The sequence below is a fragment of the Pseudarthrobacter sp. NamE5 genome, from assembly GCF_005796225.1.
Taxonomy (GTDB): Bacteria; Actinomycetota; Actinomycetes; order Actinomycetales; family Micrococcaceae; genus Arthrobacter.
Genome location: NZ_VAHO01000022.1, coordinates 1 through 51,081 on the forward strand (window position 1 = coordinate 1; position 51,081 = coordinate 51,081).

Sequence of the window (51,081 nt, forward strand, 5' to 3'; positions counted from 1 at the left end):
GAAAGCGCTGCAGCTGCTCGCTGCCAGGGGCGAGGTGGAGGAGGGCGCGCCGTTGTACGCCCTGGACCGGTACAAGCTGCTGGACGTCAATGCCGGAACCACCGGCGGGACCGGCGGCGACGCCTAGAGGGAGAGTAGGGTGCAGCTATGGGGAACACCGGTGACGTCAGGACCACCGGCCTGGTACTCGCTGCCGGCGCCGGCACCAGGCTCGGCAAAGGCCCCAAAGCGCTGCTCCCCTACCGCGGCCGGCCGCTGGTTGAATCCGTAGCCGGAGCACTGCTCGACGGCGGCTGCCACGAGGTGGTGGTGGTGCTCGGTGCCGGAGCACCGGAGATCATGGCCGCGGCGGAGCTGGGCCGCTACCGCATCATGGTGAACCAGGAGTGGCAGTCCGGGATGGGCAGCTCCCTCCTGCAGGGCGACGCCAGTGCCGCCCCGGAGGATCACCTCCTGGTGGCACTCGTTGACCAGCCAGGTGTGACCACCACGGCGGTGCAGCGGCTGCTGGTCGCCCACCGTCCCGGCAGGGTCACTGCGGCTGCCTACGGTGGCGGTGCAGCCGCAGCGGAGGGTGCCGGCGGCAGGCTCCGCCGCGGGCACCCGCTGGTGATCGACGCAGCGCTCCGCAGAGATGTGGCGCAAACGGTGACCGGCGACGCCGGGGCGCGCGGCTTCCTGGCGGCCCACCCGGAACTGGTGGATGAGGTGGATTGCAGTGACCTGTCCACGGGAGAAGACATCGACACCCCGGCCCAGTTGGGGTTACTGGGCTAGCAGCTCCTCGAGCCCCCGCTTAAAGCCGGACCGGCCGCCATGGGAAGGATGCCTCACCTTCGGCACCTCCATGCCACTGCGCAGCAGGCTGCGGTGCGCCACGTTGCCCACGGCCACCACGGTTTCGATACCAAAGAGCTCCACCAGTTGCTGCCAGAACGGAGTGCCCAGCTTTGCCTCTGCTGCCGTTGGGGTGCGGTTGGACTGCGGCCGGCCGGGGACGTGGGTATGCCAGGGGCAGGCGCTCCACAGCAGGGGAAGGAACTGCAGTTCAGCCAGCACCTCCCACATCACCGTCGCCGTGGGCTCGGCGGCGACCCCTGCAGCGTCTTCCGGAAGCATGTACCCCCTGCCCGGGCCAAACAGTCCGAAACTGTTAGCCGGCCCCTGGAGCGTGGTGCGGTTGGTGAACGGCACCCCGGTGATCCTCATGCCCCTGAAGCCGGGGGCTTCCCCCAGCAGCAGCACCCGTGGCGAACGCTCCTGCATTTCCGTCAGGTAGAGCTCAAGGTTGCGCCGGCGCAGCGCGTTGGCAGACACCGAGGGGTCGAGGAAGTTGTTGCGCCCGGGCCCGGACGGCACCGCTGAAAGCCGGTCCACGAAGGCACCCACGGCTGTTTCTGCCATTCACACCCCCAGTGCACGCAAATTAGCCCCGCTACCAGCGCGGGTGGATAACCTCGCGGAAGTAGTGGTCGTAGATCCAGCGGACGCCGGCGTCGAACTCCTCCGTAACCTGCACGGAAGCCGCCGCTGCGTTCGCTTTCGCCTGGACCACGTTGCGCGCGCCGGGGATCACGGTGGTCACGCCATCCTGGGCTGCGATCCAGGCGATGGCTGCCTGGGCAGTGGTGGCTCCGGCCGGTACCAGCTGCTCGAACTCGGCCACGGCCTTGAGCCCGAGCTCGTAGTCCACGCCGGAGAAGGTTTCGCCGACGTCGAAGGAGTCGCCGTTGCGGTTGTAGTTCCGGTGGTCGTTCTCCGCGAAGGTGGTCTCCTTGGTGTACTTGCCGGACAGCAGCCCCGAAGCCAGCGGCACGCGGGCGATGATGCCCACGTTCGCCGCCTTCGCGGCGGGAAGGACCTCGTCCAGGGGCTTGAGCCGGAAGGCGTTGAGGATGATCTGGACGGAGGCTGTGCTTCCGCGCCGGATCGCTTCCAGCGCCTCGTCCGTCCGTTCGACACTCACACCGTAGTTGCGGATGGCACCCTCCGACACCAGGGTGTCCAGGGCGTCATAGACCTCGTTGCTGCTGAACACCGGAGTGGGCGGGCAGTGCAGCTGGACCAGGTCCAGGGTGTCGGTGCCCAGGTTCTTCCGGGACCTGTCCACCCACTGGCGGAAGTTGGCCAGGGTGTAGTTCTCCGGCTTCTGGTCCACACGGCGGCCCATCTTGGTGGCTACTGTGATTTCCAGGCCGGGGTTGTCCGCGAGGAACTTTCCGATGGCCTGTTCGCTCTTGCCATCGCCGTAGACGTCGGCCGTGTCAAAGAGGTTTACTCCTGCTTCGACGGAGGCCGCCAGGATGGCCTGCGCCTGGGCCGGGTCCACGTTGCCCCAGTCGGCTCCGAGCTGCCAGGTGCCCAGTCCCACGATGGAGACGTTCCGTCCGGTGTTGCCTAAAATCCGATGTTCCATCCCTCGACTATATGCAACGATGCAGGGTGAGGCGGCTCACCGGCTGCCGGACGCGCCTGTTCTAAGCTTTTGTGACTCCCTTTTTCAGGTGAGCAGCGATTCCGTGGGCACCAGCCCCGCTTCCTTGAGCCCCAGGTAAATCCGGTCCCGCGCAATGGGCAGGGACGCGAACCGCACTCCCGTCGCGTTACGGATGGCGTTTGCCAGGGCGGGGGCAACAGGATTGAAGGGGCTTTCGCTCATGGACTTGGCGCCCAGCGGACCCAGCTTGTCGTTGGTGTCCGCGAAGTACACTTCACTGCGCGGCACGTCCGCGAAGGTGGGAATGTGGTATTGGCGGAGGATGTCCGTGGTGACCCGGCCTGCGTCGTCAATCACCACCTCCTCGTACAGCGCGGCGCCGATGGCCTGGGCGATCCCGCCCTCGATCTGCCCGCGGCACTGGCGGGGGTTGACCACCACGCCGGCGTCCGCCGCCTGCACGCTCTGCAGGATTTTCAGCTCCCCGGTGCCACGGTTCACCGCCACCCTGAACCCGTGGACGTTGAAGGCCACAGACCGCGGCGTCCCGCCCCAGCGTCCCTCTGCAGAGAGTTCGACGCCGGCTTCCGCAGCCTGCTGCGCCAGTTCAGCCAGTGCCACGGGAGTGCCGTCAATGACCACCGTGTCCCCATCAAGGACGCAGGCCGAGGCCTGCGTCTGCCGGATACCGGCGGCAAAGGCGCGGATCCGCACGGCGAGTTCCTCGGCCGCGGCCAGCGTGGCCTTTCCGGCCACTACCGTTCCTGCCGAGCCAAAAGCACCAGTGTCGTGCTCCACCAGATCCGTATCCGACTGCCGTACTGCAACGTTCGCAGCCTCGGTGGAAAGCGCGGTAGCCGCCAGCTGGGCGTGGACTGTGGTGGTTCCGTTGCCGAATTCAGCCGTTCCGACGTCGGCCTGGTAGGTGCCGTCAGGCAGGAGCCTCAGCCTGGAGTGGGCAAAGTGGCCGCGCGGGGGCACGGTGTCGATCATGGACAGGGCAGTTCCCTCGCCGGTGAGCCAGTCAGGTCCCAGCTCGTCCAGTCCGGCGGCACGGTAGCGCTGGCGGCCGCGGGCCAGCGCGTCGCGGACCAGGCCCAGGCACTGGTCAAGCCCGTAGCTGCCGTAGTGGACATCCTCCTCAGGGTCGGGCTGGGTTGAGAGCATGCGGTCGCCTTCGCGCACCATGTTCCGGCGGCGGAACTCGAAGGGGTCCATGCCGATGCCGGCCGCCAGTTCGTCCATCGCGGACTCAATGGCGAAAACCATCTGGCTCAGCCCGTACCCGCGGAAGGCCCCGGCCGGAACCGTGTTGGTATACATGGCATGCGCGTCCACCTTCTTGTTGGGGCAGTTGTATACGGCCAGGGATTCGCCGCAACCATGGAACATTACACCCGGGCCGTGGTTGCCGTAGGCGCCGGTGTTGGTGAGGACGTCCAGTTCCAGCGCGGTCAGCCGGCCGTCGGCTGCAGCCCCGGCCTTGAGTTTGATGGTGAACGGGTGCCGGGTGGTGGTGGCGGTGAACTGCTCAGTCCTGGTCAGTTCCAGCTGGACCGGGCGGCCCAGCTTCAGGGCTGCGAGGGCCACGATGTCCTCGGTCAGGACTTCCTGCTTGCCGCCGAAGCCGCCGCCGACCCGTCCTGCCACCACGTGCACCTTGTCATCCTCCAGGCCGAACACCCGGCACAGGGTGCGGCGGACCAGGAACGGGACCTGGCTGGACGTGCGCACCTGCAGGCGCCCTTCTCCGTCCACGGACGCGATGGCAGCATGCGTTTCCAGCGCCACGTGCTGGACCCGCTGTGTTTGGTAGGTCTGTTCGTGAATGAAGTCCGCGGCGGCAAAGCCTTCGCCCACGCTGCCCAGTTCGGAGTGAAGTTCGGCCACCACGTTGCGTTCGGGGCGGGAGATGCGGGACGCCATCCCGTCCTTGTCCCCGTGGACCAGCGGCGCGCCGGGCAGCAGTGCGTCCTGCGGCGAGAAGACCGCCGGCAGTTCCTCATACTCCACGTCCAGTGCACGCACACCTGCTTCAGCGGCGGCTACCGTTTCGGCCACCACCGCCGCCACCCGCTGGCCCCGGAACCGCAGCACGTCATCCAGGACGCGCGTATCGTCCGGGTCGTCCGTAAAGAGTTCATGCTGGGCGGTGGAAAAGAGCTGCCCGGGTACGTCCTCATGCGTGAAGACCGCGACAACGCCCGGAACCTTCAACGCTGCGTCGGTATTGATGGAAAGCACCCGGGCGTGCGCATGCGGCGAGCGCAGGAGCTTGAGGTGGAGCAGGCCCTGCAACTGGTCCACCGGCACGTCCAGGGTGTAGCGGGCGGCGCCGGTAACCACGGCCCGGCTGGCAGGTGCGGGAACGTCGTCGCCCAGTTGCCCGGGCTCGGGATCGGGCTGCCCCTCCCCCGCAATACCGGACCCCTGTCCTTCCGGATCCGGGTGCCCGGCATGCCCGCAGACGGCGTCGGAAATGGCCCGGTACCCGGTGCACCGGCAGAGGTTGCCCTTGAGGTTTCGGGGCAGGTTTTCCTTCTGCCCGTCGTTGAAGGTGGCAGCGGTCATCACCATGCCTGCCGTGCAGAAGCCGCACTGGAAACCCTGCCGCTCCATGAACTGCTGCTGCACCGGATGGAGGTCGGCATCGCCGGTGGTTGCGGCGAGCCCTTCAATCGTGGTGACGGCATGGCCTTCCGCGCGGACCGCCGGATAGATGCAGCTGTGCACCGGGGTACCGTCAACATGGACAGTGCAGGCGCCGCAGTCTCCGCCGTCGCAGCCCTTCTTGACGCCCAGGTTTCCCTGCTCGCGCAGGTAGGTGCGCAGGCACTGTCCCGGGCGGGGTGCCGTTTCAGCCGTCGTTCCATTAATTTCGATGGCCATTGCTCAGGCCCCTTCCTGCTGGGCGGCAAGCCCGCTGTCCTTCGGCGGCCAGAAGTCGCCCGATACCCGGAGTCCCGGCGCCCCGTCCGGAGCGGCGAGTTCGGCCCGGATTTCTTCGGCCAGCCGGTAGGTCATGTCCCGGCGCCACACTGGCAGGCCATGGATGTCGTCGTGGTAGAGATCCTCAGGGATTGCAGCGCTGATAGCATCTGCCAGCCCGTCGGCGTCCGGCAACCCGTCGAAGCGCAGCTGCACGGGCCGCTTGGTGGCGGCTGTAATGGTCAGGACCAGGGAGGTACCGCCGTCGAGCCTTCCAATCAGCAGCACCCCGGACCTGCCCAGGTTGCTGAGAGACAGGCGGCGGAACGCCGCCCGGGAGGCAAGGGCCGACGCCGGCAAGTGGACACTGCGCAGCAGCTCGCCGGGTGCCAGGCAGTTCCTGGCATCGCCGGTGACGAAGTCGGCTGCGGGCACGGTGCGGCTGGTTCCGCCAGGTCCGATGATGGTGGCGATGCCGTCCAGCCCGGCGGAGAGCGAGATGATGGGGCCGGCCGGCAGTGATGTGCAAAGATTGCCGCCCACCGTGGACGTGTTCCACACCTTGAACGAGGCGACGAAGGAATCGCAGCAGGGGCGGACCAGGTCCAGCCCCGGCCAGCTGCGGCCGGCCACCGCCGGTGAACCGGGAAGGCTGTACAACTGCGAGATTGTGCAGGTGGCGGCGAGGTCGAAGCCGTCGTCGGTGACGGTTACCGGGGTCCAGCCTGCGCTGCCGAGGTCCAGGAGCCGCTTCAGCGGCCGGGGACCGAAGGCGAAGCTGCCGTAGGAGAACAGCACGGTGCCGCCGGCCAGCCAGGCGTCGCCGTCGCGCCATTCTGCGGGGTCGGTGGTGGGGACCACCGCCTCGATGGTGTTCATGTCCATGCGATCTCCTGCTGATTAACTGTGGCGGGGGCCTGTAGCGGCTGCCGGCGGGCCGGGTGCTGATGGATGGGGCCGGACCTGTCCCGAAGAGGGGTACAGCTGGCGGCCCGGTTGCGTGCTGCAACGATCTCGGCAGTGATGGAAACCGCCACTTCGGCGGGAGTAACGGCGCCGATGTCCAGGCCGATCGGCGAATGGAGCGAGGCAATCCGCTCCGGCCGGACCCCGGCGGCGAGGAGCTCCTCCATCCGCTGCAGGTGGCTCCTCCGGGAACCCATGGCACCCACATAGGCGAGGTCCAGGTCCAGGACTTTCTCCAGCAGCGGGAGGTCGAACTTCGGATCGTGGGTGAGGACCGCCGCGACGGTGCGGCTGTCCAGGCGTCCAGCCGCAGACTCCGCAGCCAGGTAGCGGTGCGGCCAGTCGGTCACCACGTCATCGGCGGCAGCGAATCTGGACTGCGCCGTGAACGCGGGGCGGGCGTCCACCACTGTTACGCGGTAGCCAAGCAGTTTGGCGGCCGGGATGAGGGCTGCACCGAAGTCATTGGCACCAAACACCAGCATACGCGGCGGCGCGAGCCGGGATTCCACCAGGAGGGCGGGTCGCAGGCTGTCCTGCGGGTCCTGTCCGAGCTTTTCCGGGAGGCAGCTGCCTGGCTCGGCAAGCGGGACCACGCCGGCGCCGCCGTTGTGAAGGATCGACTCCATCCGGAGCAGGACCATGGAGTGCCCCTGCTCCACTAAAGAAGCCAGTTCCGGCAACTCCGCCGCGCGCGCGTCCGCCGGTTCACGGACCACGACGGCGCCGCCTCCGGGCGTGCCTAAGCGGCGTACCAGCGCCACTGGCTCGCCCGGCGCCAGCTCCCCCAGTTGATGCAGCGCGGTCCGGAGCGGGTGGGCGGCTTGGCCAGGTGCGTCCGGAGCCACCGGTTCGATATGGATGTCCAGCTCTCCCCCGCAGGTGAGCCCGGCGGCGAAAGCATTGGCAGAACTGAAGCCAAAGCGCTTTCGTCGCGCGGCGCCGTCGTCCATGGCCTCCTGGGCAAGCGCCACCACGGCGCCTTCCACGCAGCCGCCGGAGAGGCTGCCCAGTACGTCCCCGGAGGCGGTGACAATCATGGAGGTCCCAACCGGCCGGGGCACGGAACCGCTGGCGGCAACTATGGTGGCAACGGCGAAGTGGCTACCGAGGAAATGCGCCCCGGAGTGAAGCGAAGGGATCAGGTCAAGCATGGCTGCACTCCTTGGTCCGCGCGGCGGTGGTGTCCATTGTCGTTCCTGTCGGTCATTCGGAAAAGCAATTGGTTCTGGAAGCGTCTTGTTCTTTGGAAATTGCCGGTCCGGACATCCGCATGCCCTTCCAGGAATGCGGATGTCCGGAAGCGGCACCAGGTGGTCACAGGGTCCCGTCAGGCGCCCAGCAGCAGGTTGATCGGTCCGCGGGCGAAGTAGACCAGGAAGCCGGCGCTGACCACCCACATCAGCGGATGGACTTTTTTCGCCTTGCCGGACGCCGCACCGATGATGGCCCAGCTGATGAAGCCGACGCCGATGCCGTTGGCGATCGAGTAGCTCAGCGGCATGGTGACGATGGTGAGGAAGGCGGGCAGGGCCACGGTGAACTTGCTGAACTTGATCTCACGGATCTGCGCCATCATCATCGCTCCCACCACCACCAGGGCGGCGGCAGCCACCTCGAGCGGAACCACGCTGGTCAGTGGCGTGAGGAACATCGAGCCCAGGAACAGCAGGCCCGTGACCACAGATGCCAGGCCAGTGCGGGCGCCTTCACCGATTCCCGCTGCCGAGTCGATGTACACGGTGTTGGAGGAGCCGGAGGTAGCTCCGCCCGCCACGGCGCCAAGCCCTTCAACGATGAACGCCGACTTCAGCCGGGGGAACGTCCCGTCCTTGTGGGCCACCCCGGCGCTCTTCGCAAGGCCGGTCATGGTGCCCATGGCATCGAAGAAGTTGGTGAACACCAGCGTGAACACCAGCATGGTGGCCGCGAGCCCGCCGATCCTGGCGAACGAGCCGAAGAGGTCGAACTGGCCCACCAGTGCCAGGTCCGGGGCCGAGACCAGCTGGCCGGACAAAACGGGGGTGTTCAGGTGCCAACCGCCGGGATTTGCCTCGCTGGCCGGGCCGATCTGCATGACAGCTTCGACCACCGCCGCCAGGAACGTGGTGGCCACGATCCCGATCAGCAGGCCACCCTGGACCTTGCGTGCCACCAGGATGCCCATGGCCAGCAGGCCTACGATGAACACCAGGGTGGGGACCGAGGTGATCGAGCCGCCGTTGCCGAGCTGGACAGGAGGCCCGCCCGCGGTCGCCTTCACGAAGCCCGAGTCCACGAAGCCGATGAAGGCGATGAACAGGCCGATGCCCACCGTGATGGCGGCCTTCAGCTCCTTGGGTACTGCGCGGAAGATGGCGGTCCGGGCACCGGTGACGCCGAACAGGACGATCAGGATGCCGTTGATCACCACCAGGCCCATGGCTTCAGCCCAGGTCACTTCCTGGATGACTGAAACTGCCAGGAAGGAGTTGATGCCGAGGCCGGCGGCGAGCCCGAACGGCAGGTTGGCGATCAGTCCGAAGAGTATTGTCATCACGCCTGCGGTGAGCCCGGTGACGGCGCCTACCTGCGCCGCGGAAAGCCAGCCCCCGGCGACGTCGGTGGGGGCGTTTCCTGCGCTGAACCCGCCGAGGATGAGCGGGTTGAGGATGACGATGTACGCCATGGTGAAAAAGGTGACCAGGCCGCCGCGGAATTCGCGGGCGAGCGTTGAACCGCGCTGCGTCACCTGGAAGAAACGGTCAAGGAAAGAGTTCGACGCCGGCGGGCGCGGAGTGCCTGCCGGAGCGCTGGGGGTGCGCGGCGCCGTTTTGGCGTTAGGGGGTTGTGGAGCCGAATGCTCCTCGTGGGAGTTGTTTAGGATGGTCATGTCAGCCGCCGGGCCTTAGTAGTCGATCCTGGTGTCGAGTGTGTTCCAGGTATTGAACGGCTCCAGCGGCGCGGGGGCCTGCGGGTCGTTCAACACCAGCTTTGAGACCGGCAAGAGGGAGTTCCGGTCCTTGTTGTCGAAGTATTCATAGAAGACGGCGTCATCGAACCCGACCGAGGCGGCGTCATGGCGGTCTGCTGCGAAGACCACCCGGTCCACGCGTGCCCAGAGTGCGGAGGCCAGGCACATGGGGCACGGCTCGCAGCTGGTGTAGAGGACGGCGCCGCTGAGGTCGAACGTGCCGAGCTCGCGGCAGGCCGTGCGGATCGCGGTGACCTCGGCGTGGGCGGTGGGATCGTTGTCCGCGGTGACCCGGTTGACGCCGTCGAACGTCCGGCCGTCGGCCGTGACGATCATTGCTCCGAAAGGTCCCCCGCTGTTCAGGACGTTGGCCGTGGCCAACCTGATGGATCTGGCCAGGAATTCTTCGGCCGTGACGGTGGTACTCATGATGCGACTTCCTTATTGCCGGGAAGCCTGTTGCCGTTTGCAGGACCAGTAGAACCAGGTGCGACGGTTACCAGGCTTCAGCATGTGCTGTGAAGGTTAAGTTGCGCCTGGTAGATAGCTTCCCGGACTCCGGGTGCCCGCCTTTGGCAAGAACGAGATTAGCACCGGATTGTGGGCTGCGCCATAGTTTTCTGGAAGTTTTATTTCGCCATGTGAAATCTGCGTTTCGGGTTCTTCACTTGATCCTGCTGCTGCAGTCACAATGCAGCGTATTGACGCAGGTCAAGGCTACTCCTTACCCTGATCGGACCCGCCCTGCCCGGCAGCGGCGGCCACCTGGATCAGCAGACAGGGCCTCACTGAGCTGGAATGACTACCACCGCGCTCAGACAAGGACAGCCCATGCCCCTCCCCGCCACCCTTCCTTCCGCAACCCGCCTCTGGATCAGGAATCCGCAAGCCGCCTTCACTGCCAACAGCCTTGACGCTTCAGCGGGACTGGTGGTCAGCGGCGGGATGATTGTCGAGGTGCTCGCCGCCGGACAGCAGCCCGCCGAGCCGTGCGACGGGATTTTCGAGGCGGGCAGCCACGTTCTGCTGCCGGGCCTGATCAACACCCATCACCACTTCTACCAAACCCTCACCCGCGCCTGGGCGCCGGTGGCCAACGCACCCCTGTTCCCATGGCTGCAGAACCTGTATCCGGTCTGGGCAAGACTGACCCCGCGCGACCTTGAGCTCGCCACCACCGTGGCGCTGGCAGAGCTGCTGCTCTCCGGCTGCACCACGGCGGCCGACCACCATTACCTCTTTCCGGCCGGCCTGGAGGATGCGATTGATATCCAAGTGCAGGCCGTGCGCCGGCTGGGGATGCGTGCCACTCTCACCCGGGGTTCCATGACTTTGGGAACGGACGACGGCGGCCTGCCGCCCCAGTCCACTGTCCAGGCTCCTGACGTGGTGCTGGAGGACAGCGAACGCCTGGTTGGCCTTTACCACGAACGCGGCGCCGACGCAGTGATCCAGATTGCCCTGGCCCCATGCTCACCCTTCTCGGTGACGAAGGAGATCATGGCCGAAAGTGCAGCGCTGGCTGAGCGGTTGGATGTGCGGCTGCACACGCACCTCGCCGAGACCCTGGACGAGGAGGACTTCTGCCGGCAGGTGTTCGGGCTGCGGACCGTTGACTACCTGGACAGCGTGGGCTGGCTGACGGACCGCACCTGGCTGGGCCACGGCATCCACTTCAGTGACGCGGAGGTCGCGAGGCTGGGAGCCGCGGGAACCGCCGTCGCGCACTGCCCTACCTCGAACATGCGCCTGGCGTCGGGGACCGCGCGGGTCCTGGAGCTGGAGGACGCAGGGGTTCCCGTGGGGCTGGGAGTGGATGGCTCGGCGTCGAACGATGCCTCCAACATGGTCCTGGAAGCGCGGCAGGCACTCTATCTCCAGCGGCTGAAGTACGGCGCGGACGTTCCCGTGGAGCGGGCGCTGGGCTGGGCAACGCGCGGTTCGGCCGCAGTGCTGGGCCGTTCCGGATTGGGGCAGCTCGCGCCCGGAATGCAGGCGGACCTGGCACTCTTCCGGCTGGATGACCTGCGGTTCTCCGGGAGCCACGACCCCATTGCCGCACTGCTGCTGTGCGCTGCCGACCGCGCCGACCGGGTGATGGTGGGCGGGAAGTGGCGCGTGGTGGACGGGCAGATACCAGGGCTCGATATCGCCAGCCTGGCCGCCGAACACTCGGCGGCGGCCCGGCGGCTGGTGAACGGCTAGCTGCGCCGGCTGAAGCCGGGCAGCGCGTGGACCCAGCGCGAGAAGCGGCCGGGGACGTGATCACGGTCCGCGGGGAGGTAAAAGTCCGGATCAGTCCCGCCCCCGAGGGGGAGGTAGAACTCGGGGACTGACGGTGCCGCCGTTGGTGCCGGTGCTACCTGAGTGCTGTCCTGCTGGTACATCTGATCCTCCTTCGAAGGTTATTTCCGTAAAGTGAAAAATAAGTTCTGCTATACGAAAGAGCATAAGGGGCGAGCGGCTGGCGCGTCAATGACTTCTTAGGCTTCCGGTCACAATGCGAATTTTCAGTTTGTGATGTACACCACCGGTTTCCGGAGGTACGCTGGATGTCAATTCGTGGCGCATGTCACGTAACCTGGGAGCAGCAGGCAGGGTCGTTAATGAGCTGGCATCAATGGATGCCGGCTCTTTTTTGTTGGGTCGGCACCACCGGAAACGCGCTTGAAACGCGCGCTTAATTTCAGTGATGGAACGTAGTTCCACTTACCGGAAGTTGGGAACAGACCATGAGCAGCAAGATCATCCTCGGCGAAAACCAGTACGGCAAGGCGGAAGTCCGGGTCGTCAAGATCACCCGCGACACCAGCCGTCACGAGATCGAGGACCTGAACGTCACCTCGCAGCTGCGGGGCGACTTCACCGCGGCCCACCTGGCGGGCGACAACGCCCACGTGGTGGCTACGGACACCCAGAAGAACACCATCTACGCCTTTGCCCGCGACGGCGTCGGCTCACCCGAGGCGTTCCTGCTGCGCCTTGGCGAGCACTTCACCTCCAGCTTCGACTGGGTCACCGGCGGCCGCTGGGAAGCCGACTCGTACGCCTGGAACCGCATCCAGGCGCACGGCAGCGAACACGACCACTCGTTCGTCCGCAACGGCCAGGAAGTCCGCACCGCGGTCCTGGTCCGCGACGGCGCAACCACCCACCTGATTTCCGGGCTCAAGGACCTCACGGTCCTCAAGTCCACCCAGTCCGGCTTTGTCGGCTACCCGCGGGACCGCTACACCACCTTGCCCGAAACCACGGACCGGATCCTGGCCACGGACGTCTCCGCCCGCTGGCGCTTCAAGACCGGAACCGACTTCAGCACCCTTGACTTCAATAAAAGCTACGACGACGTCAAGGCGCTCCTGCTCGAAGGCTTCACCGAGAAGTACTCCCACGCCCTGCAGCAGACCCTGTTCGACATGGGCGCCAAGGTCCTCGAAGCCCACAGCGAGATCGACGAAATCAAGTTCTCCATGCCCAACAAGCACCACTTCCTGGTCGACCTCACACCGTTCGGCCTCGACAACCCCAACGAGGTCTTCTACGCCGCTGACCGCCCCTACGGCCTGATCGAGGCCACCGTCCAGCGCGACGACGCCGCACCGGCACCCCTTGCCTGGTCCGGCATCGCCGGCTTCTGCTAACCGCCCTTACCGGTGGTTGATCCTGCCGGTCTCCGCAGGATTCGACAGGATCAACCACCGGCGGCCCGGCAGATGACCCGGCCGGGATACACACCCCACATCTTTTCCCACACCTGTTAGCCAGACACGTTAGCCAGACGAAGACGTCTGCCACGAACCAGAAAGTCTGTCATGAACACCAAGAACCCTTTCAAAGCAAGTGCCAAGCAGCGCGGCAAACGGCCTGCTTCCACCCGCCCAGAAGACGAGCGGCTCTCCATCGGAAGCAGCTTCGCCTACGGCTTCCAGCACGTTCTCACGATGTACGGTGGCATCATTGCCGTGCCCCTGATCGTCGGCCAGGCGGCCGGTTTGTCATCGGCCGATATCGGCATACTGATCGCAGCAGCTCTCTTCATGGGCGGCCTGGCAACCCTGCTGCAAACCATCGGCATACCGTTTTTTGGCTCTCAACTGCCCCTGGTGCAGGGGGTCTCCTTCGCCAGCGTGGCCACGATGGTTGCCATCGTCAGCAACGGCGGCGGACTTCCGACCGTCTTCGGCGCAGTCATGGCCTCCGCAGCCGTGGGCCTTCTGATTGCACCAGTCTTTTCCAAGATTGTCAGGTTTTTCCCACCCGTTGTCACCGGTACGGTCATCACCACGATCGGCCTGACACTGATGCCGGTGGCGGCAAACTGGGCCATGGGCGGCAACCGGACTGCCGAAAATTACGGCAGCACGGCCAACATCGGCCTTGCCGCGGTCACGCTGGTCCTGGTGCTGGTCCTGAGCAAGGTCGGCAGTGCGACCCTTTCCCGCCTTTCCATCCTCCTGGCCATGGTGGGCGGCACGATCGTCGCCGTCATTACCGGCATGGCTGATTTCTCCAAGGTTGGCAACGGCCCGATCGTTGCCTTCCCCACACCGTTCCACCTGGGGGCACCCACCTTCGAGATCGCCGCCATCATCTCCATGCTGATCGTAGTGCTGGTGATCCTTACGGAGACCATGGCGGACATCCTGGCCGTCGGTGAAATCGTGGGAACCCGGACGGATTCCAAGCGGATTGCGGCCGGCCTTCGCGCCGACATGGGTTCCAGCCTGATCGCCCCGATTTTCGGATCCTTCACCCAGAGCGCGTTCGCTCAAAACGTGGGGCTGGTGGCCGTCACCAGGATCAAGAGCCGTTATGTGGTGGCTGCCGGTGGCGTCATCCTGGTCCTGCTCGGACTCCTGCCGGTCATGGGCCGCGTAGTGGCTGCCGTTCCCACCGCCGTGCTGGGCGGTGCCGGTATCGTCCTGTTCGGCACCGTTGCCGCCAGCGGCATCCGGACACTGGCAAAGGTTGAGTACAGGAACAACATGAACCTGATCATTGTGGCTGCATCCATCGGCTTCGGGATGATCCCCATCGCTGCGCCTGCCTTCTATGACAAGTTCCCCACCTGGTTCGGCACCATCTTCCACTCGGGCATCAGCTCGGCCGCCGTCATGGCCATCCTGCTGAACCTTCTCTTCAACCACCTCAAGGCCGGCAACTCCGAGAACCAGTCGGTGTTTGTGGCAGGGACCGGACGGGCCGTCCGGGAAGAGGACCTCAAGTGCCTCGCCGAAGGCGACCGTTACGAGAACGGCAAGCTCATCGACTGCGACGGCAAGGAAGTCCCCATCCAGTCATCCGAGAAGGCTTCGGAGCACTAGCGGCCCAACCGAGAACGGCGGCCCGCTTCCAAAGGGAGCGGGCCGCCGTCGTCCGTGGTTTCCGGGAGTTTTTGTCCAGACATGCAGGGCAAAAGGCACTATAAGTCGGCATACGTGGAAAAACTCCGAGGGTGGGTCAGCTGCGGTTAAGCTCGTCGGAGATGGCCTCGGCTGCTTCGCGCAGGACGGGCACCGCCTTGTCAGCGAAGTGCTCGTCAACGCGGGACACCGGCCCGGAAACGGAAATCGCGGCGGGCGTGGGAGCATTGGGCACCGCCATGGCAAAGCAACGCACACCGAGCTCCTGCTCCTCCTCGTCAATGGAGTAGCCCCGTTCCCGGATGAGCTTGAGGTCCGCCAGGAGGTCATCGACGTCGCCGATGCTCCTGGGGGTGGGGGTTGGCATCCCGGTGCGTGCAACGATGCCGCGAACGGTGTCATCGTCCAACTGGGCCAGGATGGCCTTGCCCACGCCGGTGTCATGCATGTGGGCACGCCGGCCCACCTCGGTGAACATGCGCATGGAGTGCAGCGACGGCACCTGGGCCACGTAGATCACCATGTCCGAGTCCAGCACGGCCATGTTGGAGGTTTCGCCCAGCCGGTCCACCAGCGTCTTCAGCTGCGGACGCGCCACTGCACCGAGCTGTTTGTTGGCGCCTTCGCCCAGCCGGATCAGCCGCGGGCCCAGGGCATACCGCCGGTTCGGCAGCTGCCGGATGTAACCAAGCGACACCAGGGTTCGCAGCAGGCGGTGGATGGTGGGCAGGGGCAAATCGGTGGACGAGGAAAGCTCGCTGAGCGTGACGTCGCCACCGGCGTCCGTGATGAGCTCCAGCAGTTCGAAGACCCGCTCCACCGACTGCACGCCGCCCGGCGCTTTTTCTGCCATTCCGTTGTCTCCTACAGCTCGGAATCCGACAACTCTTATCCGCATCGTGAAAAGAATTGCTTAGAACACCCAACATACAGCACAGCCCAAGGGACCGCGATGCATTGGGGGCAGTCTTATTTGGAGGGGTTGTATTTCCATCTTGCAGATAATAATATCCATAATACGAAAAACTTTCGATTGAGCAGACGCCCGGCCCCGGGCCCAACAGGAGGATATTCAATGGCGAACCCCAGCCCCGGAAATTCAATCACCCTGCGCGTGGAAGCACCCTCGAGCTTCAGCGCCACGAGCGAGCTGGCCGCCGCCGTCGGCGCCGCAGGCGCAGCCATCACTGCCCTGGATGTCAGTGAATCCCACCACGAGACTCTGGTGGTGGACGTCACCTGCAACACCACCGACGACGAACACGCCGCCCGCGTCAAGGACGCCCTCAATGCGCTCGACGGCGTCACGGTCCAGCACGTCTCGGACCGCACGTTCCTGATGCACCTGGGCGGCAAGCTGGAAGTCGTCCCCAAAGTAGCCCTGCGCAACCGCGACGATCTTTCCCGCGCCTACACTCCCGGCGTCGCCCGTGTCTGCCTCGCCATCGCCGAGGACCCCGCTGCCGCGCGCAACCTGACCGTCAAGCGCAACACCATCGCAGTGCTCACCGATGGTTCCGCGGTCCTGGGCCTCGGCAACATCGGCCCGGCCGCCGCCCTTCCCGTGATGGAAGGCAAAGCCGCCCTCTTCAAGCAGTTCGCCAACGTTGACGCCTGGCCCGTCTGCCTGGACACCCAGGACACCGAGGAAATCATCATGATCGCCAAGGCCATGGCCCCGGTCTACGGCGGCATCAATTTGGAGGACATCGCCGCCCCGCGCTGCTTCGAGATCGAAAACCGGCTCCGCGAGGAACTGGACATCCCGGTGTTCCACGACGACCAGCACGGCACCGCCATCGTTACCCTCGCAGCCCTGGTCAATGCGCTGCGCGTGGTGGGCAAGAAGCTCGAAGAAGTAAAGATCGTGGTCTCGGGCGTCGGCGCTGCGGGCTCGGCCATCATCCAGCTCCTCAAGGCCCAGGGTGCACGGCACATCATCGCCGCCGGCCGCTCCGGCGCCATCCACTCCGGCGAGGAATACGGCGACGAGCACCGCAGCTGGATCGCTGCAAACACCAACGAGGAAGGCTTCGCCGGCACCCTGCACGAAGCGCTCGTCGGCGCGGACGTTTTCATCGGCGTCAGCGCCCCGCACGTGATCGGCGAGGAGCAGGTGGCGGCCATGGCGTCGAACGCCATCGTATTCGCCATGGCCAACCCCACGCCTGAAATCGATCCCGTCATCGCATCGAAGCACGCCGCCGTGGTGGCCACCGGCCGCAGCGACTTCCCCAACCAGATCAACAACGTGCTGGCTTTCCCGGGCTTCTTCCGCGGCCTGCTGGACGCCGGAGCTTCGGACATTACCCCGGAGATGCTGGTGGCCGCCGCGGAGGCGATCGCCAAGCGGGTAGCTGACGATGAACTCAATGCCAGCTACATTATCCCCAGCGTCTTCGATCCCCATGTGGCCGCCGATGTTGCGTCCGCTGTTGCAGCTGCTGCCCACGCCGCCAGCGTGGCAACGGCGGCTGCACCGGCAGCAGCGGAGCCCGAAGCCGCCCTGGCCAGCGCCTGATTCACGCCTGACTTCAGCCCAAGGAAAGGACCAGAAATGGCCATCACTGTCACAGACCCCCGGCCAATTGACCGCGCGGAGGAGATTCTCTCACCCAAGGCACTGGCCTTCGTGGAGGAACTGCACAACCGCTTCGCCGGCACCCGTAACGAACTCCTGCAGGCCCGCGCCGCCAAGCGGCAGCGCGTGGCGGAAACCGGCAAGCTGGATTTCCTGCCGGAGACGAAGGACGTGCGCGACGGCGACTGGAAGGTTGCGCCCGCACCTGCGGCTTTGCAGGACCGCAGGGTAGAGATGACCGGGCCGGCTTCACCGGCAAAGATGGCCATCAATGCATTGAACTCCGGCGCCAAGGTGTGGCTCGCGGACCTTGAGGATGCCAGCACCCCCACGTGGGGCAACGTCATTGACGCGATCCTCAACCTCCGCGACGCCGCCCAGGGCACCCTCAGCTACACCTCGGACGAGGGCAAGGAGTACCGGCTCCGCACGGACGCACCGCTCGCCGTGGTGGTGGCCCGGCCCCGCGGTTGGCACATGCAGGAAAAGCACCTGCTGGTCAACGGCGAACCCGCGGTTGGTGCGCTGGTGGACTTCGGGCTGCACTTCTTCCACATCGCGAAGCAGCTGGTGCTTAATGGGCAGGGACCGTACTACTACCTGCCCAAGATGGAGAGCCACCTCGAAGCACGGCTCTGGAATGACGTGTTTGTCTTCGCGCAGGACTACCTGGGACTGGGCCAGGGCACCATCCGGGCCACGGTGCTGATCGAGACCATTCCGGCCGCGTTCGAGATGGACGAGATCCTGTACGAGCTGCGTGACCACGCCTCCGGCCTGAACGCCGGCCGGTGGGACTACCTGTTCAGCATCATCAAGTACTTCCGCGACGCCGGCGAGGAGTTTGTCCTGCCGGACCGCGCTTCCGTCGCCATGACCGCGCCGTTCATGCGCGCCTACACCGAATTGCTGGTGAAGACCTGCCACAAGCGCGGCGCCTTCGCGATGGGCGGCATGGCAGCCGTCATTCCCAACCGGCGCCATCCCGAGGTCACGGAGGCGGCCTTCGCCAAGGTGCGGGCGGACAAGACCCGCGAGGCGAACGACGGCTTCGACGGTTCCTGGGTGGCGCACCCGGACCTGGTGTCCACCTGCCGCGAGGTGTTTGACTCGGTGCTGGGAGACAAGCCGAACCAGGTGGACAGGCAGCGCCCGGAGGTCCACGTGACCGCCGAGCAGCTGCTGGACGTCTCCTCGGCAGATGGACAGGTGACGGAAGCCGGCCTGCGGTTGAACCTGTATGTTGCCGTGGCCTACACCGCGGTCTGGCTGTCCGGAAACGGCGCCGTGGCCATCCACAACCTGATGGAGGATGCTGCCACCGCGGAGATCTCCCGCTCCCAGGTGTGGCAGCAGATCCGCAACAAGTCCGTCCTCGCGGACACCGGCAACACCGTCACCCGCGAACTCGTGGAACGGATCCTGGGCGAGGAGACAGAGCGGCTCCGCACTGAGTTCGGTGACGAAGCCTTCCGCCGCTACTACCAGCCCGCCAGTGAACTGATCGCAGACATATGCCTGGCCGAGGATTACACCGACTTCCTCACCACCCCGGCCTACGAACTGGTGGGCTGAGGCATGGCAGCAACACCCAGGCCCTCACTCTCTGCGGGGGACCTTGCCAGCATCGACGGGCAGCTGGCCGGCACGGACCGGCTGCTGGAACAGAACTACCCGGGCGACGACGGCTCGCGCCAGCCCGTCCACACGGTGTACGTCCCCGCGGACCGGTTCACGCCGTCGTTGGCTGCTGACTGGGGCGCCCAGGCGCTGGCAACCGCTGAGGCCCACGGCGGCCTGGAAAGGCTTGGCTGGTTGCTTGACCAGTCCCTCTCCCTGAGCGCAGCGGTTGCCTCCCGGGTGGCGGCCAAGCTCCGGCAGGAACCGATTGAGGACCTCCGGCTGGACTTCGAAGACGGCTACGGCGACCGCGGGGACGAGGCGGAGGACGCAGATGCCTGCACTGCCGCCCGCCAAGTAGCCGAGGCCGTTGCTGCGGGCACAGCTCCCCCATTCATCGGCATCCGCTTCAAGTGCTTCGAATCTGCCACACGGGCCCGCGGACTGCGGACGCTGGACCTGTTCGTCACGGGGCTAGCCGAGGCGGGGGAACTGCCGCAGGGGCTCGTCCTCACGCTCCCCAAAGTCACCACGGTGGCCCAGGTCCAGGCCATGGGCTATGCGGTGTCCCGGCTGGAGGAAGTCCATTCGCTGCCCGCCGGGCGCCTCCGTTTCGAAGTCCAGGTGGAGACGCCGCAGCTCATTATGGGACCCGACGGTTCCTCCCCCGTGGCACAGCTGCCGCACGCGGTTCCCGGCCGGATCAGTGCCCTGCACTATGGCACGTACGACTACTCCGCTTCGCTCCAAATCGCAGCTGAGCACCAGTCCATGGAGCACCCTGTCGCGGACTTCGCCAAGGAAGTCATGCAGCTGGCCGTCGCCGGAACCGGCATCAGGCTGTCTGACGGGTCCACCAACATTATTCCCGTCGGCGACAACGTGGAAAACGCCTGGCGGCTTCATGGCCGGTTGGTGCAGCGCTCGCTGGAACGGGGTTACTACCAGGGCTGGGACCTGCACCCGGCCCAGCTTCCCAGCCGCTTCGCCGCCACCTACGCCTTCTACCGGCAGGGCCTGCCCGCCGCCGCGGCCCGCCTGCGGAACTACGTGGAACAGACGGAAGGCGGCGTCATGGACGAACCCGCCACGGCCCGTGCGCTGGCCGCCTTCGTCCTGCGCGGCGTCCAATGCGGCGCTGTTGGCGCCCATGAGGTCCAGGCGCTTGCCGGCGTCGGAATTCCCCAGCTCACTGCACTGGCGCACCCGCGGCTCGCCACCACGTCAAACTCATAAGTAAGGATCCAGTTATGGGCAAGTACTACTCCCCCACCGGCGGGCTGCCGCCGCAAAACCACCTCACCACCGAGCGGGCCATCGTCACCGAGGCCTACACGGTGATTCCCAAGGGCGTGATGACGGACATCGTCACGTCCAACCTGCCGGGCTTTTCGAACACCCGCTCCTGGATCATCGCCCGCCCCATCTCCGGCTTCGCCACCACGTTCTCCCAACTGATTGTGGAGATCGGCCCGGGCGGCGGGGCACCCAGGGCCGAATTCGAGGCCGGCGTGGAAGGCGTCATCTTCGTCACCCGGGGCAAGGTCAACCTGACCCTCGACGGCGAACTGCACCAGCTCGAGGAGGGCGGCTACGCCTACCTGGCCGCTGGCGCACAGTGGGGCCTGGAGAATGTCTCGGACGACATCGTTTCCTTCCATTGGATCCGCAAGGCCTATGAACGTCTTGAAGGGTACGAGGCCAAGTCCTTCGTCACCAACGAAAAGGACGTGGAACCGACGTCGATGCCGGACACCAACGACGTCTGGAAAACCACCCGCTTCACGGATTCCAATGATCTGGCCCACGACATGCAGGTGAACATCGTGACGTTCCAGCCCGGCGGCGTGATCCCGTTCCCGGAAACCCACGTGATGGAGCACGGCCTGTACGTCCTGGAGGGCAAGGCCATGTACCTGCTGAACAACGACTGGGTGGAGGTGGAAGCCGGCGACTTCATGTGGCTGCGCGCCTTCTGCCCGCAGGCCTGCTACGCCGGCGGCCCAGGCGAGTTCCGCTACCTGCTCTACAAGGACATGAACCGGCAGGTGCGCCTCACCTAGGCACCCCTCCCCTCCCAACTAAGTAGCAGCACATGTCGTATTGGGTTCCCAAAACGACGTGTGCTGCTACTTAGTTGGGGGAAAATTGGTGGCATGGGCAGGCGCCGGAGCTGCGGTTCGATGCGGACCGCTGCTGCCCTGTGGGCGGCCCTGATGGCAGCCGCCGTCGGATGCACCGGGGAGCCGCCGCCGCCGCAACCTGACGAGCCCGCCGCGTTCGCCCTCCTGGAGGGTTTCAGCGCCCGGATGGTGGAGGAAGGCGCCCCTGCAGTCGTGGTATCCGTCCGGAACAAGGGCGAGGCCTGGACGCATGCCGCCGGCGTAAGGAACCTCGAGTCCGCGGAGCCTGCCACGGTTGCCGATCCCGTGCACGTCGGCACCATCACGGAATCCATGGTGGCCGTCTCGGTGATGAAGCTGGTGGAAGAGGGCAGGCTGGACCTGGACGGCCAGGTCAGCGCCTATTTGCCTGAGTTCGGTACGCTCCTGCAGCCGCCCGGGCCCGTCAGCGTAAGGCAGCTGCTGACACACGAATCAGGAATCCCCGACTTCACCGTCCCCCTGCTGGCATCGGGGCGCTGGGAGGAGAGAATGAACCGGCCGCTCAGCCTCGAAGAGCAGCTGGCCCTCGCTGGCACCGTTCCTTGGGATGGCCGGCTGGCACGAATCTTTGACTACTCCCGCTCGAATTACGCGGCTCTTGCCCTCATTGTTGAGCGGCTCCGCGGCCAAGACATCGCTATGGTCCTGGCCGCAGACACCGCCGGTCCCCTTGGCCTGGCAAAAACCAGACTGGGGGGCTCACCGGCCACAGCCATGATTCACGGATATATCACCGTCGAAGGCATGAGGCAGGATGCCGGCATGCCGGTCTGGTTGGCGGAGGTGCCCTCCAACGGAGCGGTGTCCACGGTTGAGGAAGTAAACACCTTTTACGCGGCGCTGCTTCAGGGCAGGCTGCTGGCACCTGACACAGTGACGGCCATGAAGGGTGGATATTCGCAGTATTACGGCTTTGCCCTGCGGCGCTGGAACAACACCTGCAACAACCGCTTCTACTACGGCCTCCCTGGCGATGTGGACGGCTACGGGACCGTCGCCATGACCAGCGAGGATGGCAGCAAGCAACTGGCCATGACGGTCGCCTACCCGCCCGCGCCACCCACCCTGGAGTTCAACCCGTTGATCCACGAGATGCAGGAGGTGGCGCAGGAGGCGATGAACAGCCTGTGCTGAATAACGCTGCAGTCAGGTGCCGGGGTTCAGGACCACCTTGATGCAGCCGTCCTCTTTCTTCTGGAACTTCTCATACAAAGCGGGTGCGCCTTCCAGTCCCGAACGGTGGGTGACCAGATCCATCACGCCCAGCGGATCGGCGTCGTCCTCCACCAGAGGAATCAGGTCATCAATCCAGTGCCGCACATTGCACTGGCCCATCCGGACCTGGAGCTGCTTGTCGAACATGGTGAGCATCGGCATGGGGCTGGCCTGGCCCCCGTACACGCCGCTCAGGGAGAGCGTTCCGCCGCGCCGCACGGCGTCGATGGAGGTGTGCAGCGCTGCGAGCCGGTCCACGCCGCCGGTCTCCATGGCCTTTTGCGCCAGTTTGTCCGGCAGCAGGCCCAGCGCCTGGTGGGCGAAGCCGGCTGCGGGAGAACCATGGGCTTCCATGCCGACGGCGTCCACCACCGCGTCCGGACCCCTTCCGGCGGTCATCTCCCGCAGTTCGTCCGCCACGCCTTTGCCGTAGTCGAGGGTTTCCACCCCGTGCCGCGCCGCCATCTCGCGCCGCTCGGGGACAGGGTCGATGCCAACGACGCGAAGCCCGCGCTGGACTCCAATCCTGGCGGCGAACTGGCCTACCGGGCCCAGCCCGAACACTGCGAGGGTGCCGCCGGCCGGGGTGTCGGCGTACTCCACTGCCTGCCATGCGGTGGGGAGGATGTCGGAGAGGAAGAGGTACCGCTCATCCGGAAGTTCCGTGCCGACCTTCACCGGACCGTAGTCGGCATGCGGGACGCGGAGGTATTCGGCTTGGCCGCCGGGTACTGAGCCGTACAGCTCTGAGTAGCCGAAGAGGGCGGCGCCTGAACCCTTTTCCTTGACCTGGGTGGTTTCGCACTGGGACTGCAGCCCCAGGGAGCACATGTAGCAGTGGCCGCAGGCGATGTTGAAAGGAACGACTACCCGGTCGCCCTTGCGGAGGTTGGTGACCGCGCTGCCTACTTCCTCCACGATGCCCATGGGTTCGTGCCCAATGACATCGCCCTTGTGCATGTACGGTCCCAGCACCTCGTACAGGTGCAGGTCCGATCCGCAGATCGCCGTGGAGGTGATGCGGACAATGGCATCCGTCGGCTCCTGGATCACAGGGTCGGGTACTTCCTCCACGCTTACAGAGCGTTTTCCTTGCCACGTCAGTGCTTTCACAACTCGCCTTTCCGGAAGTCTCGCGTTCAGTCGGGGCTCGCGCCCGTCCTTCGACGCTATCGACAATCGGCCAAAAAAGTAAGCAGGCTGACTAAAAGCCTTGTCGTCCCGGCCTGCGGCTCCTAGCGTAGGAAGAGCCACATCCGCAGACAGCACGAGTGAAAGAGGAACGCCATGTCGCTCTACCAGCCCGAACCCGTTGAAATTTCCACCCGTATGCGGCCGGGCGAATGGACGGAAGCGAGCTTGGCGGAGCTGGTCAACTCCTACCGCCACCGGATCGTGGAGATGGGTGCCAGCGTGTCCGATATCGTCACGGACATCGAGAGGAACGACGACGGCTCGGTCCAGGTGGCGGTGTCCTGGGCCAAACCCGCGAACCAGGGCGACGAAGACGCAGTGGCCGGCGGACAGACCCTGTAAGGACAGTCCCTAAGCCCTGGCGATCAGCCGGCCAATGGCGCTGGAGGTGAGATTCTGGAGCAGGTCGGCAGGTCCTTCATAGACCTCTATTGCCCCCGCTTCACGAAGTTCCACCGCATTGATTCCCCCGCACCTGACAGCGACGCAGGGGATTCCCAGGGCCCCGGCAGCCTTCATGTCCCAGACGGCATCCCCAACGAAGACGGCGTCAGCGGCATCGACACCAATCGCTTCCAGGGCCGCCACCAGGATGTCCGGGGAGGGCTTGCTCTCCTTGGCGTCATTGGCGCTGGTGGCTCCGTCGATGAAGGCATCGGAATCCAAGACGCCCTTCATCACCTCCAGGTCCCTGTGGCGGGCGGAGGAAGCCAGTGCCACCGCCAGCCCCCCGGCGTGGCACTGGGCCAGCAGCTCCTTGACTCCCTCGAACGCCCGCAGGGAAGGCCAGTGGGAGGCATACAGGGCGCCGTGGCTGGCCATGATCTCCGCATCCGCTGAGCGGTCCCGGTCCCCAGGCAGCAGATTGTCCACCAGCCGGTCACCGCCCATGCCCACGTAGTGGTGGATGGAGGCCATGGGGATGTCGTAGCCGTACTGGCGGAAGGCACCCCACCACGCCATGGTGTGGATGTAGGACGAATCAATCAGTGTTCCGTCCACGTCAAAAAGAACCCCCCGGCGTCGAGCGCCAGAGGGTGTCTTGGCTTGGTGCACCATCAGCTGACCGCTGCCCGCTTGGCTGCGGGCGTCTTCTTGTGGCGGGCAGCCTCCTCCTTGGCAGAGGTGACGGGGCGGACGCGCTCCCGGATGACTGTTCCGGCGCCATCATGGCTCTTGTCCCGGATCAGCCCCGTGCCGGCGATCTCGCGCGCCATTGCCACCCCGGCAACGGCGGCCCGCTTAGTGGGAAACGTGACCGAGATGGCCATCAGGCTCCCGCTTCCATCCAGCATCCGGACCCTGTAGCCACCGTCGGGCGCGTCCACCAATTCAAAATACCCGGCCATTAATATCACTCCTCAGTCAGTCACGGCGTTGTGCTTTGTGGGAGCACTCCATGAGGTCTTAGTAAGTATACTTATCTATTCTGCGAAGGAGAAGCCACTCCCGGACCGCACCGCCTCAGCACGGCTCCGCCGCTTCCGGCGGAATGGGAGTGTCACTTCGGCGCACCGTATCCTGATGAAGCTCCAAAGCGCTAGTCACAAGCGCAAAGTGGCTGAAGGCTTGTGGAGTGTTGCCCAGCTGCCGGCCGGCTTTCACGGCCCATTCCTCACTCAGCAGCCCGACGTCGTTCCGCAGCTCCAGCAGCCGCTCGAAAAGTTTCCGTGACTCCTCATGGCGACCCGCGCCCAAGAGCGCCTCCACCAGCCAGAAAGAGCAGGCCAGGAAAATTCCCTCGTCCCCCGGCAGGCCGTCGTCGCTCTTTTCCGGACGGTAGCGCAGCACGAACCCGTCCTCGGTAAGTTCACGCTGGATGGCTTCAATGGTTCCAATCACCCGGGGGTCGTCCGGCGGCAGGAACCCAACCCGCGGAATCAGCAGGAGGCTGGCGTCCAGCTCGGGCCGGCCGTACGACTGCACGAAGGTGTTGCGGGAAGCATCGAAGCCGTTGGCCATAACGTCCTCATGGATGATGTCCCGCAGCCGCTCCCAGCGCTCCACCGGCCCCTTCAGGCCGGATTCGCGGACGCCTTTCACCATCCGGTCCGCCGCCACCCAGGCCATCACTTTGGAATGCGTGAAGTGCCGGCGCGGCCCACGCATCTCCCACAGCCCGTTGTCCGGCTGGTCCCAGATGGTTTCGAGATGTTCCATCAGGGCAAGCTGCACGTCCCACGCCTCGTCCGGATGCTTGAGCAGCGAATTCCGGGTCAGGGCAAGGCAGTCCAGCACCTCGCCCCACACGTCCAGCTGCAGCTGCTCCGCGGCCCCGTTGCCGATGCGCACGGGCGACGAGTTCTCGTAGCCCTTCAGCCAGGGCAGTTCCATCTCCGGCAGGCGGCGCTCCCCGTGAATGCCGTACATGATCTGCAGGTCGGCAGGGTCACCGGCCACTGCGCGCAGCAGCCAATCCCGCCAGGCCGCGGCCTCCGCCGTGTAGCCCGCGGCCATCAGGGCCTGCAACGTCATAGTGGCGTCCCGCAGCCAGCAGTAGCGGTAGTCCCAGTTCCGCGGCCCTCCAATCTGCTCCGGCAAGGACGTGGTCACGGCTGCCACAATGCCGCCGGTAGGCGCGTAGGTCAGGGCCTTCAGGGTCACCAGGGAACGCACCACTGCCTCCCGGTACTCACCCTTCACTGTGCACTGGGAAACCCAGCCCCGCCAGAAGGCATGCGTGGTGCGAAGGACTTCCTCGGCGTCGACCGTGTGCGGCCTGCCAACGTGGCTTGGCGCCCAGGTGAGCACGAACGGAACCCTGTCTCCGGCGTTGACGGTGAAATCACTGATCGTGTGCATGTTCTCCCCGTGCAGGGGTGCCGGGGTCACCAGATAGACGGCGTCCGGCCCGGCAATGGCGTGAAGTCCGAGTTGGTCCCGGCGTACCCAAGGAATGATGTGCCCGTAGTCAAAACGGAGGACCAGTTCGCTGTGCATCCTGACACTGCCGCTGACGCCTTCGACGATGCGGACGATGTCCGCCACGGAGTCGCGCGGTGGCATGAAGTCGATGACCCGCACAGACCCTTCAGGCGTTTCCCACTCCGTCTCCAGGACCAGCGTGCCCTCCCGGTACCCTCTTCGGGTACACGCTCCCCCGCCCACAGGAGCCAGCAGCCAGCGGCCGGCTTCGGGTGTGTCCAGCAGTGCGTTGAAGCAGGCGGGGGAATCGAACCTCGGCAGGCAGAGCCAGTCGATGGACCCCTCTTTGCTGATCAGGGCCCCCGTCTGAAGGTCACCCACCACTGCGTAGTCTTCAATCCGCGCCATGTCCTTACCCTGCCACAGCCGCTCCCAAAGGGAAGGGCACTCACCGGTGTAGCCTGAAAGCCCTGAGGCACACCGGGAGGAACAGAACACCGGGAGGAACTATGGCAATCCACATCGGGACCTCCGGCTGGAGCTATGACCACTGGGAAAACGTCCTCTATCCGCCCGGGCTGCCAGTGAAGGACCGGCTCAAGCATTACGTCTCCCGGTTCGGCACCGTTGAGCTTAACGCCAGCTTCTACCGCTGGCCCCGGGATACCACGTTCGCCGGCTGGAACCAGCGGCTGCCGCACGGGTTCGGCATGTCCGTCAAAGCTCCGCGTGGACTCACCCACGCCAGGAAACTGTACGCGCCCGAGGTGTGGCTGGAACGGATTGAGCGCTGTTGGCATGAACTCGGGGACAAAAGGGCGGTCCTGCTGGTCCAGCTTCCGCCGCAGATGGAGCGCGACGACGCCCGGCTGGACTACTTCCTGGCTGCCGTCCCGCCGTGGATCCGGGTTTCGGTGGAGTTCCGGCACCCCAGCTGGGACAGCCCGGAGGTTTTTGGGTTGCTGGAGCGGCACCAGGCTGCCTACTGCGTGATGAGCGGGGCCAACCTGCCCTGCATCCTGCGGACCACCGCCCCTTTCACCTACGTGCGGCTGCACGGGCCGGACCCGCAGCACCTTTACGGCGGTTCCTATTCCGACGGCGACCTGCACTGGTGGGCGGAGAGGATCCGCGAGTGGTCCGGCCAGGGCCTCGAGGTTTACGCCTATTTCAACAACGACGGCGGCGGTAACGCGGTGCGGAACGCCGAGACCCTGCGGTGGATCCTGGGCGAAGGGTGACGTAATGCGGTGACGGCAAGGACCCGGAAACCGTCCGATGCAGTACAGCCTGTGGCAGAGTGGTGCCATGGACACGGCTCACCAGAACCCGCCCCAGGACGCAGCAACCTCCCAGGGCCCGGAAAGCACGCAGGACAGGAATGGAACGGACCACGCCCTGCTGCTATCCGGGAACCAGGTGTTCAGGCTCGCGCATAAGGTCTCCGACGCCTTCAACAGCGTCCGCATCCAGGTGGCCAAACGCTGGAAGTTTGTTCCGCAGACCATCGCCTACCAGGGTTACGGATCCACCACCCAGATCCGCGTGCTCGGCCGGGTGCTGATGACCCAGAAACCGCTCCCGGGCAGCAAAGCCGAAACCGAAGCCCAGAACGGCAACCAGAACGTCCGCGGCTGGCGCGCCTTCACGGGTGTGCCGCTGCAGTTTACCGACGTCGAGATCACCATCGGCGATGTCGTCACCCATGTGCGCGCGGACCGGGGCGGCCTGATTGACACCGAGGTGGCCGTGGAGCTGTCCCCCGGGTGGCATACCGCCGTCCTTCGGGCGGAAGGAACGGAACCGGTGGAGGCACCCATTCAGGTGATCGCGCCGGACGTGAAGTTCGGCATTGTGTCCGATATCGACGACACCGTCATGGTCACCGCCCTGCCCCGTCCGTTCCTGGCGCTCTGGAACACCTTCGTGCTGAGTGAGCGCGCCCGCATGGCAACCCCCGGCATGGCCGTGCTGATGGACCGGCTGATCATCGAGCACCCGGACGCCCCGGTGATCTATCTGTCCACCGGCCCGTGGAACGCTGCACCAACCCTGGCCCGCTTCCTGAACCGGAACATGTACCCGAAAGGGGCACTTCTGCTGACGGACTGGGGCCTTACCCAGGACCGCTGGTTCCGCAGCGGCCAGGACCACAAGCACCGCAACCTGGAACGCCTGGGCAAGGAGTTCCCAGACATGCGGTGGCTCCTGATCGGCGACAACGGCCAGCATGACGAGGCCATCTACTCCGGCTTCGCCCAGGAAAACCCGGACAAGGTTGCAGCGATAGCTATCCGGCAGCTGTCCATGAGTGAATCTGTCTTCGCCGGCGGCCACTCTGAAGACGGCGACCATTCTGCATCGAAAGTCCCGTGGATTTACTCACCGGACGGCGCAGGGATGGCCAAGCAGCTCACCACGCTGAACCTGCTCTGAGCCAGCCAATACGGCTCTGAGCCATTCAGTACAGCCCTGAACCAGCCCGTACGACTGGCCCAGGCACCCCGGTCCTAAGCGCTGGCACCCAGGACCGGTACGCCGTCGTCGGGAACGTCGTCGTCGGAAACGTCGTCAGTGCCCGGGACTTCCGCGCCAATGACGTCGACCTCGATGGGGTCCCCGGCCATCGCCCCGGCAATCGCGGCAGCTGCCGCCATCGCCAAGTCGCGTTCCTCGATGAGTTCCTGGAACCAGAAGTAGGACGCCTTGGGCGTCCGCTCGAGGGTGTCGAAATCCACGTGCAGGAGCCCAAAGGGCTGGTTGTAGCCGGCAGACCACTCAAAGTTGTCCAGGAGCGACCAGACGTAATAGCCGCGCAGGTCCACCGACTCCGCTTCGCCGCCCGGGGCCGTGGCCCGCAGTGCAGCCTCCAGGTGGTCCGAAAGGTACTTGAGCCGGCGCTCGTCCGGGATGAACTTGGTGTTCGTGGACTTGTCCCGCACGATGATGTCCTCGAAGCTCGCCCCGCCCTCGGTGATAATGACCGGCGGCAGGTTGGGGTAGCGCTCAGCCATCTCCTTCAACGCTACCGACATGTACTCCGGCTTCACCGGCCAGCCGTAGGAAGTGATGTCCGCCTCCGGCCACGTCTCCACATGGAAAGGAGTGCCGCCGCTGCCCGCCGCGCTCAGGTCGCTGCCCATCGCCTCGGCCATGCTGGCGGGAACTGCGCCGCCGCCCGGCCCCACCGCCACCTTGGTGGGCATGTAGTAGTTCAGGCCGTAGAAGTCGAGCGGCTGGGAGATGAGCTCCATGTCCTCCTCGGGGTGCTCGAACGAGCTGAAGAACTTGGCCGCCCTGATCAGGTCCGGATACTTTCCGGTCAGCACCGGGTCCGCGTAGAGACGGTTCTGGGCGAGGTCCATCAGCCCCGCGCTGATCCGGTCAAGGGGATTGATGGAGTTGGGCACCATGGGCGAGTAGACGTTGGTTATGCCGATCTCACCTGGCACTTTTGCCGCCCGCAGGGCCTGCACTGCAAGCCCGTGCCCCAGCAACTGATGGTGGACGGTGGGGAAGGCGCCCAGGACGAGTTCCTTCCCGGGTGAATGCAAGCCAAGGGAGTAGCCGTTGGTGCTGACTGTGGCAGGCTCGTTAACCGTGACCCACCGGGCCACCCTGTCGCCGAACCTGTCCGCGAGGATGGCGGCGTACTCCCCCAGGCGGTAGGCGGTGTCACGGTTCATCCAGCCGCCGGCCTCGTCCAGCGCCAGCGGGGTGTCCCAGTGGTAGATGGTGGCCATGGGCGAAATGCCGTTGGCCAGCAGTTCGTCCAGGAGCCTGTCATAGAAGTTCAGTCCGGAGGTGTTGGCGGGTCCGCTGCCGGTGGGCTGGATCCGGGGCCAGGCGAAGGAGAACCGGTAGGAGTCCACGCCGAGTTGCTTCATCAGGGCGACGTCCTGCGGCATGCGGTGGTAGTGGTCGCAGGCCGTCACCGGGCTGTGGTTTTCTACGATGGCACCGTCCTTGCCGGCGAAAACGTCCCAGCCCGCCGGGCCGCGGCCGTCCTCATCCAGGGCCCCTTCGATCTGGAACGCTGCAGTGGCCACGCCCAGGGTGAATCCGGGGGGAATGAGCGCGGCGAGGTCTTTGGCGGTGATGTGCATCTGGGGCCTTTGGTGACGAAGCGTGTTGAGTACGTCTCAGGATGTCACAGCAAGGGACGCGGGACGAGCGGGGCACGGCGCGGCGGGCCTGGTGACAGAAAAGCCTGCTTACAGAGAGCCAAAGAGGAACTCCTTGGCGTGCGCGACCGCCTTCCGGAACGCGTCGTTCCGGAGGGTCAGCAGGTGTTCAGTTTCCCCGTCCGCAGGCTCCAGGTATCCCGTATAGCCAGGCCGGAGCACCCAAATATCCCCCGCTGGCGGCAGGTAGAAGACGCCAAAGGACCGCTGCTGCGTTTCGTCTGCAGTCCAAACAGGGACAACAGCGAGCGCGGCGCCGGTTGCCGGGTTGATCCACTGCGCCCGCGGCAGCGGCTGCTCATGCGCTTCGGGGTCCAGGAAGGGAGCAGTGCCTGCGCCCCAGCGCTGTTCAAAGCGCTCGTGGAATGCCGGAATCAGGTGTGAGTCGTAGCGGCGCCACTCGCTCATTCAGTTCTCCGCCTCCTTGCGGTTGGTCGTTGTGCTGTGCGGGGCCTGGCCCGCATCAGGACTCAGTATCCGTCAGGCCCATGGTCCGCTTTCCCACCGCACCGGCGTAATCCTGATGGCAGGACCGGTGGATTCGCCAGGCCTGCGGACCTTTCGCACGGGAACAGCCTGGCTGGTGGCGGGGGCGCGCTGTTTGTCGTAGGCAGCGCGCCGTGCCGGATCCCGCAGGACAGTGAAGGCCTGCATGATCTCCAGGAGCTCCCCCTCCGGCGTGGTCCCGCCGTCCACATCCGGATGGTGGTTACGCATCAAGGCGCGGTAAGCACGCGAGATCTCCTGTTGGCTGGCTTGCGGCCGCAGCCGCAGGATCGCGTAATAGTCGGGTGTGTCTGTCATGGTGCGGACCTTTTCCGCTGGGCCGGCGCGTATCGGCGGCGCCGTCCGAAAAGAATGTTGGGCGCGGACAACGCACCTGCACTGCCCGCGCCCGCCGGCTGTGGCTAGGTTCCGATCTGGTGCATCTCGTTTTGCTGCGTCTGGATCTCGATTTTTCGTGGCTTCGCCTGTTCAGCCACCGGGATCCGCAGTGTCAGCACGCCCTGATCGTAGCTGGCCTTGATGTTGTCAGTATCCAGGGTGTCGCCGAGGATCAGCTGCCGGCTGAACACACCCCGGGGACGCTCGGAGGCCACCAGCTCCACGTTGGGCTGCGTGGGATCCTTGCGCTCCGCCCGGACCGTGAGGACGTTGCGTTCAACGTTCAGGTCCAGCGATTCAATCTTCACGCCGGGCAGATCGAACGCCACCACGAAATGGCCGTTCTCCTGCCAGGCATCCATTGGCATGGCGGCCGGACGGGCAGCTGTTCCAAAGACCTGCTGCGTGAGCCGGTCCAGCTCACGGAACGGGTCTGTGCGCATCAACATCATTTCCACTCCTTCAGCTTTGTAGGTGTAGAACCTCTGTCCTATCAACTCCCATGATCTATGGTGGTTGATATAGATTTTTTATAGCACTAGTGGGAAACTAAGGCAACACCTACGGACGGACTCTGGAGAGCTTATGGCAGAGCAGCAGGCCGGACGGGCCAGTGGCGGCGACAGCAGCCGCGCGCTGTATGCCATCTCAGTCGCGGCCAAGCTGGCAGGGACCGGCCAGCAGAACATCCGGCTTTATGAAACCAAGGGACTGCTGACGCCGTCGCGCACTTCGGGCGGCACCCGCCAGTACAGCGACGACGACATCGCCGTCCTGCTGCGGATCGGCGAACTCCTCGAGCAGGGACTCAACCTTGCGGGAGTAGCCAAGGTGCTGGAACTTGAGGCTGCCAACGTAAAGCTGCACCGTGCACTGAAGCGGGCCCGGTCGAAGCCGCCCGGCTGAGGGAATCGTGCGGGTGCCTGCCTTAGTCGCGGGGCGATTCCACTTTAGAGAACGTCCCGGCAATTTGCTCCCCCGGCACCCTGGCAGTGCGCCACGTGTCCAGGGCGATGACGCCGCCGAGGATGACCAGTGAAAGCGACACTGACGCAAGGGTGTCGCTGAGCCAGTGGTAGCCCAGGTACAGCCGGCTTACGGCGGCGAGGAAAATGCCGATCCCTGCCCCGGTGAAGCCCAGGACGGCGGCCCGGGGATTGCTGCGCCGTGAGTAGACCAGGAAAGCCCCCACCAGGAGGAAGTCGCAGGCGCCCAGGACATGTCCCGATGGGAAAGAAAAAGTGTGATCGACCCCGAACAGCATCTGGTCAACCGGCGGCCGGGACCGCCGGACGATCTGGAGGATGATCTGGGAAATGATCACGCCCGTGATCATCGCCGAGGCCAGCAGGACAGGGCGCCAGGCATGCTTGGCCGCGAGTCCCCACCAGACAACCACCACCAGGACGATGATGGGCAGGGCAATCGGGCCGAAGACCACAGCCAGGAAGATCATGACCACCGTCAGGGCCTGTGACCTCAGCCCCAGGAGCCAGTCCCGGACCGGCCCATCGGCTGCGGACAGCCCGTCAGCCTGCAGCACGCTTATCAGGGTGGCGGCAAACAGCACCACCCCGGCTGCTGCCAGGATGATGGCTGCCCGGTAGAGGCCGCGCCGGTCAGCTGGATCCATGTAGCGCTCTTCCACCACAAACTTGTCGTGGAAGACCCGCCACTTCTGTCCCACTGTGATGCCCGTCCCTGCGCCGTGTTGATTCGCTTAGGGTGAAGACTATCCCGCCTAGAAGGAACCGGTGGTGAACTGCCAGGTCCGGCTTGCCAACTGGTTACCGGCGAGGTCGCGGACTGATGTCCCGCCGCCCGTGACCGTCACGGTGTACTTCGTCTTAGCGGCCAGTGACTGCTGGGGATCGAGGATCCACTGGTTGGTGGTGCCGTTGCGGAACACGGAGGCCGGTACCAGTGTTCCGGTGGCGGCATTGTGCAGCGTGAACGTGGTTCCGTTGACGCCCTGGACCGCCTCGTTGAACGTGACGTTGACGTTGTTGCCGCGGCGCACCAGCAGGGCGTTGCTGCCAGGGGTGTACCCGGTGATGACAGGAGCGGGGCCAGTGAGGAAGGTCCAGCTGACGGGGGCCAACGGGGTGCCGGCGCTGTCCCGGATGCCGGAGGTGCCACCCACCAGCGTGGCGGTGAACCGCGAGTCTGCGGCGAGTGCGGCCGACGGATCAAGGGTGGCCGTCCGGGTGTTGGCGTTGTAGGAGACGGCCGCGGGAACCGTGGCACCCGCGGCATTCTTGAGCACGAACGTCGCTCCGGTTACCCCCTGGACGGCGGTGCTGAAGGTTGCGGTGACGCTGGCAGCGGCAGCCACAGCCGTGGCATTGGCGCCGGGCGTAACAGCAGTGACCGTGGGTGCAGGAGCCGGGGCGGGCGCAGGGGCAGGCACAGCGCCGGCGTACAGCAGGCGGTTCGGAGTGCCGCTCGCGGCTCCCGCAACCACCCCCGTGGTTGCGTTGGACACGAGCGCGCCGGCCACCTGGGCGGGAGTGAGTGCCGGGTTCTGCGCCAGCAGCACGGCGGCGGCCCCGGCCACGTGGGGGGCTGCCATGGAGGTTCCTGACATAGACGCTGTTGCACTGGAGGACGTGTGGTAGGCGGAGCTGATGCCGACTCCGGGAGCATACATGTCAACGCAGGAACCGAAGTTGGAGAAGGACGCCTGCCTGTCGGCAGAGTCGCTGGCCGCCACCGTCACCGCCGCGGCAACGCGGGCAGGGGAACTTCCGCACGCGTCCACCGCTGAGTTGCCGGCGGCAACCACTGCAGTGACGCCGTCGTTCATGACGGCCTGGACAGCGGAGTCCACGGCAGAGCTCGCGGCGCCGCCCAGGCTCAGGTTCACCACTGCCGGAACCCCGGCCGGGTGGTTCGCTGCCACCCAGTCAAGGCCTGCCACAACGTCGGAGTTGTAGCCGGATCCGTTGCAGTCAAGCACGCGGACGGGGACCACGGTGGCACCCTTGGCCACGCCGTAGGTGGTTCCGGCCACCGTCCCGGCAACATGCGTGCCGTGGCCGTTGCAGTCACCGGATCCCCTCCCGTCGGCCACGGCGGTCCACCCTGCCGTGATCCGGCCGGCGAATTCGGTGTGCGCGGCAAGGACCCCGCTGTCCACCACGTAGGCAGTCACGCCCGCTCCGGAGGAGGTCCAGGAGTATGAGCCGGAGAGCGGCAGCGGCCTTTGGTCCACCCGGTCCAATCCCCAGGGTGCCGGCTGCTGGGTTTCGGAAACGGTGACGGGAGCGTCCGCCTCCACGGACACCACCCGGCCGGACCTGGCCAGGGCGGCAGCCTGGGCATGGTTGGCGGTCACCACCGCTCCTTTGAGGGCATGGCTGAAGGTCCGCCCGACGGCGAGTCCCTGGGCCCGCAGCCCCTCCGCCTCCTCGGCCACGTTGGCCCCGGCTGCGTACTGGATAATGTAGCGGCCGGCGGTACCGGCGTCAGCCGGCGGAGCGGCCACAGCGGGAAGGGATGCGGACAGGACGACGGCGGAGGCCAGCACTGCGGCGGCAGGCAGCACAAAGGATGAAGTACGAATTTTGGGGTCCTCGTTTGGCGTTGCGGGCTGCGGGAGCGGGAAATACACCCGCCTCACCAAAGAGGATAAAAGCCGGAATCGGGCTGCGAGGGGGTCTTTGCAGGATCCTGCGGCAACCCTTGCTGATTACTGTGCCCGGCCGGATGTCCTGGCTCTAAGCCGGGTTTCCCCGGCCCTAGGACACGGCGGCCGGGTCCTGCCAATGGTTCCGCCAGGTGTGTTCCGGCTCGAAGCCCAGCAACCTCCGCGCCTTGTCAATCGACAGCATGGTCTCGTGTTCTCCCAGTTCCTTGGTGACCTTGACCGCCGGAAACACTTCCGCTGCCAACTCAGCGCTGGACCGGCTCATGACGGTGTCCGCGTTGGCGATGATGAACGCCTCAAAACCCGGTTTTCCGTTCTCGAGCGCCCGGACCACGGCCTGCGCGCCGTCCCGGCCGTCGATGTATCCCCAGAGGTTCCATTTCCGCAGGGTGGCATCGGAGTCGAAGGACGGGAAGTTCTCGTAGTCGGCAACGTCCATGACGTTGGAGAACCGTAGCGCCACAATGCTCAGTTCCGGGTCCCAGCGCGTCAGTTCCACCGCCATCTGCTCCTCCAGGTGCTTCACCAGGGAGTAAGTGCTTTCGGGCCGGGCAGGGTATTCCTCGTCCACCGGGATGTACGGCGGATCCACGTCGAACGGCAGCCCCAGTACGGTCTCGCTGGAGGCATACACCAGCTTCCTGATGCCGGCCCGGCGTGCAGCCTGGAACACGTTGTAGGTGGACAGCATGTTGTTCTCGAACGTTGCGGCATCAGGGATGATGCCGGGGGCGGGAATGGCACCCAGGTGCACCACGGCGTCGAAACCCTCGTGCCGGTCGTCGACGCCCAGCATGGCGTCCAGCACCTGGCCGTAGTTACGCAGGTCCACCACCACCAGCCCGGGGCTCCGCGCGCCGGCCCGGTCAAGGTTGAGGACCTGGTGGCCGTCCCCGATCAGCCTCCGGACAACGTGCCGCCCCAGTTTTCCGCTTCCTCCGGTGACCGCAATTCTCATGAGTTTTCCTTCGTGTCGGTGGTTCAGGCCCGTTCAGGCGCCGGATCGCGGGGTTGCAAGGAACTTCTCGACGGCGGCGATCGCCTGCCCGGTGATGTCGCCGGGGTCTCCGCTGCCGTTCACGGACACGAGTAATCCCCTGCCCGCGTAGACCGAGACTACTTCATGCGTCTCGCGGTGGTAGAGATCAAGCCGGTGCCGGAACACGTCCACCGTGTCGTCCGTGCGGCCCTGGTCCGCAGCGCGGCGTCGCATCCGCTGCTCCAGCTCGTCATCGGGGGCGTGCAGTTCGATGACGGCGTCCAGGGCCAGCCCCTGGGTTGCGAGCATGTCGTCCAACTCCATCACCTGGGGCGCCGTCCGCGGATAGCCGTCCAGCAGGAACCCTGCCTGCAGGTCTTTCTTCAGGAGGCGGTCCCTTACCAGCGCATTGGTGAGGTGGTCGGGAACGAAAGTGCCGCCGTCGAGGTAGGCGGCAGCCTGGATGCCCAGTTCGGTTTCCTCACTGACGTTGGTCCGGAAGATCTCCCCGGTGGACACCACCGGGATGCCAAAGTGCCGGGCAATATGTTCGGCCTGCGTTCCTTTGCCGGAGCCCGGCGGACCGATGATGAGGAGCCTGGTCATATCCTGTCCAACTTCCTGCCCGTCCGCCGGCGAGTTGGCCGCTGTGGTGGGTCCGCCGCCGGGGCAGCGGCACCTGCTTCATTCTGCCCGGTGCCGCTGGCTGGCGCCAGAGGACCCGTAACCCGGTGTACGCTTGCCTGCTCCCGGGGATGTATATACTTCTAGATAGGTTTAGCAGCGGGCCGTTGGAAAGTTCGTCGATCCAGCGACCTGCACAGGCTCCCGGCATTTTGGGCCGGCTGTAGGTGCGGGTCGTTTTGACCTGAGCGAATGGCACTAAGAAACCGTGGCCAGCGAGTCAACAGCAAAACCTGATACATCCGTCGCCGAGCACCTGCATGAACTGGTTCTCAACAGCTCTGACGTTGAGGACTTCCTCAACGAGCTCGCACAGGTGGCCGCGCGAAACCTTTCCGAGCCCGGCGACGAAATGATGTGCGCCATCACGCTGCTGCGCCAGCGCAAGGCCGCAACGGTGGCCAGCAGCAGCGCAGAGGCAAAGGCCATTGCGCAGGTTGAGTGCGGCTTCAGTGAGACGCCGGGCATGACGGCCTCCACCGTACAGGAGACCATCCACATACCGGATGCTCAGCGTGACGGCCGCTGGCCCGACTATTCCTATGCCGTGCTGGCCCAGGGCGTCCGCTCTGTCCTTGCGTTGCCTTTCCGGTTGGAGGGCGAAACGAAGGCGGCGCTGCTGCTGTACTCCCGGCGCCCCGAGCGTTTTGGGCCCCGCATGCTGGAATTCGCCGAGGATTTTGTCAGCCAGACGTCCATGGCCCTGCGGCTCGCCGTCCGCTTTGCGCACTATAGCGAGACCGCCGCCAATCTCCGGGCAACCCTTGAATCCCGGACGGTGATCGACATGGCCGTGGGCATTATCATGGCCCAGAACCGGTGCAGCCAGCAGGACGCTTTCGACATCCTGAAGACCGCCTCCAGCACCCGGAACTCCAAGCTGCATGACGTTGCGGCGGCGGTGGTCAACTCCCTGGGGCAGGGCCCGGCACGCACGCACTACGACGGGTAGCAAGTCACAGGTTTCGATTTCCGACGACGGCGGTCACCCGCCGTCGTCGGAAGTCCCTCGCGTTTGTGCCTTACCTCCCGAGGAAGCGCAGCAGTGCTTCGTTGACCTCTTCCGCGTGGGTCCACAACAGGCCGTGCGGGGCGCCCTCGACCTCCACGTACTCAGCGCTCGGGAGCGCCTTGGCGAACAGCCGGCCGGTTGATTCGATGGGCAGGATGTTGTCCGCAGTGCCGTGAAGAATCAGGGCGGGGACGTCAATCTTGGGGATGTCCTGGCGGAAGTCCGTAAGCCAGGTGGGTTGGGCGGCAACGGACGCCGTGGCCCCGGCCCCGGCGGCGAGGTTCCAGCTGGCGTTCACGGCCTCCTGGCTGAGGCGGGGCGTGCCTAAGAAAGTGCCCGAGTTGTAGAAGTTCTTGAAGAACTCCGTGAAAAAGGCGTACCGGTCCGCCGTAACAGCTTTCACCAGTCCATCAAAGACTTCTTGCGGGACGCCATCGGGATTGTCATCCGTCTTAAGCAGGAACGGTTCAAGGGAACCGAGGAAGGCTGCCCGTGCCACCCGTGCGGAGCCATAGGTGCCAAGGTAGCGGCCCACCTCACCGGTGCCCATGGAAAAGCCCACCAGCACGGCGTCTTGGAGGTCCAGCGTGGTCAGCACAGTGTTGAGGTCCGCGGCGAAGGTGTCGTAATCGTAGCCCTCGGTGGTCTTGCTCGACTTCCCAAAGCCGCGGCGGTCGTAGGTGATGACCCGGTAACCGGCATCAAGGAGCGCGGCAGTCTGCTTCTCCCAGGAGGAGCCGTCCAAAGGGTAGCCGTGGATCAGCACAACGGGCTGGCCCGAGCCGTGGTCCTCGTAGTAGAGCTCAATGTCAGTGCTGTTTTCAGTTCCAACGGTAATGAAAGCCATGGCGGACAGATTCCTTTCGAGGCTGGAGCATCGGAGCGGGCAGACATGTGCCATGCCCGCGCAGTACCTACTCTAGGGCCGTCCCGCGTTCCGTCCACCCTGCTCAGTCTCGAGGGCGGGACGCAAAAGTGGCTTGGCCTCATCAGTGCAGGGCATGGGCCACTGCCGCTGTGAAGCTACTGGGATGGCTGCGGCAGCTCGCAGGTAATCTGCGGATTGGCACCCATGTAATTCAGGGGGCCGGCGATGATGGTGATAGCAACCGTTCCCGCCTGTGCACAATTACCTGGCGCTGCCCCAAAGTAGCCCCGCTGCCAGGCAGCCACGCCGCCGATGATCAACCAGATGACAACAAGTGCTCCGAGAATCCGCATGTGTCCTCCGTTGGCCGCTCGGCTGTGGGTTCAATTATGCGACGGCGGCCACGGCAAGTGCGAGAGGGATCGCCAAAGAGCCGCGGGAGGTGATAGAGCGTCCGCGAAAAACGCGCGTTAAGTGAGAGAGCGTCCCAGGTGGCGGGACGGCGGCGGACAGAAAAAGCACCTCCGGTTCCGGAAGGCTTTCCGGCACCGGAGGTGCTTTTGTTGTCCTGGTGTGGTGAGTCAGGCCTTGGCAGTCTTGCCCGGCAGGGCCAGTTTGAAGACTTTCGCCCATGCCGAGCCAACCTGCTTCGGAAGTGGCCCGGTGGTGTACTTCAAGCCGTAGCGCTGGCAAATCTCACGGACCCTGGGCGCCACTTCGGAGTACCGGTTGGACGGCAGGTCCGGGAAGAGGTGGTGCTCGATCTGGTGCGACAGGTTGCCGGTCATGATATGCATGAACTTGGAACCGGAGATGTTGGCGGAGCCAATCATCTGGCGTACGTACCAGTCGCCGCGGGTCTCTCCGTCCACCATCTCCTCGGTGAAGGTATCCGTACCCTCAGGGAAGTGTCCGCAGAAGATGACCGAGTGGGCCCAGACGTTGCGGATGGCGTTGGCGGCAAGTGTGCCCAGCAGTGCATGCTTGGCCGAGCCGGTGAGCATGGCCACCGCCGGGGTGGCGGCGTAGTCCTTGGTGAACTGGGTGACCACTTTCTTGCCCAGCGCCTTCAGGTCCTTGAGCAGTGCCTCCTTGGACTTTTTGCCTTCCTTGTACTCGGTCAGCTCGAGGTCGTAGACGGCAATGCCCCACTCGAACACCGGCGCCAGGATCGCGTTGAAGAGCGGGTTTGCCAGGTTAATCGGCTTCCACGGCTGTTCCTCGTCCATGCGCAGGAGGTTGTATCCGACGTCGTTGTCCTTGCCCACCACGTTGGTCCAGCGGTGGTGGAGATCGTTGTGGGTGTGCTGCCAGGAGCGGGACGGGGTGACGAAGTCCCATTCCCATGTGGTGGAGTGGATGTCCGGGTCCCGCATCCAGTCCCATTGGCCGTGCAGGATGTTGTGGCCGAGCTCCATGTTTTCCAGGATCTTGGCAAGGCTCAGCAAGGTGGTGCCGGTGACCCAGGCAGCCTTGTTCTTGCCCACCAGCAGCGCAGCCCGGCCCGAGAGCTCCAGCCCGCGCTGGATTTTGATCATCCGCCGGATGTAGGCAGCATCTTCCGCGCCGCGCTTGGCCAGGATCTCGTCACGGATTGCATCCAGTTCACGGCCAAGCTCCGCCACCTGCTCGTCGGTGAGGTGTGCCGCCGCGGGCGGCCTGACGGTGGGGCTTCCGGACTCTGCGAGCTTTCCGGGGCGTGACCGGGCCCCTCCGGCAGCGCTGCCTTTGGTGGATGCGGGAGTGGCCTTGCTGGGTGAGATTACAGACATACCGTGGTGCTCCTCAGATTTCGAGGTTGACGGGTCCGGCGGCTGCCGAGACACACGTTTGGATCAGTTGGCCGGGTTCGCCATGGACTTCCCCGGTTCGGAGGTCGCGGACCTGTCCTGACAGGAGCGGTGTGAGGCAGCTGTGGCAGATGCCCATCCGGCATCCGCTGGGCATAAGCACCCCGGCGTCCTCTCCGACATCAAGGATTGGGGTATCCCCGTCGGCTTCCACTTCGCGGTCCGACGCCTCGAAGGTGACCAGGCCGCCGTCGTGCCCGACGCCGCCTTCGAAGGTGGTGTTGAAGCGTTCGATCATGAGGTTGCCGGCAGTACCGGCCACGGCCACCTCTGAGCCAGGGGCCGCTGCTGTGAGGGCGGCGCGCTTCCACAGGGCCTCGGCATCGTCCAGGAAGCTGTCCGGGCCGCAGGCGTAGGCGGCGCGTTCCTTCCAGTCCGGGCAGATCTCGTCCAGCTGGTCGGTGCTGGTCAGGTCCATCCGGCCCTGCTCCCCCGTGTACCAGTGGGCGAGGCGGAAGTTGGGGAACTGGTCGGCAAGCTCGGCAAGTTCCTCGCGGAAGAGGCTGTCACCGGGGGTCCTGGCTGAGTGCACCAGTACGACGTCGGCATCCGGACGCCGCGGGACAAGCGTGCGGATCATGGACATCACCGGTGTGATGCCACTGCCGGCGGTGACCATCAGGAGTGGCCGCGGATGCTCGGGGAGAACGAAGTCGCCCTGGGGCGGGGCCAGGAACAGGACGTCGCCGGGCTTGGTGCTGCGGACCAAGGTGCCGGAGACGGCGCCCACGTCAGTGACGGTGATGGCGGGGTCCTTGCCGGCGGGGGCGCTGAGCGAGTAGGAGCGCCAGTGGCGGACGCCGTTAAGCTCTACGCCGATGCGCGCCCACTGGCCTGCCAAGTGGGAGTGCCAGCCCCGTCCGGGCCGGAAGAAGATGGTGGCCGACTGGGCCGTCTCCTGAACCACGCGGGTGACCACGCCGCGAAGTTGCCGCGCGGAGTAGACCGGGTTGAACAGCGCAAGGATGTCCTCCGGCGCCAAGGGCGTGGTTAGTACAGAGGCCGCCTGGGCCAGCTGGCGTAGCCGGATCATGCGATACAGCCTAGAGCGGCGCGAGCCATATTTCTCTCTCTCCGTCATATGACCGTTCCGCAGTCACGCTAAGTGGTGGCGCTAAGCCCCCAAGCCGCACTTAAAGAGTAACGGCTGGAAACTGCGGATGGTTCCCGGCACTTCAGTAAGCCTGCTTATTATATCGTGGAAATCCGCATGGGGGGAGAATATTTACGCCCTACCCCGGAGTGTTACCGCTGGTCAGATGCGGCGCCCATCCCAGTACGGGCGCGATGTGCCGCGCCACGTTGCCCAGCAGCTTGGCATTGAAGTCCACGCCCAACTGGTTGGGAACGGTAAGCAGCAGGGTGTCCGCGGACTGGACGGCCGAGTCGGCAGCGAGCTCTTCGGCCAGCACGTCCGGGGGTCCCACGTAGCTCTTCCCGAACCTGGCAGTCAGCCCGTCGATCACGCCCACCTGGTCCCGGCTGTCGCGCAGCGCGCTGCCGGCAAAGTAGCGGCTGTCCTCCGCGTCCGTGATCGGGAGCACGCTGCGGCTAACCGAAACCCGCGGTGTATGCGCGTGGCCAGCGGCCTGCCAGGTGTCCCGGAACAACTGGATCTGCTCGGCCTGCAATTCGTGGAAGGGTACGCCCGTATCCTCGGTGAGCAGGGTTGAACTCATGAGGTTCATGCCCAGCTCCGCTGCCCAGACGGCGGTCTTGCGGGTCCCGGCACCCCACCAGATCCGCTCGGCGAGGCCCGGAGACTGTGGCTGGACCGGCAAAAGCCCAGTGGCTCCGCCGGCGTACCGGGGATCCGCTTCCGCCACTCCAGCACCGGTGATCGCCTTCCGGAAGAGGGCTGTGTGGCGGCGGGCCATATCAGCGTCGGTCTCCCCCGGCCCGGGCACATACCCAAATGCTGCAGCGCCGTGGCGTGCAGGCTCGGGTGATCCCCGGCTGATGCCCAACTGGAGGCGGCCGCTGCTGATCAGGTCCGTGGCTGCAGCCTCCTCTGCGAGGTACAGCGGGTTTTCGTAACGCATGTCAATAACGCCGGTTCCGATCTCAATCCTGCTGGTTCGGGCGGCTATGGCGGAGAGAAGAGGGAACGGCGAGGCCTGCTGCCGGGCGAAGTGATGGACGCGGAAAAATGCGCCGTCGAGCCCAAGCTCCTCCACGGCCACTGAAAGGTCAATGGCCTGGAGCAGGGCATCACCGGCGGTCCTGGTTTGCGAGCCGTGGCCGGGACCCCAATGGCCGAATGAGAGAAATCCGATGCGCTCCATACTTGCCCCAACCCGCTTGCGGCTGCCGGCATTCCCGGCCAGGCCAGCCGGAGTAGTTCCGGCTGGCATGATGACTGGCGTGGGTATTCCTGATGAGGCAGTGGGCATCTCCAAGACGATCGTGCTTTTTGCGCTGGCCGCGGCTGCCGAGATAGGCGGCGCTTGGCTGGTGTGGCAATCCGTGCGCGAAGGCAAGGACTGGTGGTGGGCTGGCCTGGGTGTGGTCGCCCTGGGCGCGTACGGTTTCGTGGCCACCCTCCAGCCCGATGCACACTTCGGGCGGATTCTGGCCGCGTACGGCGGGGTGTTCGTGGCCGGTTCCCTGGCATGGGGCATGGCGTTCGACGGCTTCCGGCCCGACCGCTGGGATGTCGCAGGTTCGCTGATCTGCCTGCTGGGGGTGGCCGTGATCATGTTCGCCCCTCGAAGCGGAGGATGAGCGCGCCCCTGGGCGGAAGCGCCCTGCCCGGGCGAACCGCCTAGACTGGCACCGTGACCAACAGCGAGATACCGGGCGGCGCGGTCCCGCCGTCGCGCGGGAAAATCGCCGAGCGCCTGCTGCCGGGCGGAGAAGAGCCGGACCCGCGGTTCACGTTGGCCAATGAGCGCACGTTCCTTGCCTGGATCCGCACCTCCCTCGCGCTGCTGGCCGGAGGCATCGCCATCGAAGCCTTCACCGCTGACCTCTTCCTGGAGGCCGTCCGCAAGGGACTGGCGGTGGTTCTGCTCCTGCTGGGCATGCTGCTGAGTGCAGGCTCCGCTGTGCGGTGGCTCCGGGTGGAACGGAGCATGCGCAAGAAAGCACCGCTTCCACTGCCGCTCATTGTGCCGCTGCTGGCGGCGGCAGGCGCGCTGGCAGCCGCCGTCGTGCTGGTTTTTATCCTCTGGCGCTGATTGGTGGCACCTTCCCGCGGTCCGGCCGCGATGCACGGGGACCCTGGCTTGCAACCCGAACGGACAACGCTTGCCTGGGGCAGGACCATGCTGGCACTGGTGACCGTCAGCGCGATCTTCCTGCGCTGGCTACCGCAGCACGGCCTTCCCATCCTGCTGCTTTTCGCAGTGTCGGCCGGCGCGGCAGCGGCCATCTACTTCACCCAACGCCGGCGCTACAGAGCCAGGTCGCGCGGTATCCGTAAAGAGAATGTCGACGCCGACATCACCGCTGTCCTGTGGACGGCCTTCGCGGGGGTGGTGCTGGGAGGGCTCGGCGTCGGGATTGTCCTCGCCGGCTGACGGGCAGCTTCCGCCGGGACTGTCAGCCCGCTCAAAACATCGGCAGGACAAAACCGGCCAGCAGGGCCGCCGCCCCGATGCCCGTGAGCCAGCGGCCCAAAATAGACGCCGTCCGGCCTTCCTCTTCCGGTTCGGCAGTCTGCCACTGGGTGGGACGCTTGGGATGGTAGTAGATGGGGAGCGTGTCGCCCACCGCAAAATCCTTAATGTCATGGGGCGACATGGGTGCATGATGCACCTGGTATTTACGGTCAAACCACCGGAATCCCACTCCCGTAGTGTCGGAATACACCACGCCCTCGGCCACAGCCCAGGGGTGCACATAGCGCCGCAGGTACCCTGTGTAGAACAGGAGTCCAAGCCCGGCGGGCAGGCACAACCAGGTCAGCATTTCCAGGATTGGACCTGCCATATCAAGCGCAGTGGGCATGATTCTGATGGTACAGGCGTAGGCTGGGGAGACCTGTCCGCGAGTAAGGGGAGATCATGAACGACCAGGATATTTTGGCGCGCATCCAGGCCCTCGTTGAGGAGGAGCATACCCTCCGTGACGGATCCGGGGATGGGCAGGCGCCGGACCACGCGCGGCTCAAGCAGGTGGAAGAGAACCTGGACCAGTGTTGGGACCTGCTGCGCCAGCGCCGGGCCAAGGCGGATTCCGGGGAGAACCCCAACGACGCCGAAGCCCGGCCCGTCAGTGAGGTCGAGGGCTACAAGCAGTAGCTGTCTTCTTCTGGCCCTGCCTCCACTAGCTTGCACTGCCGGGCAGTACACTGGCGCCTGATCATGATCGGCCTGCGCCTGGTAGCTGCGCCGCTTCACACGGAAGATTGGAGCCGTCCATGCGTCTGGCAGTCGCACAAATCATTAGCAGTGCCGACCCGGCAGCAAACCTGGAGCTGATCCGCGACTACGCCACGCGGGCCAAGGCCGCCGGCGCGGAGCTGGTGGTGTTTCCCGAGGCTGCCATGCGGGCCTTCGGCCATTCCCTCAAGGACATCGCAGAACCGCTGGACGGTCCGTGGGCAGAAAAAGTCCGAGCCCTGTCCCGGGAGCTGGGAGTTGTGATCGTCGCTGGAATGTTCACTCCGGGGACGGACGGCCGGGTCCGCAATACGCTCCTGGTTACCGGCCCCGGGGTGGACAGCTCCTATGACAAGGTCCACCTTTTCGATGCTTTTGGCTTCACCGAATCCAAGACCGTTGAGGCGGGCGAGAATCCTGTCACTTTCGAAGTTGACGGCACAGTTTTTGGCCTGGCCACCTGCTACGACGTCCGCTTTCCCGCACTCTTCGCCGCCAACGCGCGGGCGGGTGCGCAGGTAAACATAGTCTGCGCTTCCTGGGGAGCCGGCGAAGGCAAGGCGGAGCAGTGGGACCTCCTGGTCCGCGCACGGGCACTGGACAGCACCACTTTCGTGGTGGCCTGCGGGCAGGGTGATCCGGAAACCATTGGTGCAGGTCCGGCCGGCACCGCCCCCACCGGCGTCGGCCACAGCGCCGTCATCACGCCCCTTGGCACCCCGCTGGCCGCGCTGGGCGGGAAGCCGGAGCTCGCCGTCGTGGACATCGATCCCTCGGTGGTGGACGAGGTGCGGGCCAAGCTGCCGGTGCTGACCAACGCCCGGCAGTTCTGACTTCCTGGGCGATGCCCCGCTGGGCGTCCCGGACTATGGCAACTGAGGCGAAACGGCGCGCCGTCGTCGTTTTGGAAAGAACTTCCCAGCCCCAAAGCGGTGAGACTCCAGTTACGCTGCCGTAATCACTGCTTACAAGCGGACGACGGCGGCTCCTCACCGTCCCCGTTCGGGTCCGCCGCTGTATGACGGTGCCTTTGCCCACTTACGGCCCGGTGCCAATCACCTCCGTGTGAGATCCCTTTACACGGCCGAAACATGCCGGACACGTCCACTTCACACACCCGCTTGTTTTGTAACGCGCGCGCAACTTTCCGGCGCGTTTCCCGAAACACGGAGCACGAAAGATGGATCCCGGGGAAACGCGAGGGCCGGCAAAGAGCGCCCCGCTTGAGGTGCAATTCGAAAGGGCCCGCCGGTGGAAATCACTGCCCAACATGTCTGGCTGATGGTTTCAGCCGCGATGGTACTGCTGATGACTCCCGGACTGGGGCTCTTCTACGGCGGCATGACCCGCGCCAAAGCCGCCCTGAACATGATCATGATGAGCTTCATCTCCGCAGGGATCGTGGGCGTGGTGTGGGTCCTGTGGGGCTACTCCATGACCACCGGCGAGGGCGTGCTTGGCATCTTCGGCAACCCCTTCGCCAGCTTCGGCTTCCAGAACCTGATGGGCTCGCCGGACCTGATCAAAGCAGGTTACAGCGCCACCTTTGCCATCATCACGGTGGCGCTGATCAGCGGAGCCATTGCGGACCGCGCCAAGTTCGGTGCGTGGGCCCTGTTCGTCCCGCTGTGGATCACAGTGGTGTACTGCCCGCTCGCCTACAGGGTCTGGGGCGGCGGCCTGATGAGCGCGGATGGAGCGGTCACTGCGATTTTCGGCCAAGTCATAGACTTCGCCGGTGGTGCGGTGGTGGAAATCAGTTCGGGCACCGCTGCACTGGTCCTGGCTTTGATCGTGGGCCAGCGGCACGGCTTCGCGAAGGACCCCAACCACCGGCCGCACAACGTCCCCTTCATCATGCTGGGCGCAGCGATTTTGTGGTTCGGCTGGTTCGGCTTCAACGGGGGCGCGGCCACCACCGCCGAGCAGGCCGGCCTGATCTGGGTGAACACGCTGGTTACGCCGGCGGCTGCCATGCTCAGCTGGCTGGTCACCGAGAAGGTCCGCCATGGGCACCCGACGTCTCTGGGGGCCGCATCAGGTGTGGTGGCAGGTCTCGTCGCTATCACTCCGTCCTGTGCAACATCAGCCCTGTGGCCGCAATCGGCCTGGGCCTGGCAGCAGGAGCCGCCTGCGCCGTCTTCGTTGACCTCAAATACCGCTTCGGTCTCGACGATTCCCTCGACGTGGTGGGCGTCCACCTGGGGGCCGGACTCATCGGAACCCTTGCGCTGGGTTTCATCGCCCTCCCGGTGGACGGGCAGGGCGGCGGCCTCCTTTACGGCGGCGGCGTTCAGCAGCTGGTCGCCCAGTCCGCCGCCGTGGTCATCACCGTGCTGCTGTCCGGCGTCGGGACCCTGGTGATTGGCCAGGGCATCAACAGGACCATCGGCTTCCGCGTCAGCGGGGAGGCGGAAAATGCCGGTGTGGATTTGTCCGAACATGCCGAGAGTGCCTACGCGTTCGGGGAGATGGGGGCTGACTTCAACCCGCTGCCCCACGCTCCCAAGCCTTGCCCGGCCAGCACAGGAACCACTGCCCGGCAGAGCAGGGAAGATTCCTTCGCCTGACCCGGCTGCCAGGCGCGCAGTATTTGCCTGGCCGGCAAGCTTCCGCTGGGGCGAAAGCTTTAGTCGGAAGCTTTAGTCAGCCAGAATCTTGTACAGGGCACGGCGCGTCTCATCCAGCTTTTCGATGGCGGCGGCCCGCTGCTCTTCCGTAACGCCGCTGCGGAACTGATGGACGGCGCCCATCAGTTTTCCGAGGCTCTGGTGGAACTCACGGTCTGAGCTGTCCGGCGCCGAATTCCACGCATTCTCCATCTCTTCCCCGTGCTCGGCCACATAGGCCCGACCCGCATCAGTAAGCGCAAACTCCGTCCCGCGCCCTTCACTCAGCGCCGAGATCAGGCCTTCGTCAACCAGTTGCTGCAGGGTCGGGTAAATGGAACCAGGGCTTGGCCGCCAGGCACCGTCCGTTTTGGCGGCAATCGTCTTGATCAATCCGTAACCATTTGACGGGGCTTCACCCAGGAGCGAGAGGATCGCGGCGCGGACGTCACCCCGGTTTGCCCTGCGGGGGCCGCGGCCTAATCCGGGGCCGAAGCCAGGGCCAAAACCGGGTCCAAAGGCCGGACCAAACCCAGGGCCAAATCCACCACCTCGGTGTCCATGCGGCCCCCTGCGGCCCCTCCTCCGTTCAAACCGCCCACTGCTGAAATCCGGGCCGGGAAATGCATCTTCAGGTATGCCCTTCATCGTGGCATCTTCCTTTCGTGTTGCTGTTTCACTGAGCTCCTCAGCGATACCTAACGATATGTCGTTAAGTATCGCCGGTCAATCGGGAGTTTGTAATCAAATCCTGATCTTCCTGGGCCCGAATCGGCGTCCTGACCGGCGTATTCTTTTGGCACCTTCTAGCTCGAGGGCTGAGAAATGGTCAAAAAGAAGAAGCGCAGGCGCCGTCCGGGTTCCCCCCTGGGAAAGTTGCTGGGATTCCTGGCAGCAAGCGTGATGTGCGGCGTTCTGGCAGCGAGCCTGGTGGTTCCGGCGGTTGCTGCAGCAGGATTCGGCGTCTCCACGTCCATCGACTACTTCGAAAGGCTGCCGGAGGAACTGACTGTCCAGCCGCCGTCGCAATCCACGAAGGTCCTTACCGCCGATGGCCAGCCCATCGCAACCTTTTATGCCGAAAACCGCGTCCCGATCCCGCTTGACCAGATGTCTCCCCACATCAAGGACGCCGTCATCGCCATCGAGGACAGCAGGTTCTACGAGCATGCCGGTGTCGACCCCCAAGGCATTGTCCGCGCCCTGATTACGAACCTGACCCAAGGCGACCAGCAGGGCGCTTCCACCATCACCCAGCAGTACGTCACCAATGTCCTCAACGAGGCGCGACTCTCGCAGGACCGGCCGGAAGAGGTGATCCTCAGCGGACAGAAAGACGTTGGCGACAAACTGCGGGAGATGAAACTGGCGATCTCCCTTGAGAAGAAGTTCAGCAAGGACCAAATTCTCGAGGGCTACCTGAACATCGTCTTCTTCAACAGCGACGCCTATGGTGTGGAGGCGGCGGCACGCTACTTCTTCGCCACCACTTCCAAGGACCTCACGCTACCCCAGGCAGCACTGCTGGCCGGACTCGTCAACAGCCCCACGTTCTACAACCCGGCGATAAACCCGGACAACTCCATTACCCGCCGCAATCAGGTGCTGGGTGAAATGCTCCGCCTCGGCAAGATCACGCAGGCGCAGCATGACGAGGCCGTGGCCACGCCAATCGACCTCAAGATCAGCCCGGAACGGCAGGGCTGCGCAAACGCCGCGATGGCTCCCTACTTCTGTGACTACATATCGCAGCTCATCCTCAACAACCCCGCTTACGGCCCCACCCCCGAGGAACGCCAGCGCAAGCTGTACCGCGGGGGTCTCACGATCGTCACCACACTGGACAGCAGGCTGCAGGCCGCGGCTCAAGCACAGGTGGACGGCACGGCCGGGCCCAACCCGGACCGCTGGGGGGCCGCCCTGGTGACGGTTCAACCGGGCACCGGCAAGATCCTGGCGATGGCCCAGAACACGGTGTTCCTGCCGGAACCGGGCAAATTCGATACCCACCTGAACTTCAACGTGGACGCGAAGGACCCGCAGGGCAATAACCTCAACGGTGCCGGCGGTTTCCAACCCGGATCCACCATGAAGCCGTTCACGTTCGCGCAGTGGCTGAACGAGGGGAAGCACCTTACCGCCGAAGTGGACGCGTCCCGGCGTGTTTATCCACTGGACTTCCCGTGGCGATCCAGCTGCGGAAAGGTACTGGGTGCCTACAGCACGGCCCAGGCCAACCCGGCCATGGGCGCCGCGGATGACCTCCAGAACGCTGAAGAGGGCTTCTATCGGAAGATGCCCATCAATTACGGGCTGTACAACTCCATCAACACGGCCACGTTCGCCTCCGCAACCCAGCTGGACTTTTGCGGGATCCAGAAGATGGTGGACGCTGTAGGCCTGCACAGCGGGCTTGATGGCTCCCCGATCAACATGCATCAGCTGGGCAACCTTTTGGGTGCTATCGGGGTGGCCCCCCTCCACATGGCCAACGCTTTCGCCACTTTCGCCAATGACGGCCGCTACTGCACACCAATCGCACTCCAAGAGGTCAAGGATGCAGCCGGCGGCAATCTCCCTGCCCAGCCGGTTGAGTGCCGGGACGCCGTGAAGCCGGACGTGGCGCGCGGTGTCAACAACGTGCTGCAGGATGTGCTCGTCAAGGGCTCAGGCGTCTGGATCAATCCCAAGACCCATGACAAGTTTCCTGTGGCAGCCAAAACCGGAACCTCGAACAATAATGGGTCAACCTGGATTGTTGGCTACACCACCGGCCTCGCCACCGCGTCCTTCTTCGGCGACGCCCTTGAGGGACAGAAGCGTGCCGGGCAGAACGTCACCATCAACGGAACCCACTACCCCCGCCTTGACGGTTGGATGCTCGCAGGGCCCCAGTGGGCCAACTACATGATCAATGTGGCGCCGCTCTACCCCACCGCCCCGTTCCCTCCGCCTCCACCATCCATGATCGGGCCGAACCCCAACCCCTGAACCGTGCGGGGCGCCGCCGTAACCCTGCCCAACGGGGCAGGCGCAGGGCAGTGAGGCAGTCCGGCGGTGAGGCAGCGTTCCACTTAAGGAGGTCCCGCCCGGCCCAGCACCTGCACGGCAGGCTTTTTTGCAGCCTCCAGGTGCCGGGGTGCCTCCTTGCCGTTGCCGGGGGCGTTATGACGCCGTAAAGCCAGCGCGCCTTGCACATTCCGTTTGGTGCCGGGAAGGGGCGGGGCGGTGGAACGGTAGGTGTGGCCTGTGGGGGTCTGGAGCTGGACCGTGTGTCTGGCTCCCGGGACCGGCAGTGCCTGCCAGCCTGGCACTTCTTTGGTGTGGTTGCAGGCTTCGCAGAGGCCTTGGCCGTTGGCTGCGGTGGTTGGGCCGTCGTTGTGCCAGGGGATGATGTGGTCGTGGTGCCGGATGGGCGCGTCGCAGTAGGGGGTGCGGCAGGTGTCGTCACGGATTTGCAGGAACCGGCGGAGTCCTGGTGGGAAGAGCCGGGCCTTGGAGTCCATCGCGAGGAGTTCGCCGGTGCCGGGGGCGGTGTAGAGCCGGCGCAGCCAGGTGGTGAGGTCGCCGCTGTTCCCGGGGTCCGCTGCAGACCCGTTGGTCTTCGTCGCGCCTTCAGCAGCTGGCGGTCCTTCGAGCACTGCTGTCCTGGCCCATTGGGCGGGCACGATCCCGTACCCGGTGAGCCGGGCAGGTTCGCTGTCGCCCTGGAAGAGGGTCCGGTCCGTCATGACGAGCTGGACCTCGAC

General features: G+C 65.2%; 49 protein-coding genes and 1 pseudogene. 21 read left to right on the top strand and 29 right to left on the bottom strand.

Features of this window, described 5'->3' with window-relative positions; genetic code table 11:
• Positions 1-147 precede the first annotated feature (147 nt).
• Positions 148-777: a nicotine blue oxidoreductase gene (nboR, locus tag FDW84_RS18120; protein WP_138610879.1), complete on the top strand. Its 630-nt coding sequence runs from the start codon at positions 148-150 to the stop codon at positions 775-777.
• Here nboR and FDW84_RS18125 read toward each other — a convergent pair.
• From FDW84_RS18125 to FDW84_RS18155, 7 genes are all read right to left on the bottom strand, one after another.
• Positions 766-1,404 carry a uracil-DNA glycosylase gene (locus FDW84_RS18125; protein ID WP_138610880.1) on the bottom strand — a complete coding sequence of 213 codons (639 nt, stop codon included), beginning with the start codon at positions 1,402-1,404 and terminating at the stop codon, positions 766-768. The genes nboR and FDW84_RS18125 overlap by 12 nt on opposite strands.
• 31 nt (positions 1,405-1,435) lie before the next feature.
• Positions 1,436-2,416: an aldo/keto reductase gene (locus FDW84_RS18130; RefSeq protein WP_138610881.1), complete on the bottom strand. Its 981-nt coding sequence runs from the start codon at positions 2,414-2,416 to the stop codon at positions 1,436-1,438.
• Positions 2,417-2,500: 84 nt separating this feature from the next.
• A complete protein-coding gene (locus FDW84_RS18135; protein ID WP_138610882.1) occupies positions 2,501-5,326 on the bottom strand; it encodes a molybdopterin-dependent oxidoreductase in 2,826 nt (941 codons plus the stop codon).
• Positions 5,327-5,329: 3 nt separating this feature from the next.
• Positions 5,330-6,250, bottom strand: coding sequence for an FAD binding domain-containing protein (locus FDW84_RS18140; protein WP_138610883.1), 921 nt, complete (start codon positions 6,248-6,250; stop codon positions 5,330-5,332).
• On the bottom strand, positions 6,241-7,485 hold the full coding sequence (locus tag FDW84_RS18145) for an XdhC family protein (RefSeq protein WP_138610884.1): 1,245 nt from the start codon (positions 7,483-7,485) through the stop codon (positions 6,241-6,243). The genes FDW84_RS18140 and FDW84_RS18145 overlap by 10 nt, the downstream gene beginning before the upstream one ends.
• Positions 7,486-7,661: 176 nt before the next feature.
• Complete coding sequence (locus FDW84_RS18150; RefSeq protein WP_138610885.1) at positions 7,662-9,203, bottom strand: NCS2 family permease; 1,542 nt, start codon at positions 9,201-9,203, stop codon at positions 7,662-7,664.
• A gap of 15 nt (positions 9,204-9,218) precedes the next feature.
• A complete protein-coding gene (locus tag FDW84_RS18155; protein ID WP_138610886.1) occupies positions 9,219-9,713 on the bottom strand; it encodes a nucleoside deaminase in 495 nt (164 codons plus the stop codon).
• A gap of 402 nt (positions 9,714-10,115) precedes the next feature.
• Between FDW84_RS18155 and FDW84_RS18160 the strand changes: the two genes are divergently transcribed.
• Positions 10,116-11,489, top strand: a complete 1,374-nt coding sequence (locus FDW84_RS18160; protein ID WP_138610887.1) for an 8-oxoguanine deaminase — start codon at positions 10,116-10,118, stop codon at positions 11,487-11,489.
• Here the strand turns inward: FDW84_RS18160 and FDW84_RS18165 are convergent.
• Positions 11,486-11,671 carry a hypothetical protein gene (locus tag FDW84_RS18165; RefSeq protein WP_138610888.1) on the bottom strand — a complete coding sequence of 62 codons (186 nt, stop codon included), beginning with the start codon at positions 11,669-11,671 and terminating at the stop codon, positions 11,486-11,488. The two genes, FDW84_RS18160 and FDW84_RS18165, sit on opposite strands and share 4 nt — an antisense overlap.
• A gap of 345 nt (positions 11,672-12,016) precedes the next feature.
• On the opposite strand from FDW84_RS18165, the gene pucL reads away from it, so the two are divergent.
• Positions 12,017-12,925, top strand: a complete 909-nt coding sequence (gene pucL, locus FDW84_RS18170; RefSeq protein WP_138610889.1) for a factor-independent urate hydroxylase — start codon at positions 12,017-12,019, stop codon at positions 12,923-12,925.
• Between the two features lie 171 nt (positions 12,926-13,096).
• Positions 13,097-14,608 carry a nucleobase:cation symporter-2 family protein gene (locus FDW84_RS18175; RefSeq protein WP_138610890.1) on the top strand — a complete coding sequence of 504 codons (1,512 nt, stop codon included), beginning with the start codon at positions 13,097-13,099 and terminating at the stop codon, positions 14,606-14,608.
• Between the two features lie 136 nt (positions 14,609-14,744).
• Here FDW84_RS18175 and FDW84_RS18180 read toward each other — a convergent pair whose 3' ends face one another.
• A complete protein-coding gene (locus FDW84_RS18180; protein WP_138610891.1) occupies positions 14,745-15,500 on the bottom strand; it encodes an IclR family transcriptional regulator in 756 nt (251 codons plus the stop codon).
• Between the two features lie 222 nt (positions 15,501-15,722).
• Here FDW84_RS18180 and FDW84_RS18185 point away from each other — a divergent pair, with 222 nt between their 5' ends.
• From FDW84_RS18185 to FDW84_RS18205, 5 genes are all read left to right on the top strand, one after another.
• Positions 15,723-17,168: an NAD-dependent malic enzyme gene (locus tag FDW84_RS18185; RefSeq protein ID WP_138610892.1), complete on the top strand. Its 1,446-nt coding sequence runs from the start codon at positions 15,723-15,725 to the stop codon at positions 17,166-17,168.
• 36 nt (positions 17,169-17,204) lie between these two features.
• Positions 17,205-18,803: a malate synthase A gene (aceB, locus tag FDW84_RS18190; protein ID WP_138610893.1), complete on the top strand. Its 1,599-nt coding sequence runs from the start codon at positions 17,205-17,207 to the stop codon at positions 18,801-18,803.
• A 3-nt stretch (positions 18,804-18,806) separates the two neighbouring features.
• Positions 18,807-20,084, top strand: a complete 1,278-nt coding sequence (locus tag FDW84_RS18195) for a DUF6986 family protein (protein ID WP_138610894.1) — start codon at positions 18,807-18,809, stop codon at positions 20,082-20,084.
• A gap of 14 nt (positions 20,085-20,098) precedes the next feature.
• Complete coding sequence (locus tag FDW84_RS18200) at positions 20,099-20,911, top strand: bifunctional allantoicase/(S)-ureidoglycine aminohydrolase (RefSeq protein WP_138610895.1); 813 nt, start codon at positions 20,099-20,101, stop codon at positions 20,909-20,911.
• A 93-nt stretch (positions 20,912-21,004) separates the two neighbouring features.
• Entirely contained in the window at positions 21,005-22,147 is a 1,143-nt protein-coding gene (locus FDW84_RS18205; RefSeq protein ID WP_138610896.1) for a serine hydrolase domain-containing protein, read from the top strand.
• Between the two features lie 12 nt (positions 22,148-22,159).
• On the opposite strand, the gene FDW84_RS18210 is transcribed toward FDW84_RS18205, so the two are convergent.
• Positions 22,160-23,341, bottom strand: a complete 1,182-nt coding sequence (locus FDW84_RS18210; protein WP_138610897.1) for a zinc-dependent alcohol dehydrogenase — start codon at positions 23,339-23,341, stop codon at positions 22,160-22,162.
• Between the two features lie 174 nt (positions 23,342-23,515).
• Here FDW84_RS18210 and FDW84_RS18215 point away from each other — a divergent pair, with 174 nt between their 5' ends.
• A complete protein-coding gene (locus tag FDW84_RS18215) occupies positions 23,516-23,764 on the top strand; it encodes a hypothetical protein (RefSeq protein WP_138610898.1) in 249 nt (82 codons plus the stop codon).
• Positions 23,765-23,773: 9 nt separating this feature from the next.
• Here the strand turns inward: FDW84_RS18215 and FDW84_RS18220 are convergent, their stop codons facing one another.
• The 3 genes from FDW84_RS18220 to FDW84_RS18230 all read right to left on the bottom strand — a co-directional run bounded on the left by FDW84_RS18220 (position 23,774) and on the right by FDW84_RS18230 (position 26,695).
• Entirely contained in the window at positions 23,774-24,481 is a 708-nt protein-coding gene (locus FDW84_RS18220) for an HAD family hydrolase (protein WP_138610899.1), read from the bottom strand.
• Positions 24,481-24,771, bottom strand: coding sequence for a hypothetical protein (locus tag FDW84_RS18225; RefSeq protein WP_138610900.1), 291 nt, complete (start codon positions 24,769-24,771; stop codon positions 24,481-24,483). Before FDW84_RS18225 ends, FDW84_RS18220 begins: the two co-directional genes overlap by 1 nt.
• 115 nt (positions 24,772-24,886) lie before the next feature.
• Positions 24,887-26,695 carry a glycoside hydrolase family 15 protein gene (locus FDW84_RS18230; RefSeq protein WP_138610901.1) on the bottom strand — a complete coding sequence of 603 codons (1,809 nt, stop codon included), beginning with the start codon at positions 26,693-26,695 and terminating at the stop codon, positions 24,887-24,889.
• A gap of 101 nt (positions 26,696-26,796) precedes the next feature.
• Between FDW84_RS18230 and FDW84_RS18235 the strand changes: the two genes are divergently transcribed.
• Together FDW84_RS18235 and FDW84_RS18240 are read left to right on the top strand one after the other, a co-directional pair.
• The gene (locus tag FDW84_RS18235; protein ID WP_138610902.1) at positions 26,797-27,528 is read left to right on the top strand and encodes a DUF72 domain-containing protein; all 732 of its coding nucleotides are present in this window, start codon (positions 26,797-26,799) and stop codon (positions 27,526-27,528) included.
• Between the two features lie 67 nt (positions 27,529-27,595).
• The gene (locus FDW84_RS18240) at positions 27,596-28,723 is read left to right on the top strand and encodes an App1 family protein (protein WP_240721587.1); all 1,128 of its coding nucleotides are present in this window, start codon (positions 27,596-27,598) and stop codon (positions 28,721-28,723) included.
• Positions 28,724-28,797: 74 nt separating this feature from the next.
• Here FDW84_RS18240 and FDW84_RS18245 read toward each other — a convergent pair whose 3' ends face one another.
• From FDW84_RS18245 to FDW84_RS18260, 4 genes are all read right to left on the bottom strand, one after another.
• Entirely contained in the window at positions 28,798-30,393 is a 1,596-nt protein-coding gene (locus tag FDW84_RS18245) for a glycoside hydrolase family 1 protein (protein WP_138610904.1), read from the bottom strand.
• A gap of 108 nt (positions 30,394-30,501) precedes the next feature.
• A complete protein-coding gene (locus tag FDW84_RS18250; protein ID WP_138610905.1) occupies positions 30,502-30,879 on the bottom strand; it encodes a hypothetical protein in 378 nt (125 codons plus the stop codon).
• 72 nt (positions 30,880-30,951) lie between these two features.
• Positions 30,952-31,275 (bottom strand): J domain-containing protein, encoded by a 324-nt coding sequence (locus FDW84_RS18255; protein WP_138610906.1) that lies wholly within the window; start codon positions 31,273-31,275, stop codon positions 30,952-30,954.
• Positions 31,276-31,379: 104 nt separating this feature from the next.
• On the bottom strand, positions 31,380-31,805 hold the full coding sequence (locus FDW84_RS18260) for an Hsp20/alpha crystallin family protein (RefSeq protein WP_138610924.1): 426 nt from the start codon (positions 31,803-31,805) through the stop codon (positions 31,380-31,382).
• 136 nt (positions 31,806-31,941) lie between these two features.
• Here FDW84_RS18260 and FDW84_RS18265 point away from each other — a divergent pair, with 136 nt between their 5' ends.
• Positions 31,942-32,262 (top strand): MerR family transcriptional regulator, encoded by a 321-nt coding sequence (locus FDW84_RS18265; protein WP_138610907.1) that lies wholly within the window; start codon positions 31,942-31,944, stop codon positions 32,260-32,262.
• A gap of 22 nt (positions 32,263-32,284) precedes the next feature.
• On the opposite strand, the gene FDW84_RS18270 is transcribed toward FDW84_RS18265, so the two are convergent.
• The 4 genes from FDW84_RS18270 to FDW84_RS18285 all read right to left on the bottom strand — a co-directional run bounded on the left by FDW84_RS18270 (position 32,285) and on the right by FDW84_RS18285 (position 36,590).
• Positions 32,285-33,043, bottom strand: coding sequence for a phosphatase PAP2 family protein (locus FDW84_RS18270; RefSeq protein ID WP_138610908.1), 759 nt, complete (start codon positions 33,041-33,043; stop codon positions 32,285-32,287).
• A 54-nt stretch (positions 33,044-33,097) separates the two neighbouring features.
• On the bottom strand, positions 33,098-34,969 hold the full coding sequence (locus tag FDW84_RS18275) for a S8 family serine peptidase (protein WP_240721588.1): 1,872 nt from the start codon (positions 34,967-34,969) through the stop codon (positions 33,098-33,100).
• Positions 34,970-35,096: 127 nt separating this feature from the next.
• Positions 35,097-35,963: an NAD-dependent epimerase/dehydratase family protein gene (locus FDW84_RS18280; RefSeq protein ID WP_138610909.1), complete on the bottom strand. Its 867-nt coding sequence runs from the start codon at positions 35,961-35,963 to the stop codon at positions 35,097-35,099.
• Positions 35,964-35,996: 33 nt separating this feature from the next.
• Entirely contained in the window at positions 35,997-36,590 is a 594-nt protein-coding gene (locus FDW84_RS18285; RefSeq protein ID WP_138610910.1) for an adenylate kinase, read from the bottom strand.
• 286 nt (positions 36,591-36,876) lie between these two features.
• Here FDW84_RS18285 and FDW84_RS18290 point away from each other — a divergent pair, with 286 nt between their 5' ends.
• Entirely contained in the window at positions 36,877-37,620 is a 744-nt protein-coding gene (locus tag FDW84_RS18290) for a GAF and ANTAR domain-containing protein (protein ID WP_138610911.1), read from the top strand.
• Between the two features lie 70 nt (positions 37,621-37,690).
• Here FDW84_RS18290 and FDW84_RS18295 read toward each other — a convergent pair whose 3' ends face one another.
• The 5 genes from FDW84_RS18295 to FDW84_RS18315 all read right to left on the bottom strand — a co-directional run bounded on the left by FDW84_RS18295 (position 37,691) and on the right by FDW84_RS18315 (position 42,683).
• Positions 37,691-38,527 carry an alpha/beta fold hydrolase gene (locus FDW84_RS18295; RefSeq protein WP_138610912.1) on the bottom strand — a complete coding sequence of 279 codons (837 nt, stop codon included), beginning with the start codon at positions 38,525-38,527 and terminating at the stop codon, positions 37,691-37,693.
• Between the two features lie 176 nt (positions 38,528-38,703).
• Positions 38,704-38,901 (bottom strand): hypothetical protein, encoded by a 198-nt coding sequence (locus tag FDW84_RS18300; RefSeq protein ID WP_138610913.1) that lies wholly within the window; start codon positions 38,899-38,901, stop codon positions 38,704-38,706.
• 228 nt (positions 38,902-39,129) lie between these two features.
• A complete protein-coding gene (locus tag FDW84_RS18305) occupies positions 39,130-40,320 on the bottom strand; it encodes a fatty acid desaturase family protein (protein ID WP_138610914.1) in 1,191 nt (396 codons plus the stop codon).
• A 13-nt stretch (positions 40,321-40,333) separates the two neighbouring features.
• Positions 40,334-41,431: a ferredoxin reductase gene (locus FDW84_RS18310; RefSeq protein WP_138610915.1), complete on the bottom strand. Its 1,098-nt coding sequence runs from the start codon at positions 41,429-41,431 to the stop codon at positions 40,334-40,336.
• 199 nt (positions 41,432-41,630) lie between these two features.
• Positions 41,631-42,683, bottom strand: a complete 1,053-nt coding sequence (locus FDW84_RS18315; protein WP_138610916.1) for an LLM class flavin-dependent oxidoreductase — start codon at positions 42,681-42,683, stop codon at positions 41,631-41,633.
• A 100-nt stretch (positions 42,684-42,783) separates the two neighbouring features.
• Here FDW84_RS18315 and FDW84_RS18320 point away from each other — a divergent pair, with 100 nt between their 5' ends.
• Genes FDW84_RS18320 through FDW84_RS18330 form a run of 3 tightly spaced genes read left to right on the top strand, consistent with a single transcriptional unit; the run spans position 42,784 to position 43,919 of the window.
• On the top strand, positions 42,784-43,122 hold the full coding sequence (locus tag FDW84_RS18320) for a YnfA family protein (protein WP_305775695.1): 339 nt from the start codon (positions 42,784-42,786) through the stop codon (positions 43,120-43,122).
• A 53-nt stretch (positions 43,123-43,175) separates the two neighbouring features.
• On the top strand, positions 43,176-43,577 hold the full coding sequence (locus FDW84_RS18325; protein WP_138610917.1) for a YidH family protein: 402 nt from the start codon (positions 43,176-43,178) through the stop codon (positions 43,575-43,577).
• 30 nt (positions 43,578-43,607) lie between these two features.
• A complete protein-coding gene (locus tag FDW84_RS18330) occupies positions 43,608-43,919 on the top strand; it encodes a DUF202 domain-containing protein (RefSeq protein WP_138610927.1) in 312 nt (103 codons plus the stop codon).
• A 31-nt stretch (positions 43,920-43,950) separates the two neighbouring features.
• Here the strand turns inward: FDW84_RS18330 and FDW84_RS18335 are convergent, their stop codons facing one another.
• The gene (locus FDW84_RS18335; RefSeq protein WP_138610918.1) at positions 43,951-44,349 is read right to left on the bottom strand and encodes a hypothetical protein; all 399 of its coding nucleotides are present in this window, start codon (positions 44,347-44,349) and stop codon (positions 43,951-43,953) included.
• Positions 44,350-44,405: 56 nt separating this feature from the next.
• Between FDW84_RS18335 and FDW84_RS18340 the strand changes: the two genes are divergently transcribed.
• The 3 genes and pseudogenes from FDW84_RS18340 (at position 44,406) to FDW84_RS18350 (ending at position 47,293) form a co-directional block, all read left to right on the top strand.
• Positions 44,406-44,642, top strand: coding sequence for a DUF2630 family protein (locus FDW84_RS18340; protein WP_138610919.1), 237 nt, complete (start codon positions 44,406-44,408; stop codon positions 44,640-44,642).
• Between the two features lie 119 nt (positions 44,643-44,761).
• Positions 44,762-45,556, top strand: coding sequence for a carbon-nitrogen hydrolase family protein (locus FDW84_RS18345; RefSeq protein WP_138610920.1), 795 nt, complete (start codon positions 44,762-44,764; stop codon positions 45,554-45,556).
• Between the two features lie 418 nt (positions 45,557-45,974).
• Positions 45,975-47,293 (top strand): annotated as a pseudogene (locus tag FDW84_RS18350) (ammonium transporter).
• Positions 47,294-47,365: 72 nt separating this feature from the next.
• Here the strand turns inward: FDW84_RS18350 and FDW84_RS18355 are convergent.
• On the bottom strand, positions 47,366-47,980 hold the full coding sequence (locus tag FDW84_RS18355) for a PadR family transcriptional regulator (protein ID WP_138610921.1): 615 nt from the start codon (positions 47,978-47,980) through the stop codon (positions 47,366-47,368).
• 177 nt (positions 47,981-48,157) lie between these two features.
• On the opposite strand from FDW84_RS18355, the gene FDW84_RS18360 reads away from it, so the two are divergent.
• The gene (locus FDW84_RS18360) at positions 48,158-50,323 is read left to right on the top strand and encodes a transglycosylase domain-containing protein (RefSeq protein WP_138610922.1); all 2,166 of its coding nucleotides are present in this window, start codon (positions 48,158-48,160) and stop codon (positions 50,321-50,323) included.
• 83 nt (positions 50,324-50,406) lie between these two features.
• Here FDW84_RS18360 and FDW84_RS18365 read toward each other — a convergent pair.
• Positions 50,407-51,081: HNH endonuclease (locus FDW84_RS18365; protein ID WP_138610923.1), on the bottom strand; the 675-nt coding region annotated here is incomplete at its 5' end.

Excerpts from the sequence above, each read along its gene's own strand:
- nboR (WP_138610879.1), top strand. The coding sequence starts at position 148 with ATGGGGAACACCGGTGACGTCAGGACCACCGGCCTGGTACTCGCTGCC.
- FDW84_RS18125 (WP_138610880.1), bottom strand. The coding sequence starts at position 1,404 with ATGGCAGAAACAGCCGTGGGTGCCTTCGTGGACCGGCTTTCAGCGGTG.
- FDW84_RS18130 (WP_138610881.1), bottom strand. The coding sequence starts at position 2,416 with ATGGAACATCGGATTTTAGGCAACACCGGACGGAACGTCTCCATCGTG.
- FDW84_RS18135 (WP_138610882.1), bottom strand. The coding sequence starts at position 5,326 with ATGGCCATCGAAATTAATGGAACGACGGCTGAAACGGCACCCCGCCCG.
- FDW84_RS18140 (WP_138610883.1), bottom strand. The coding sequence starts at position 6,250 with ATGGACATGAACACCATCGAGGCGGTGGTCCCCACCACCGACCCCGCA.
- FDW84_RS18145 (WP_138610884.1), bottom strand. The coding sequence starts at position 7,485 with ATGCTTGACCTGATCCCTTCGCTTCACTCCGGGGCGCATTTCCTCGGT.
- FDW84_RS18150 (WP_138610885.1), bottom strand. The coding sequence starts at position 9,203 with ATGACCATCCTAAACAACTCCCACGAGGAGCATTCGGCTCCACAACCC.
- FDW84_RS18155 (WP_138610886.1), bottom strand. The coding sequence starts at position 9,713 with ATGAGTACCACCGTCACGGCCGAAGAATTCCTGGCCAGATCCATCAGG.
- FDW84_RS18160 (WP_138610887.1), top strand. The coding sequence starts at position 10,116 with ATGCCCCTCCCCGCCACCCTTCCTTCCGCAACCCGCCTCTGGATCAGG.
- FDW84_RS18165 (WP_138610888.1), bottom strand. The coding sequence starts at position 11,671 with ATGTACCAGCAGGACAGCACTCAGGTAGCACCGGCACCAACGGCGGCA.
- pucL (WP_138610889.1), top strand. The coding sequence starts at position 12,017 with ATGAGCAGCAAGATCATCCTCGGCGAAAACCAGTACGGCAAGGCGGAA.
- FDW84_RS18175 (WP_138610890.1), top strand. The coding sequence starts at position 13,097 with ATGAACACCAAGAACCCTTTCAAAGCAAGTGCCAAGCAGCGCGGCAAA.
- FDW84_RS18180 (WP_138610891.1), bottom strand. The coding sequence starts at position 15,500 with ATGGCAGAAAAAGCGCCGGGCGGCGTGCAGTCGGTGGAGCGGGTCTTC.
- FDW84_RS18185 (WP_138610892.1), top strand. The coding sequence starts at position 15,723 with ATGGCGAACCCCAGCCCCGGAAATTCAATCACCCTGCGCGTGGAAGCA.
- aceB (WP_138610893.1), top strand. The coding sequence starts at position 17,205 with ATGGCCATCACTGTCACAGACCCCCGGCCAATTGACCGCGCGGAGGAG.
- FDW84_RS18195 (WP_138610894.1), top strand. The coding sequence starts at position 18,807 with ATGGCAGCAACACCCAGGCCCTCACTCTCTGCGGGGGACCTTGCCAGC.
- FDW84_RS18200 (WP_138610895.1), top strand. The coding sequence starts at position 20,099 with ATGGGCAAGTACTACTCCCCCACCGGCGGGCTGCCGCCGCAAAACCAC.
- FDW84_RS18205 (WP_138610896.1), top strand. The coding sequence starts at position 21,005 with ATGGGCAGGCGCCGGAGCTGCGGTTCGATGCGGACCGCTGCTGCCCTG.
- FDW84_RS18215 (WP_138610898.1), top strand. The coding sequence starts at position 23,516 with ATGTCGCTCTACCAGCCCGAACCCGTTGAAATTTCCACCCGTATGCGG.
- FDW84_RS18220 (WP_138610899.1), bottom strand. The coding sequence starts at position 24,481 with ATGGTGCACCAAGCCAAGACACCCTCTGGCGCTCGACGCCGGGGGGTT.
- FDW84_RS18225 (WP_138610900.1), bottom strand. The coding sequence starts at position 24,771 with ATGGCCGGGTATTTTGAATTGGTGGACGCGCCCGACGGTGGCTACAGG.
- FDW84_RS18230 (WP_138610901.1), bottom strand. The coding sequence starts at position 26,695 with ATGGCGCGGATTGAAGACTACGCAGTGGTGGGTGACCTTCAGACGGGG.
- FDW84_RS18235 (WP_138610902.1), top strand. The coding sequence starts at position 26,797 with ATGGCAATCCACATCGGGACCTCCGGCTGGAGCTATGACCACTGGGAA.
- FDW84_RS18240 (WP_240721587.1), top strand. The coding sequence starts at position 27,596 with ATGGACACGGCTCACCAGAACCCGCCCCAGGACGCAGCAACCTCCCAG.
- FDW84_RS18245 (WP_138610904.1), bottom strand. The coding sequence starts at position 30,393 with ATGCACATCACCGCCAAAGACCTCGCCGCGCTCATTCCCCCCGGATTC.
- FDW84_RS18250 (WP_138610905.1), bottom strand. The coding sequence starts at position 30,879 with ATGAGCGAGTGGCGCCGCTACGACTCACACCTGATTCCGGCATTCCAC.
- FDW84_RS18255 (WP_138610906.1), bottom strand. The coding sequence starts at position 31,275 with ATGACAGACACACCCGACTATTACGCGATCCTGCGGCTGCGGCCGCAA.
- FDW84_RS18260 (WP_138610924.1), bottom strand. The coding sequence starts at position 31,805 with ATGTTGATGCGCACAGACCCGTTCCGTGAGCTGGACCGGCTCACGCAG.
- FDW84_RS18265 (WP_138610907.1), top strand. The coding sequence starts at position 31,942 with ATGGCAGAGCAGCAGGCCGGACGGGCCAGTGGCGGCGACAGCAGCCGC.
- FDW84_RS18280 (WP_138610909.1), bottom strand. The coding sequence starts at position 35,963 with ATGAGAATTGCGGTCACCGGAGGAAGCGGAAAACTGGGGCGGCACGTT.
- FDW84_RS18285 (WP_138610910.1), bottom strand. The coding sequence starts at position 36,590 with ATGACCAGGCTCCTCATCATCGGTCCGCCGGGCTCCGGCAAAGGAACG.
- FDW84_RS18295 (WP_138610912.1), bottom strand. The coding sequence starts at position 38,527 with ATGGCTTTCATTACCGTTGGAACTGAAAACAGCACTGACATTGAGCTC.
- FDW84_RS18300 (WP_138610913.1), bottom strand. The coding sequence starts at position 38,901 with ATGCGGATTCTCGGAGCACTTGTTGTCATCTGGTTGATCATCGGCGGC.
- FDW84_RS18305 (WP_138610914.1), bottom strand. The coding sequence starts at position 40,320 with ATGTCTGTAATCTCACCCAGCAAGGCCACTCCCGCATCCACCAAAGGC.
- FDW84_RS18310 (WP_138610915.1), bottom strand. The coding sequence starts at position 41,431 with ATGATCCGGCTACGCCAGCTGGCCCAGGCGGCCTCTGTACTAACCACG.
- FDW84_RS18315 (WP_138610916.1), bottom strand. The coding sequence starts at position 42,683 with ATGGAGCGCATCGGATTTCTCTCATTCGGCCATTGGGGTCCCGGCCAC.
- FDW84_RS18330 (WP_138610927.1), top strand. The coding sequence starts at position 43,608 with ATGCACGGGGACCCTGGCTTGCAACCCGAACGGACAACGCTTGCCTGG.
- FDW84_RS18335 (WP_138610918.1), bottom strand. The coding sequence starts at position 44,349 with ATGCCCACTGCGCTTGATATGGCAGGTCCAATCCTGGAAATGCTGACC.
- FDW84_RS18340 (WP_138610919.1), top strand. The coding sequence starts at position 44,406 with ATGAACGACCAGGATATTTTGGCGCGCATCCAGGCCCTCGTTGAGGAG.
- FDW84_RS18345 (WP_138610920.1), top strand. The coding sequence starts at position 44,762 with ATGCGTCTGGCAGTCGCACAAATCATTAGCAGTGCCGACCCGGCAGCA.
- FDW84_RS18355 (WP_138610921.1), bottom strand. The coding sequence starts at position 47,980 with ATGAAGGGCATACCTGAAGATGCATTTCCCGGCCCGGATTTCAGCAGT.
- FDW84_RS18360 (WP_138610922.1), top strand. The coding sequence starts at position 48,158 with ATGGTCAAAAAGAAGAAGCGCAGGCGCCGTCCGGGTTCCCCCCTGGGA.